General features: G+C 73.4%; 49 protein-coding genes and 1 pseudogene (2 of these 50 only partly in view). 30 read left to right on the forward strand and 20 right to left on the reverse strand.

Annotated elements, in window-relative coordinates; all coding sequences use genetic code 11:
* Window positions 1–36: the start of a 3-hydroxyacyl-CoA dehydrogenase family protein gene (locus tag ACWGJ2_RS00245; RefSeq protein ID WP_453343634.1), read on the reverse strand. Its footprint begins 1,758 nt before the window's first position; the window shows 36 of its 1,794 coding nt (coding positions 1–36); its start codon is at window positions 34–36; its stop codon lies beyond the left edge, outside the window.
* A 398-nt stretch (window positions 37–434) separates the two neighbouring features.
* Here ACWGJ2_RS00245 and ACWGJ2_RS00250 point away from each other — a divergent pair, with 398 nt between their 5' ends.
* The gene (locus tag ACWGJ2_RS00250; protein ID WP_453343635.1) at window positions 435–1,037 is read left to right on the forward strand and encodes a HEAT repeat domain-containing protein; all 603 of its coding nucleotides are present in this window, start codon (window positions 435–437) and stop codon (window positions 1,035–1,037) included.
* Between the two features lie 53 nt (window positions 1,038–1,090).
* On the opposite strand, the gene ACWGJ2_RS00255 is transcribed toward ACWGJ2_RS00250, so the two are convergent.
* Both ACWGJ2_RS00255 and ACWGJ2_RS00260 read right to left on the reverse strand, forming a co-directional pair.
* The gene (locus ACWGJ2_RS00255) at window positions 1,091–1,603 is read right to left on the reverse strand and encodes an N-acetyltransferase family protein (protein ID WP_453343938.1); all 513 of its coding nucleotides are present in this window, start codon (window positions 1,601–1,603) and stop codon (window positions 1,091–1,093) included.
* 58 nt (window positions 1,604–1,661) lie between these two features.
* A complete protein-coding gene (locus ACWGJ2_RS00260; RefSeq protein ID WP_453343636.1) occupies window positions 1,662–2,192 on the reverse strand; it encodes a pyridoxamine 5'-phosphate oxidase family protein in 531 nt (176 codons plus the stop codon).
* Between the two features lie 164 nt (window positions 2,193–2,356).
* Between ACWGJ2_RS00260 and ACWGJ2_RS00265 the strand changes: the two genes are divergently transcribed.
* Complete coding sequence (locus ACWGJ2_RS00265; protein ID WP_453343637.1) at window positions 2,357–2,824, forward strand: ATP-binding protein; 468 nt, start codon at window positions 2,357–2,359, stop codon at window positions 2,822–2,824.
* Between the two features lie 120 nt (window positions 2,825–2,944).
* Here the strand turns inward: ACWGJ2_RS00265 and ACWGJ2_RS00270 are convergent, their stop codons facing one another.
* From ACWGJ2_RS00270 to ACWGJ2_RS00280, 3 genes are all read right to left on the reverse strand, one after another.
* The gene (locus tag ACWGJ2_RS00270; RefSeq protein WP_453343638.1) at window positions 2,945–3,361 is read right to left on the reverse strand and encodes a heavy metal-responsive transcriptional regulator; all 417 of its coding nucleotides are present in this window, start codon (window positions 3,359–3,361) and stop codon (window positions 2,945–2,947) included.
* 9 nt (window positions 3,362–3,370) lie between these two features.
* On the reverse strand, window positions 3,371–3,814 hold the full coding sequence (locus tag ACWGJ2_RS00275) for a RidA family protein (RefSeq protein ID WP_453343639.1): 444 nt from the start codon (window positions 3,812–3,814) through the stop codon (window positions 3,371–3,373).
* Window positions 3,815–3,900: 86 nt separating this feature from the next.
* Entirely contained in the window at window positions 3,901–4,935 is a 1,035-nt protein-coding gene (locus ACWGJ2_RS00280; RefSeq protein ID WP_453343640.1) for an Rv2578c family radical SAM protein, read from the reverse strand.
* Between the two features lie 167 nt (window positions 4,936–5,102).
* Here ACWGJ2_RS00280 and ACWGJ2_RS00285 point away from each other — a divergent pair, with 167 nt between their 5' ends.
* The 8 genes from ACWGJ2_RS00285 to ACWGJ2_RS00320 all read left to right on the forward strand — a co-directional run bounded on the left by ACWGJ2_RS00285 (window position 5,103) and on the right by ACWGJ2_RS00320 (window position 14,992).
* On the forward strand, window positions 5,103–5,549 hold the full coding sequence (locus tag ACWGJ2_RS00285; protein ID WP_453343641.1) for an SRPBCC family protein: 447 nt from the start codon (window positions 5,103–5,105) through the stop codon (window positions 5,547–5,549).
* A 182-nt stretch (window positions 5,550–5,731) separates the two neighbouring features.
* Window positions 5,732–8,200 carry a SpoIIE family protein phosphatase gene (locus tag ACWGJ2_RS00290; protein ID WP_453343642.1) on the forward strand — a complete coding sequence of 823 codons (2,469 nt, stop codon included), beginning with the start codon at window positions 5,732–5,734 and terminating at the stop codon, window positions 8,198–8,200.
* Between the two features lie 161 nt (window positions 8,201–8,361).
* Window positions 8,362–9,123 carry a class I SAM-dependent methyltransferase gene (locus ACWGJ2_RS00295; protein ID WP_453343643.1) on the forward strand — a complete coding sequence of 254 codons (762 nt, stop codon included), beginning with the start codon at window positions 8,362–8,364 and terminating at the stop codon, window positions 9,121–9,123.
* A 75-nt stretch (window positions 9,124–9,198) separates the two neighbouring features.
* Window positions 9,199–10,032: a M55 family metallopeptidase gene (locus ACWGJ2_RS00300; protein ID WP_453343644.1), complete on the forward strand. Its 834-nt coding sequence runs from the start codon at window positions 9,199–9,201 to the stop codon at window positions 10,030–10,032.
* Entirely contained in the window at window positions 10,025–11,464 is a 1,440-nt protein-coding gene (locus ACWGJ2_RS00305) for a M20/M25/M40 family metallo-hydrolase (protein ID WP_453343645.1), read from the forward strand. Before ACWGJ2_RS00300 ends, ACWGJ2_RS00305 begins: the two co-directional genes overlap by 8 nt.
* A 29-nt stretch (window positions 11,465–11,493) precedes the next feature.
* Window positions 11,494–13,515, forward strand: a complete 2,022-nt coding sequence (locus ACWGJ2_RS00310; RefSeq protein WP_453343646.1) for a S9 family peptidase — start codon at window positions 11,494–11,496, stop codon at window positions 13,513–13,515.
* Window positions 13,512–14,453, forward strand: a complete 942-nt coding sequence (locus ACWGJ2_RS00315) for a S66 peptidase family protein (protein ID WP_453343647.1) — start codon at window positions 13,512–13,514, stop codon at window positions 14,451–14,453. The genes ACWGJ2_RS00310 and ACWGJ2_RS00315 overlap by 4 nt, the downstream gene beginning before the upstream one ends.
* Window positions 14,450–14,992, forward strand: coding sequence for a DinB family protein (locus ACWGJ2_RS00320; RefSeq protein WP_453343648.1), 543 nt, complete (start codon window positions 14,450–14,452; stop codon window positions 14,990–14,992). Before ACWGJ2_RS00315 ends, ACWGJ2_RS00320 begins: the two co-directional genes overlap by 4 nt.
* 41 nt (window positions 14,993–15,033) lie before the next feature.
* On the opposite strand, the gene ACWGJ2_RS00325 is transcribed toward ACWGJ2_RS00320, so the two are convergent.
* Window positions 15,034–16,008 (reverse strand): aminoglycoside phosphotransferase family protein, encoded by a 975-nt coding sequence (locus ACWGJ2_RS00325; RefSeq protein ID WP_453343649.1) that lies wholly within the window; start codon window positions 16,006–16,008, stop codon window positions 15,034–15,036.
* A gap of 177 nt (window positions 16,009–16,185) precedes the next feature.
* Here ACWGJ2_RS00325 and ACWGJ2_RS00330 point away from each other — a divergent pair, with 177 nt between their 5' ends.
* The 10 genes from ACWGJ2_RS00330 to ACWGJ2_RS00375 all read left to right on the forward strand — a co-directional run bounded on the left by ACWGJ2_RS00330 (window position 16,186) and on the right by ACWGJ2_RS00375 (window position 28,214).
* Window positions 16,186–16,770 carry an IS607 family transposase gene (locus ACWGJ2_RS00330; RefSeq protein WP_453343650.1) on the forward strand — a complete coding sequence of 195 codons (585 nt, stop codon included), beginning with the start codon at window positions 16,186–16,188 and terminating at the stop codon, window positions 16,768–16,770.
* Window positions 16,763–18,367 (forward strand): IS200/IS605 family accessory protein TnpB-related protein, encoded by a 1,605-nt coding sequence (locus ACWGJ2_RS00335; protein ID WP_453343651.1) that lies wholly within the window; start codon window positions 16,763–16,765, stop codon window positions 18,365–18,367. Before ACWGJ2_RS00330 ends, ACWGJ2_RS00335 begins: the two co-directional genes overlap by 8 nt.
* A gap of 89 nt (window positions 18,368–18,456) precedes the next feature.
* Entirely contained in the window at window positions 18,457–19,242 is a 786-nt protein-coding gene (locus ACWGJ2_RS00340; RefSeq protein ID WP_453343652.1) for a 4'-phosphopantetheinyl transferase family protein, read from the forward strand.
* A gap of 206 nt (window positions 19,243–19,448) precedes the next feature.
* Entirely contained in the window at window positions 19,449–21,434 is a 1,986-nt protein-coding gene (locus tag ACWGJ2_RS00345; protein WP_453343939.1) for a DUF5107 domain-containing protein, read from the forward strand.
* Window positions 21,435–21,984: 550 nt separating this feature from the next.
* Window positions 21,985–22,746, forward strand: coding sequence for a DeoR/GlpR family DNA-binding transcription regulator (locus ACWGJ2_RS00350; protein WP_453343653.1), 762 nt, complete (start codon window positions 21,985–21,987; stop codon window positions 22,744–22,746).
* 217 nt (window positions 22,747–22,963) lie between these two features.
* Window positions 22,964–24,331 carry an ABC transporter substrate-binding protein gene (locus tag ACWGJ2_RS00355; RefSeq protein WP_453343654.1) on the forward strand — a complete coding sequence of 456 codons (1,368 nt, stop codon included), beginning with the start codon at window positions 22,964–22,966 and terminating at the stop codon, window positions 24,329–24,331.
* Complete coding sequence (locus ACWGJ2_RS00360; protein ID WP_453343655.1) at window positions 24,328–25,284, forward strand: carbohydrate ABC transporter permease; 957 nt, start codon at window positions 24,328–24,330, stop codon at window positions 25,282–25,284. The genes ACWGJ2_RS00355 and ACWGJ2_RS00360 overlap by 4 nt, the downstream gene beginning before the upstream one ends.
* A complete protein-coding gene (locus ACWGJ2_RS00365) occupies window positions 25,281–26,183 on the forward strand; it encodes a carbohydrate ABC transporter permease (protein WP_453343656.1) in 903 nt (300 codons plus the stop codon). Before ACWGJ2_RS00360 ends, ACWGJ2_RS00365 begins: the two co-directional genes overlap by 4 nt.
* A complete protein-coding gene (locus ACWGJ2_RS00370) occupies window positions 26,180–27,169 on the forward strand; it encodes a zinc-dependent alcohol dehydrogenase family protein (RefSeq protein WP_453343657.1) in 990 nt (329 codons plus the stop codon). The genes ACWGJ2_RS00365 and ACWGJ2_RS00370 overlap by 4 nt, the downstream gene beginning before the upstream one ends.
* Before the next feature lie 121 nt (window positions 27,170–27,290).
* Window positions 27,291–28,214 carry an NADP-dependent oxidoreductase gene (locus ACWGJ2_RS00375; protein WP_453343658.1) on the forward strand — a complete coding sequence of 308 codons (924 nt, stop codon included), beginning with the start codon at window positions 27,291–27,293 and terminating at the stop codon, window positions 28,212–28,214.
* An 82-nt stretch (window positions 28,215–28,296) separates the two neighbouring features.
* Here the strand turns inward: ACWGJ2_RS00375 and ACWGJ2_RS00380 are convergent, their stop codons facing one another.
* The 4 genes from ACWGJ2_RS00380 to ACWGJ2_RS00395 form a co-directional block, all read right to left on the reverse strand.
* A complete protein-coding gene (locus ACWGJ2_RS00380; protein WP_453343659.1) occupies window positions 28,297–28,653 on the reverse strand; it encodes a VOC family protein in 357 nt (118 codons plus the stop codon).
* 33 nt (window positions 28,654–28,686) lie between these two features.
* A complete protein-coding gene (locus tag ACWGJ2_RS00385) occupies window positions 28,687–29,499 on the reverse strand; it encodes a methyltransferase domain-containing protein (RefSeq protein WP_453343660.1) in 813 nt (270 codons plus the stop codon).
* 71 nt (window positions 29,500–29,570) lie between these two features.
* Window positions 29,571–31,133, reverse strand: a complete 1,563-nt coding sequence (locus ACWGJ2_RS00390) for a phosphatase PAP2 family protein (RefSeq protein WP_453343940.1) — start codon at window positions 31,131–31,133, stop codon at window positions 29,571–29,573.
* Window positions 31,134–31,321: 188 nt separating this feature from the next.
* Window positions 31,322–31,762: a CBS domain-containing protein gene (locus ACWGJ2_RS00395; RefSeq protein ID WP_453343661.1), complete on the reverse strand. Its 441-nt coding sequence runs from the start codon at window positions 31,760–31,762 to the stop codon at window positions 31,322–31,324.
* A 195-nt stretch (window positions 31,763–31,957) separates the two neighbouring features.
* Between ACWGJ2_RS00395 and ACWGJ2_RS00400 the strand changes: the two genes are divergently transcribed.
* From ACWGJ2_RS00400 to ACWGJ2_RS00410, 3 genes are all read left to right on the forward strand, one after another.
* The gene (locus tag ACWGJ2_RS00400; protein WP_453343662.1) at window positions 31,958–32,182 is read left to right on the forward strand and encodes a DUF6158 family protein; all 225 of its coding nucleotides are present in this window, start codon (window positions 31,958–31,960) and stop codon (window positions 32,180–32,182) included.
* Between the two features lie 246 nt (window positions 32,183–32,428).
* Window positions 32,429–33,016, forward strand: a complete 588-nt coding sequence (locus ACWGJ2_RS00405) for a phage holin family protein (RefSeq protein WP_453343663.1) — start codon at window positions 32,429–32,431, stop codon at window positions 33,014–33,016.
* Window positions 33,017–33,229: 213 nt separating this feature from the next.
* The gene (locus ACWGJ2_RS00410; protein WP_453343664.1) at window positions 33,230–34,630 is read left to right on the forward strand and encodes a serpin family protein; all 1,401 of its coding nucleotides are present in this window, start codon (window positions 33,230–33,232) and stop codon (window positions 34,628–34,630) included.
* Between the two features lie 471 nt (window positions 34,631–35,101).
* Here ACWGJ2_RS00410 and ACWGJ2_RS00415 read toward each other — a convergent pair whose 3' ends face one another.
* Entirely contained in the window at window positions 35,102–37,282 is a 2,181-nt protein-coding gene (locus ACWGJ2_RS00415) for a catalase (RefSeq protein ID WP_453343665.1), read from the reverse strand.
* Between the two features lie 73 nt (window positions 37,283–37,355).
* On the reverse strand, window positions 37,356–39,194 hold the full coding sequence (locus ACWGJ2_RS00420; protein WP_453343666.1) for a thiamine pyrophosphate-requiring protein: 1,839 nt from the start codon (window positions 39,192–39,194) through the stop codon (window positions 37,356–37,358).
* Window positions 39,195–39,559: 365 nt separating this feature from the next.
* Between ACWGJ2_RS00420 and ACWGJ2_RS00425 the strand changes: the two are divergent.
* A pseudogene (locus tag ACWGJ2_RS00425) lies at window positions 39,560–40,354 on the forward strand (SigB/SigF/SigG family RNA polymerase sigma factor); the annotation flags it as partial.
* 231 nt (window positions 40,355–40,585) lie between these two features.
* On the opposite strand, the gene ACWGJ2_RS00430 reads toward ACWGJ2_RS00425, so the two are convergent.
* Window positions 40,586–41,812 (reverse strand): PAS domain-containing protein, encoded by a 1,227-nt coding sequence (locus tag ACWGJ2_RS00430; RefSeq protein WP_453343667.1) that lies wholly within the window; start codon window positions 41,810–41,812, stop codon window positions 40,586–40,588.
* Between the two features lie 134 nt (window positions 41,813–41,946).
* On the opposite strand from ACWGJ2_RS00430, the gene ACWGJ2_RS00435 reads away from it, so the two are divergent.
* The 3 genes from ACWGJ2_RS00435 to ACWGJ2_RS00445 all read left to right on the forward strand — a co-directional run bounded on the left by ACWGJ2_RS00435 (window position 41,947) and on the right by ACWGJ2_RS00445 (window position 45,351).
* The gene (locus tag ACWGJ2_RS00435) at window positions 41,947–42,714 is read left to right on the forward strand and encodes an ANTAR domain-containing response regulator (protein ID WP_453343668.1); all 768 of its coding nucleotides are present in this window, start codon (window positions 41,947–41,949) and stop codon (window positions 42,712–42,714) included.
* A gap of 111 nt (window positions 42,715–42,825) precedes the next feature.
* Complete coding sequence (locus tag ACWGJ2_RS00440; RefSeq protein WP_453343669.1) at window positions 42,826–44,178, forward strand: aminotransferase class I/II-fold pyridoxal phosphate-dependent enzyme; 1,353 nt, start codon at window positions 42,826–42,828, stop codon at window positions 44,176–44,178.
* Entirely contained in the window at window positions 44,179–45,351 is a 1,173-nt protein-coding gene (locus ACWGJ2_RS00445; protein WP_453343670.1) for an MBL fold metallo-hydrolase, read from the forward strand.
* A gap of 88 nt (window positions 45,352–45,439) precedes the next feature.
* On the opposite strand, the gene ACWGJ2_RS00450 is transcribed toward ACWGJ2_RS00445, so the two are convergent.
* Entirely contained in the window at window positions 45,440–46,093 is a 654-nt protein-coding gene (locus ACWGJ2_RS00450; RefSeq protein ID WP_453343941.1) for a DedA family protein, read from the reverse strand.
* A 44-nt stretch (window positions 46,094–46,137) separates the two neighbouring features.
* Window positions 46,138–46,932 carry an MBL fold metallo-hydrolase gene (locus ACWGJ2_RS00455; protein ID WP_453343671.1) on the reverse strand — a complete coding sequence of 265 codons (795 nt, stop codon included), beginning with the start codon at window positions 46,930–46,932 and terminating at the stop codon, window positions 46,138–46,140.
* Between the two features lie 253 nt (window positions 46,933–47,185).
* Between ACWGJ2_RS00455 and ACWGJ2_RS00460 the strand changes: the two genes are divergently transcribed.
* Both ACWGJ2_RS00460 and ACWGJ2_RS00465 read left to right on the forward strand, forming a co-directional pair.
* Window positions 47,186–49,315 (forward strand): phage holin family protein, encoded by a 2,130-nt coding sequence (locus ACWGJ2_RS00460; protein ID WP_453343942.1) that lies wholly within the window; start codon window positions 47,186–47,188, stop codon window positions 49,313–49,315.
* Between the two features lie 1,211 nt (window positions 49,316–50,526).
* Window positions 50,527–51,993, forward strand: a complete 1,467-nt coding sequence (locus ACWGJ2_RS00465) for an amino acid permease (RefSeq protein ID WP_453343672.1) — start codon at window positions 50,527–50,529, stop codon at window positions 51,991–51,993.
* Here ACWGJ2_RS00465 and ACWGJ2_RS00470 read toward each other — a convergent pair.
* The 3 genes from ACWGJ2_RS00470 to ACWGJ2_RS00480 all read right to left on the reverse strand — a co-directional run bounded on the left by ACWGJ2_RS00470 (window position 51,921) and on the right by ACWGJ2_RS00480 (window position 54,554).
* Entirely contained in the window at window positions 51,921–52,691 is a 771-nt protein-coding gene (locus ACWGJ2_RS00470; protein WP_453343673.1) for an SDR family NAD(P)-dependent oxidoreductase, read from the reverse strand. The two genes, ACWGJ2_RS00465 and ACWGJ2_RS00470, sit on opposite strands and share 73 nt — an antisense overlap.
* Before the next feature lie 119 nt (window positions 52,692–52,810).
* Complete coding sequence (locus tag ACWGJ2_RS00475; RefSeq protein ID WP_453343674.1) at window positions 52,811–53,395, reverse strand: TetR/AcrR family transcriptional regulator; 585 nt, start codon at window positions 53,393–53,395, stop codon at window positions 52,811–52,813.
* Between the two features lie 46 nt (window positions 53,396–53,441).
* Complete coding sequence (locus ACWGJ2_RS00480; protein WP_453343675.1) at window positions 53,442–54,554, reverse strand: fatty acid desaturase family protein; 1,113 nt, start codon at window positions 54,552–54,554, stop codon at window positions 53,442–53,444.
* A 206-nt stretch (window positions 54,555–54,760) separates the two neighbouring features.
* On the opposite strand from ACWGJ2_RS00480, the gene ACWGJ2_RS00485 reads away from it, so the two are divergent.
* Window positions 54,761–55,066 (forward strand): 4a-hydroxytetrahydrobiopterin dehydratase, encoded by a 306-nt coding sequence (locus ACWGJ2_RS00485; RefSeq protein WP_453343676.1) that lies wholly within the window; start codon window positions 54,761–54,763, stop codon window positions 55,064–55,066.
* 116 nt (window positions 55,067–55,182) lie between these two features.
* On the opposite strand, the gene ACWGJ2_RS00490 is transcribed toward ACWGJ2_RS00485, so the two are convergent.
* Window positions 55,183–56,013: the 3' portion of a S1 family peptidase gene (locus tag ACWGJ2_RS00490; RefSeq protein WP_453343677.1), read on the reverse strand. The gene runs 693 nt beyond the window's last position; 831 of the gene's 1,524 nt are visible here — the last part of the coding sequence; its start codon lies beyond the right edge, outside the window; it ends in the stop codon at window positions 55,183–55,185.

The following is a 56,013-nucleotide window of genomic DNA, read 5'->3' on the forward strand; positions in this document are numbered from 1 at the left end:
GATCGTGTTCAGGGACTTCAGGGGCGGACGGTCCATCACGGGACTCCAGGAAATTCGGTGACACAGGCCCCCGGAGGGGCGTGCAGATGAGGGTGGGACCGGGGCGCGGACACACGCGCGCGCCAGGCGTGGAACGCACGGCGCGGCACGCGGAAACACGCGTACGGCGAGGGAGTTGTGAGCCTGTGCTTTCCGGGGGAAGCTGCGTCCGACGGCGGCTGTGCCGCGTGGACGCCGACCCCGGCGGCGGGTCCTGTCCCGGGACCCGGCCGTACTCGACATACCGAACCGACTGCACTCTCGGCGGCTGCGTCACCAGGCCGCCTGAGCGGGGGTACCGCTCTGATGAGCACCGTAACTCGTGGGTAACCAATGCGCCAGGGGTATGGCACACCCAAGGCTGTGGCAGGGACCACGTGGGGAGGAAGGCGTAAGTGGGCGACCCATTCCGATCGTTGATCGATCGTTTACGAGGAGAGGCGGAGCCGGCCGAGTACGAGCGGCTGATCAAGCTCGCCAGGCAGAACACGCCCGAGGCCCGCGACCAGCTCGCCTCCGTGCTGACCGAGCCGGGGCGGCCCCTGTGGGCGCTGGAGTTCGCGGCCTTCGCGCTGGGCAGCGCGGGCGACGCGCGGGCCTTCGAGACGCTGATCTTCATGCTGAACTACCGCGACCCGGTCCGCTGCGCCACGGCCGCGCAGGCGCTGGCGCGGCTGCGCGACCCGCGCACAGCGCGCGCCGCCTCGGCCCTGGCGACGAACGAACTGCGGACCGCGTACGCCCTGCACGCGGTCCGCCTCCTCACCTCGCTCCGCGCCCCCGAATCCGTGCCCACCCTGATCTCCGTGCTCCAGCGGCTCCTGATGGGCCCGGTCCACTACTGGCCGATCGCGGAGGCGTGCGTGCAGGGGCTGGGCGCGCTGGGCGACCGCCGCGCCATCCCCGTCCTCGACGCGGCGGCCGAACACCACCGCCTCTCCCCGGCGGCGAAGGCGGCCCGCGCCCGCATACCCCCGCCGGTGCGGGGGCGGCGCTGAGGGGATCTTCGACGGGGCGCAGACGGGGGCGGTACGGGAGCGGTGCGGGGGCGTCAGAGTGGGCGCCCGTACCGGATCTCGGGCACCGGTGTGCCGTCCACCTCGTACGTGCTCTCGGCGCCGTCGGCCGTGAAGCCCGCCCGTTCGTAGAACCGGCGGGCACGCGCGTTGCCCGTCACGACCCAGAGCAGTATCCGACGGAATCCGCGCGCCCGGGCGCGCTCCAGCGCGGCGTCCATCAGCGCGCGCCCCGTGCCGGTGCCGATCAGCTCCGGCCGTACGTAGACCGCGTACAGCTCGGCGGCGTCGTCGGCGGCGGTGCTGCCCGCGCCGGCCCCCTGCCGGTACGGGCCGACCGCGGCCCAGCCCGTGACGGTGCCCGCCGCGTCCTCCCCGACGAGGTTGCTGACCCGGCCGAGCGTGGCCGCGAAGATCTCCCGCCGCCGCACGGCGCTCTCCTCGGCCGACATCGCGTCCAGATACCCCTGGGGCATCAGCCCGGCGTACGCGTGCTGCCAGCCGCGCACGGTCAGTTCCGCGACCGCCGCGCTGTCGTCCGCCCTCATCTCCCGTACGCGCACGAGCGGATGATGGCAGAGCGCCGCGCCCAGGGCCCTGCCCTTGTCAGCCGTCCTCGCGCGGTGGGCTGTCGTCGTTGCCGCGGCGCACGACGCGCAGCGGGCGTCCGGGGCGCCAGGTCTCCAGCACCATGTCGGAGCCCTCGACGTATGTGCGCACGACCTCCGTCAGCTCGGTCCTGAAGAGGTGGAACACCTCCGGGACCTCGCCCTCGGGAGCCGCCTCGGCGAAGCCGGCGAGCACTTCGGGGTCCGTCACCTCAATGGCGCGCCCCGAGATCCGTACGTCGCCGCCGTGCGCCACCGTCACCATCTCCGTGCCGCTGCCAGGGTTGACGTGCAGCGAGAAGCGCGGGTCGCGTCGCAGGTCCAGGGCCTTGCGGGAGTTCGGCATCATGCCGAGCCACAGTTCGCCGCGGCTGAAGTCGGCCTCGATGCCGCTCAGTCTCGGAGACCCGTCGGCGCGCAGCGTGGCGAGTACGTGGTGCTTGTACGGAGCGAAGCGCTTCACGGCGGTCTCGGCGAGGCCGGGTTCGGCGGCGGCGAACGCGGCCCAGTTGCAGGGGTCGTAGGTCATGCGGTCATGCTGGCGCGGATACCCGACATCTTCTGTCCGGATTGTGCGCGTGCCGGAGGTGGATCACCCCGCACGGCGGGTAGGACGCCGGACAGGGCCCTGTTGTCCATCGAGCAAGGTTGTCCATCGAGCAAGCTCGGCAGACCGGCAGGAGCGTGATCACCATGGCTTCCGCGGCCACCATGGCCACCACGGAATCCGACAGCGGCCATACGGCGCTCGCCCCGCGCGAGTACACGAGGCCACACATCCAGCGGCTGCCTCTCGCGCAGGCCGACGTCGACACCGCGCGCACCTTCACCCGTCAGTGTCTGGAGGGCTGGCAGTTCGAAGATCCGGGGTTCGCCTCGGACGTGACGCTCGTCGTCAGCGAACTCGTCGGCAACGCCGTTCAGCACGCCATCGCGCCCGAGGAACTCCGGCTGATCCGGCACCCGGGGGGCGTACTGGTCGAGGTCGACGACATCGGCCCCGGCCGTCCGGTGCCCCTGCCCCCGAGCGTCGAACGCGGCCATGGGCGCGGCCTCGCCATCGTCGACGCGCTCGCCTGCCGCTGGACGGTGCGGGAGCGGGGGAGCGGGCGCAAGACGGTGCGCGCCGTCATGGGGTACCCGGGCGCGGCTGCTGTCTGACGTCCGACGCCGACGCCCACGCGGAGGCCGCCCGGCGGCTCGCCCGGCCGCCGACCCGGCGCGGGCCGGACGGGGGGGCTGGCCGGGGGCTGAACGGGGCCCGCACACGGGCCGGGCGGGTCAGCCCGTACGGCCGCCGTCGAGCGCCGGGCGGACGGCGCCGTTGTCGCCCTGCCCGCAGCGGTCGCCGGTGACCTCGGCCTCGGCCTCGGTCAGGCGCCGCAGCGACGCCTTCACCCGCTCCAGCGCGGCGATGCGCGCCTCCACGTGGCGCAGGCGCTCCTCGATGAGCGCGGCGACGTGTCCGCAGGTGACGTGTCCCGCGTCGCGGAGGGACAGGACGCGGCCGACCTCGGCGAGCGTCAGACCCGCCGTCTGCGCCGCGCGGATGAGCGCGAGGCGTTCGGCGGCGTCCGGGGGATAGTCGCGGTATCCGGATGGTGTGCGGGGAGGCGCGGGAAGGAGTCCCGCTTGCTCGTAGCACCGGATGGTCTTCGTGCTGACCCCGGCCGCGTGAGCGAGAGCACCGATGCGCATGCCCCCAGACTATGCCCCGGGCCTCTCCCCGCCCCGGCCTTCACCGCGGCCCTCGCCACCGCTCACGAGCGCGAACGCCTCGACCTCCAGCAGGAGATCGGGCCGGAAGAGCGCGGCCACCTGGACGGCGGTGCTGGCCGGGGGCCGTGCGGTGTCGATGTGCGCGTCGCGGGCCTCCCTGATCGCCGGGAGGATGCCGACGTCGGTCGTGTAGAAGGTCAGCTTCACCACGTCCTCGAAGGTGGCGCCCGCCTCGGCGAGGCAGCGGCGCAGGTTCTCGAAGACCTGACGGGCCTGGGCCGCCGGATCGCCAGGGCCGACGAGTTCGCCGTTCCCGTCGAGGGCGACCTGCCCGGAGACGGCGACGAAGCGGCCCTCGCCCCAGACGACATGGCTGTATCCGTTGCCCGGTGCGACGCCGGACGGTGCGGTGATGTGGGTGAGTGAGGACATGCGGCAGATGATCACCCGCGCGGTATCGGACCGGCCACCGGATTTACGGGGCGCCCGGGGAGTGTGGGGCGTCCGTCGGAGCAGGGTCAGAGCAGGGTGAGCTGCGTGCAGTGCGGGGAGTCCGGCTCCTGGGGATCCTCCGGGCTGACCGAGATCCGCCGGGCCGCTCCGGGCGCCGAGGGCCCGATGCCGTACTCGGCCGCCAGCTCGTGGACCTGGCGCGTGATGCGGCGCTGGTACCACTTGGGAGCGTAGGCGCCGTCCGCGTACAGCGCCTCGTAGTGCCGCACGAGATGCGGGTGGTGCAGGCCGAGCCAGCTCATGTACCACTCGCGGGCGCCGGGCCGCAGATGGAGCGCCAGCGGCGTGACGGACGTCGCGCCCGCGGCGGCCACGGCCCGCACGGTGGCGCGCAACTGCGCGGGCGAGTCGCCGAGGAAAGGGATGACCGGGGCCATCAGGACCCCGCAGGGTATGCCGTGCTGGCTGAGCGTGCGCACGACGTCCAGGCGCCGCTCGGGCGCTGGCGTGCCCGGCTCGACGGTGCGCCACAGCTCCTCGTCCGTGAAGCCGACGGAGACGGAGACGCCGACGTCCGAGATCGCGGCGGCCGAGCGCAGCAGATCGAGGTCGCGGAGGATCAGCGTGCCCTTGGTGAGGATCGAGAAGGGGTTCGCGTAGTCGCGCAGCGCCGTGAGGATGCCGGGCATCAGGCGGTAGCGGCCCTCGGCGCGCTGATAGCAGTCGACGTTGGTGCCCATGGCGATGTGCTCGCCGAGCCAGCGGCGGGAGCCCAGCTCGCGGCGGAGCAGCTCGGGCGCGTTGACCTTGACGACGATCTGGGAGTCGAAGTCCTGGCCCGTGTCGAGGTCGAGATAGCGGTGGGTGCCGCGCGCGAAGCAGTACACGCAGGCGTGGGTGCAGCCGCGGTACGGGTTCACCGTCCATTCGAACGGCATCCGCGAGGCTCCGGGCACCCGGTTCACGAGTGAGCGGGCCCGGATCTCGTGGAAGGTGATGCCCCGGAACTCCGGGGTGTCGAACGTACGGGTCACGGCATCGGTACCGAAGAGCACGGGGTCGGCCGCCGCTCCGTCGCCGTTCAGATTCTCCCAGCGCATGGAGCCTCCTCCTACCGGTGCCACGTTCTCGTACCCGAATAGAACACCTGTTCCCTTCGAGTCTGTCAACCCGGATTTGGGCGGCGGACCCGGGGGTGATTGGCTTGCCGCCAGGGGCCGTGGTGACCACCAGTGAGCCCCTTCAGGTGGCTACGACAGGAGGACTGATGGCGCAGGTCGAGGCGACCACGCAGCGTGAGATCGCCGCCAAGCCGGACGACGTGTTCGACGCGCTCGCCGACTACAGCGGGACCCGGCCCAAGCTGCTGCCGGAGCACTTCAGCGAGTACGAGGTGCGCGAGGGCGGCGACGGGGACGGCACCGTCGTGCACTGGAAGCTCCAGGCCACGAGCAAGCGGGTGCGCGACTGCCTGCTGGACGTCACCGAGCCGACCGACGGCGAGCTGGTCGAGAAGGACCGCAACTCCTCCATGGTCACCACCTGGAAGGTCACCCCCGGCACCGCCGAGGGCACCTCGCGCGTCACGGTGACGACGGTGTGGAACGGCGCGGGCGGCATCGGCGGCTTCTTCGAGAAGACCTTCGCGCCCAAGGGGCTCGCCCGGATCTACGACGAGCTGCTCGGCAAGCTCGCCGCAGAGACGGAGAAGTGACGCGGAGCGTTCACGTCCCCCGGCGCCCGGCGGGCCCCTGAGCCTCCGGGCGCCGGGTGGTCGGCTGTGCGCTCTGCGGTGCGATCGGTGGCGGACGCCCCCGGGATTCCCCGTTGCCCCGCACCGCGCCCCCGCGCCGCCGTACCGTGGACGCGGAGCCACGGGAAGGGAGAACGGTCCCCATGGAGCGAGCGGGAGAGACCGCGGAGGGGGCGCGACCCCTCCCGCTGGGACGCCTTCCGCTCGCGGTGGTCGTCGTCGACGGCGAGGGACTCGTCTCGCACTGGAGCACAGGCGCGCGCAAGCTCTTCGGGTACGCGCGCGAGGAAGCCGTCGGCGCGCTCGCGGTCGAACTCATGCCGATAGCCGGGGCCTTCGGCAACGTCGCGGGCTGGCGTGGCGACGAGGGGCTGACCGGCGGGTTCGACCACCCGGGGCACTCCGTGCGGAGCGAGGAGCGGGGCTGCGGGAGGACGGCGTACGCGACGGCCGGACGCGCCCGTACGGCCGATCCTGGCAGCGGCTCAGGGGACGTCGTCTGGTGGGCGTACCCCCTCGTGGGGCCCGACCCGGGGCGGCTGCTGGTGCTCGCCGCCGACGCGTCCCGTGTCCAGGCGGCCGACGAGGCCGAACACCACCGCGTCGCGCCCGGATTCGCCCTGCACACGGAGTTCCCCGGCTCCGACGAGCTGGCCGGCAGGCTCCCCGAGATCCTGCCGAGCATGAGCCCCCAGGAGAGCGCGCGGATCGTCTCGCAGGTCCTCGAACTCGGCTATCCCGTGCTGGAGATCAGTCAGCACGAGAGGGTCCCCGTCACTCCCGACTGGGGCGTGCCCCGGCGGGTGGAGCGGCGCACGCGGCTGCTGCGCGCCGTCGAGGAGGCGGCCCCCGAGGACGCCGAGTCGGCTGCGCGCGAGCTGGAGTCGGACCTGGAGTACGCGGCCGTACGGGAGCGCCTGGAGTTCCTCAACGAGGTCAGCGGACGCATCGGTTCCTCGCTCGACCTCGCCCGCACGATCCAGGAGGTCAGCGAGGCCGTCGTGCCCCGCTTCACCGACGTGGCCGGGACCTATCTGCGGGAGCAGGTCGTCGCGGGGGAGGGGTTCCCCGAGGGGGCGCCGGACGCGACGACGATGTGGCACCGGGTCGCCGTCGAGCACAACGACGAGCCGGGGCGCTGGGACGACGTGGTGCCGGTGGGCGAGTCGATGCCCTTCCCCGTGCACACGCCGTTCTTCCAGTGCATGACCACGGGCGAGCCCGTGCTGGTGCCGCGGATCAGCGAGGAGATGGGGCACGCCATCGCGGCGCAGTTCGAGAAGCGGGACATCAGCCCGCTGATCAACAACCGCTCCATGCTCGTGGTGCCGCTCAAGGCGCGCCATGTGGTGCTGGGCTTCATGATCCTGCTGCGGCACCGCTCGCGCGCCGAGTTCAACGACATGGACCGGGTGACGGGCGCCGAGCTGGCGGCGCGTGCGGGGCTCGTCCTGGACAACGCGCGGATGTACGCGTATCAGGAGAACGTCGCGGAGACGCTCCAGGACAGCATGCTGCCCCGCGTCCAGCCGCGCACGGCGGGCTGCGACACGGCCACCCGCTATCTCCCGGGCACCCGGCTGGGCCGCGTCGGCGGCGACTGGTTCGACACCATCAAGCTCCCCGGCTCGCGCACGGCCCTGGTCGTGGGCGACGTGATGGGGCACGGGCTCAACTCGGCGGCGATGATGGGCCAGTTGCGTACGGCCGTACAGACCCTCGCGGCCCTCGATCTGCCGCCCGCGCGGCTGCTGCGCAAGCTGGACGACCTCGCGCAGCGGCTGGGCGACAACTATCTGGCCACCTGTCTCTACGCCGTCTACGACCCGATCAGGGCCGAACTCCAGATGGCCAACGCCGGTCACATCCCGCCCGTTCTCGTGCGCGCGGCCGACGGGAACAGCCAACTGCTGGAGCTGCCGACCGGCGCGCCCATCGGGGTCGGCGAGGTGCCCTTCGAGACGGTGACGCTGGACGTCGCGCCCGGTGACCGGCTGGTGCTGTGCACGGACGGGCTCGTGGAGGTGCGCGGCGAGGACATCGGCGAGGGGCTCGCCGCGCTGTGCGAGTCGGCCGCGCACCCCGCCGCCTCCATGGACGACGCCTGCGACACGATCATCCGCGAGCTGGCCCGCACCACCACGGCGGGCCGCGCGGGCCGCAAGGACGACGTGGCCCTGCTGATGGCCCGCCTCAACGGCATCGGGCCCGAGGACGTGGCGGGCTGGAAGCTGCCCGCCGAGCCCCGGCAGGTGGCGCGGGCGCGGCGGCTGGCGCGGGAACGGCTGGTGCGCTGGGGGCTGGCGGAACTGGACGGCGGCGCGGTCGGCACGGTGGGGGACGCCGTCGAACTGCTGGTGAGCGAGGTCGTCACCAACGCCGTGCGGCACGCGCGGGGCGAGCGGTTCGAACTCCGCCTGGTGCGCACCGACGTCCTGCTGTGCGAGGTGTCCGACGAGGATCCGGCGCTCCCGGTGCTCGTGGAGGCGGCGGAGGACGACCTGTACGGGCGCGGGCTGCGCGTCGTGAGCCGTCTGGCGCGCGAGTGGGGAACGAGCCGTTCCGTGCGCGGCAAGACCGTGTGGTTCGAGCTGTCGCTGCCCGGACGCTGAGGCGGCCCTGAGCGCCGGGCGGCGCGCGCGTCGCCGTCCGGGCGCGTGCGTCGGGAAGGGGCTACGGGAAGGGGCTCCGGCGGGGGTTGACGGGGCCCGCTGTGTTCTCGAATGTTCAACCAACACAGGCTCGTTTTCCCACGCGCGCTCAGGGGGCAGGGATGAACGCACTGACGGAGTACGCCGACGCCTGGGACGGTTTCTGGCGGGACGCGCCGCCCGGCGAGGGGGCCGTCCTCTGGGACGCGGCACCCGAAGAGGTCGCGGCCCTGCACCTGCCCCTGCTGCTCTCGCACACCCCGGGCACGCTGCCCCTGGTCGACGTCGGCTGCGGCAACGGCACCCAGACCCGCTTCCTGGCGCGGCACTACGCGCGCGTGATCGGCGTGGACCTGTCGGGAACGGCGGTGGAGCGGGCGCGCGGGGAGACGGAGGGAACGGGGGAAGGGACCTCCCAGGGGACGGCGGTCTCCCGGGGGACGGTGGAGTTCCGGCGGCTGGACGCCGCCGACCCGGCACAGGTGGGCAAGCTGGGCGAGGAGCTGGGGGACGCCGACGTCTATCTGCGGGGCGTGCTCCACCAGTGCGGGCCCGACGACCGCGCCCGCATCGCCGCGTCCGTCGCCACGCTCGTCGGACGCCACGGGCGCGCCCTGGTCGTGGAACCCGCCAGGGCGGCGAAGGACGTCCTGCTGCGCCTGATGCGGCGCGAGGAGGGGCCGCCGCCCGCGCTCGCCGCCGTCTTCTCGCACGGCATCGCGCCCGTCGGGATGGACGACGGCTCGGTGCCGGGACTGTTCCGCGCCGGAGGCCTGCGGGTGTTCGCCAGCGGGTCGCTGCCGCTCGTCCTGACGGTCCCGGGAGCCGACGGATCACCGGTCGCGCTGCCCGCCAACTGGCTGGTCGTTGGGCGGAACGGATGACGTGAAGAGGTCCATACCTCTGTAGTTATCCACAGGGCTGTCGTGGTCTGTGCCGACCGCGTAACGTTTCCGGGCATGAAGATCCTCATCAGCGCCGACATGGAGGGCGCCACAGGTGTGACCTGGCCTGCGGACGTGCTCCCCGGCACCCCGCAGTGGGAGCGCTGCCGCTCGATGTTCACCTCGGACGTGAGCGCGGCGGTGGCCGGTTTCTTCGACGCGGGCGCGGACGAGGTCCTCATCAACGAAGCGCACTGGAGCATGCGGAATCTGCTGCTGGAGCGCTTGGACGACAGGGCCCAGATGCTCACCGGCAGGCACAAGTCGCTCAGCATGGTCGAGGGCGTCCAGCACGGTGACGTGGACGGCGTAGCGTTCGTCGGCTATCACACCGGCGCGGGCGACGAGGGCGTGCTCGCCCACACCTATCTCGCCAATTCGCTCACCGGCGTCTGGGTGGACGGCGTGCGCGCCAGCGAGGGCCTGCTCAATTCCCTCGTCGTCGCGGAGTACGGAGTGCCGGTCATCCTCGTCACCGGGGACGACCGCACCGTCGAGGACGCCAAGGGCTATGCCCCGGAAGCCCTCGGCGTCGCCGTGAAGGACTACGTCTCGCGGTACGCCGCGGTGTGCCGCACCCCGGGAAGAACCGCGGCCGACATCAGGGAAGCGGCGGCCAAGGCGCTGGCGCTGGCGGGCCGTACCACCCCGGCAGCCCCGCAGGAGCGCACCGTGGAGATGGAGTTCGACGCCGAGCACCTGGCCGGGGCCGCCACCGTGGTCCCCGGAGTGGAAAGGGCGGGGGAGCGCCGCGTGGCGTACACCTCGCCGGACATGTACGAGGGGATTCGCTGCTTCAAGGCTGTCACCACAGTCGTGTCGTCAGCGGTGGAGGAACAGTATGGCTGAGTGGGCCGGAAGCGCCGGAGGAGCGGCCAGGGCCGCGCGGGCAGCGGACGGGACGGAGGGCGCGGAGGAAGGGGAACACCTCGCGCACGCCGGTCCCGCCGTGCCCGTAGGGCACGTGGACCAGCGTGCGCTGGACGAGGTGGTCACCTACACCTCCGAGCTGATCCGTATCGACACCACCAACTACGGCGGCGGCCGGGGAGCCGAGCGCCCCGCCGCCGAGTACGTCGCCGAGCGGCTCGTGGAGGCGGGTCTCCAGCCGACCCTCCTGGAGAAGGCACCCGGCCGCACGAACGTCGTCGCCCGCGTCGAGGGCACCGACCCGACGGCGGACGCGCTCCTCGTCCACGGCCACCTCGATGTCGTGCCCGCCGAACCCGCCGACTGGACCGTGCACCCCTTCTCCGGTGAGATCCGGGACGGCGTGGTATGGGGCCGCGGCGCCATCGACATGAAGAACATGGACGCGATGGTGCTCTCCGTCGTCCGGGCCTGGGCGCGGGCCGGGGTGCGCCCCCGGCGCGACATCGTCCTCGCCTTTACCGCTGACGAGGAGGACAGCGCCGATTTCGGCTCGGGCTATCTCACCGACCAGCACAGCGCCCTCTTCGAAGGGTGCACGGAAGGCATCAGCGAGTCCGGCGCCTTCACCTTCCACGCGGGGGAGGGGATGCGGCTGTATCCCGTCGCTGCCGGAGAGCGCGGCACCGCCTGGCTGCGGCTCACCGCCAAGGGCAGGGCGGGGCACGGCTCGAAGGTGAACCGGGCCAACGCCATCAGCAGGCTCGCCGCCGCCGTCACCCGCATCGGCGAGCACGAGTGGCCCGTGCGGCTCACCCCCACCGTGCGCGCGGCACTGACGGAGCTGGCGCGGCTCAACGGGCTGGGGGTGCCAGAGCTGGACGCGCCCGGCTTCGATGTCGACGCACTGCTCGCCCGCCTGGGCCCGGCCGCCGCCCTGGTCGAGCCCACGGTGCGCAACAGCGCCAACCCGACCATGGTCGAGGCGGGTTACAAGGTCAACGTCATCCCGGGCAGTGCCACCGCCTATGTGGACGGGCGGATGCTTCCGGGCGGCGAGGAGGAGTTCCAGGAGACCCTGGACCGGCTCACGGGGCCCGATGTCTCGTGGGAGTTCCACCACCGGGAGGTCCCCCTCCAGGCGCCCGTGGACGCCCCCTCGTTCGCCGCGATGAAGGAGGCGCTGGAGCACTTCGACCCGGACGCGCACGTCGTGCCGTACTGCATGTCGGGCGGCACCGACGCCAAGCAGTTCTCCCGGCTGGGCATCGCGGGGTACGGCTTCTCGCCGCTGCGGCTGCCGGAGGGCTTCGACTATCAGGCGCTCTTCCACGGAGTCGACGAGCGGGTGCCGGTGGACGCGCTCCACTTCGGAGTACGCGTCCTCGACCGCACACTGCTCGCGCTCTAGCTCTTGCTCTTCCAGGAGGCTGACACCCCATGGCGACCATCCAGGCCCCCTTCGGCAGCTGGCCGTCACCCATCGACGCGCGGCTCGTCGCCGCGCACGACGGGCGGCCCGAGTATCTGGGTTCCGTCGGCGAGGAGGTGTGGTGGACCGAGCCCCGCCCCGAGGAGGGCGGCCGAAGGGCCCTGGTCCGGCTCGCCCCCTACGGTCAGGGCGAGCCCGCCTCGGTCCTGCCCGCGCCGTGGAACGTCCGCAACCGCGTCATCGAGTACGGCGGCCAGCCCTGGGCGGGCGCTCCCCGCGCCGACGGCGGGCCCCTCGTCGTCTTCACCCACTTCGGTGATCAGCGCCTCTACGCCTACGAGCCCGACGCCCCCGGCGCGGCCCCCGTGCCGCTCACCCCGCTCTCGGCCGTGGTGGAGGACGGACTGCGCTGGTGCGATCCCGTCGTGCTGCCCGAGCGGGGCGAAGTGTGGTGCGTCATGGAGGAGTTCACGGGACCGGGCCCCACTGAGCTGCGGCGCGCCCTCGTGGCCGTGCCTCTGGACGGATCGGCGGCGGACGACCGCTCGCGCGTCCGCGAACTGCACGGGGACGGCAGCCGCTTCGTGACAGGGCCTCGCCTGTCGCCCGACGGGCGGCACGTCGCCTGGATCGCCTGGGACCACCCGGCGATGCCCTGGGACGGCACCGAGGTCAAGGCGGCGCTGGTGACCGAGGCGGGCGAGTTCACCGGGGTGTGCACCGTCGCGGGAGGACCCGAGGAGTCGGTGCCGCAGATCGAGTGGGCGGCCGACGGCGCGCTGCTCTACGCCTCGGACGCGAGCGGCTGGTGGAACCTCCGGCGCCTGGAGCCCGACGCGTGGCAGCGCGGGCCCGCCTCGGGGACGGCACTGTGCCCGAGGGAGGAGGAGTTCGCCGCGGGGCTGTGGCGGATAGGCCAGAAGTGGTTCCAGCCGCTGCCGAGCGGACTCATCGCCACCCTGCACGGCCGCGGCTCCATGACGCTCGGCATCCTGGACCCCGAGACGGGCGATCTCGTGGACGCGCCGGGCCCCTGGACCGAGTGGGGGCCGACGCTGGCCGTCACCGGCACCCGCGTCACCGGCGTCGCCGCCAGCCCCCGCACGGCGTACGAGATCGTCGAACTCGACACCTGCACGGGCCACAGCCTCGTCGTCGCCTCCCGGCACGAGGACGCGATCGATCCGGCCTACTACCCCGAACCGCTCATCCGCACCTTCGCCGGCCCCGAAGGGCGCGACATCCACGCCCACCTCTATCCGCCCCACCACCCCGAGCGCACGGCGGCCGAGGGCGAGCTTCCGCCGTACGTGGTCTGGGCGCACGGCGGCCCGACGAGCCGCGCCCCCCTCGTCCTCGATCTGGAGATCGCCTATTTCACCTCGCGCGGCATCGGCGTCGCCGAGGTCAACTACGGCGGCTCGACGGGCTACGGCAGGGAGTACCGCAACAGACTGCGCGAGCAGTGGGGCGTGGTGGATGTCGAGGACTGCGCCGCCGTCGCCCGCACCCTGGCCGAGGAGGGCACCGCCGACCCCCGGCGGCTCGCCATCCGCGGCGGCAGCGCGGGCGGCTGGACCAGCGCCGCATCCCTGACCTCCCCGGCCGCCGCCGGGCTCTACGCCTGCGGCACCATCACGTACCCCATCCTCGATCTGGCGGGCTGGGCCACCGGCGAGACCCACGACTTCGAGTCGCGGTACCTGGAGTCGCTGGTGGGCCCCCTCGCCGACTACCCGGGGCGGTACCGCGAGCGCTCGCCGATCAACCACGCCCAGCGCATCTCCGCGCCCTTCCTGCTGCTCCAGGGCCTGGAGGACGTGATCTGCCCGCCCGTCCAGTGCGAGCGGTTCCTGGAGAAGGTGGACGGGCGCGCCGTCCGGCACGCCTACATCGCCTTCGAGGGCGAGGGGCACGGGTTCCGGCGCGCGGAGACCATCGTGCGCGCAGTCGAGGCCGAACTCTCCCTGTACGCGCAGACCTTCGGGATCCCCCGCGAGGACGTGCCCATGGTGGAGCTGAGCAAATGACCGTCACCCTCGGCTCCCTCGCCAGGCCGCGCAGGCTGCGCCCCGGCGATCGCGTGGCCCTCGTCGCGCCCAGCGGGCCCGTGCCCCGCGAGCGGCTGGAGGCGGGCGTGGAACTGCTCACCGAGTGGGGCCTGGAGCCGGTCGTCATGCCCCATGTGCGCGACAGGCACCCGGAGTGCGACTATCTCGCGGGCACGGACGCCGACCGCGCCCGCGACGTCCAGGACGCCTGGTGCGATCCCTCGCTGACCGCCGTCCTGGCGGCCCGCGGCGGCTACGGCACCCAGCGCGTCCTCGATCTGCTGGACTGGGAGGCGCTGCGCGCCGCGGGGCCCAAGCTGTTCGTCGGGTACAGCGATCTGACCGTCCTGCACGAGGCCCTGGCCCTGCGCCTGGGCCTGGCCTCCCTCCACGCGCCCATGACGGCCACCGCCTCCTTCCTCAAGGACCAGGCCACCCAGGACCATCTGCGGCGCACCCTCTTCGAGCCGGAGACGATGCGCGAGGTGGGCCCCGGACCCGCCACCCGCACCCTGGTCCCGGGCCGGGCGCGCGGCATCACCCTCGGGGGCAACCTCTCCCTGCTCGCCGCCGAGCGCGGCACGCCGAACGCGCGCCCGTCGGCCGCCGGAGGGATCGTGCTCCTGGAGGACGTGGACCAGCCCCCGTACAGCCTGGACCGGATGCTGACGCAACTGCTGCGCTCGGGCTGGCTGGAAGGCGTCGCGGGCATCGCGCTCGGCTCCTGGACCGGGTGCGGGCCGCCGGAGGAGGTGCGCGCGGTGCTGCGGGAGCGGCTGGCGCCGCTGGGCGTCCCCGTCGTGGAGGAGCTGGGCTTCGGCCACGGCCCCTCCACCCTGTCGCTGCCGCTGGGCGTCCCCGCCGTCCTGGACGCCGATGCCCGCACTCTGACGTACGACGCGCCGGGCCTGCTGTGACCGGACCCGTGATTCCGCCGCTGCCGCCGGGCGAGCCCGAGCCCACCGTCGCGGACCCGCACGCCCTCCTGTCCGGCTATCTCGACTACCACCGTGCCGCGCTGCTGCGGAAGCTCGACGGACTGTCCGAGGACGAGCTGCGCGGCAGCCGCCTGCCGTCCGGGTGGGCGCCGCTGGAACTGCTGCGGCACCTCACCTACGTCGAACGCCGCTGGCTGTCCTGGGGGTTCGCGGCGGAGCCCGTGCCGGACCCGTGGGGCGATCACGCGGGCGGGGAAGCGGACGGGCGGTGGTACGTCCCGGAGGGGACGGCCACCGAGGAGGTGTTCACCGCCTTCCACGAGCAGTGCGCGCGCTCGCGGAGCGTGGTGGCGGGGGTGCCGCTGGGCACGCGTGCGCGGACCGGGGGCCGTTTCCCCGACGGGGAACGGGCGCCGTCGCTGGCCTGGATCCTCTTCCACCTGCTCCAGGAGTACGGGCGCCACCTCGGCCATCTCGACGTCGCGCGGGAGCTGGCCGACGGCAGCACGGGGGAGTGACGCGGCGGCGTCGGTCCGGAGGGGGCGGGCGGGGAACCGGGTCAGAGCCCGGCCACGTCCGCCAGGATCCGGGCCTGGCGCATCATGCGGACGCTGCCGGAGAGGTCGTCGTCCTCGTCCACGGACCACAGGACGTACTCGACGTGCCGGGCCACCGTCCACGCCCGTACGCGGTCCACGTCCAGACCCAGTTCGTCGGCGATCAGCGCGGTGCGGCGGGCCAGCACCCGGTGCGGCTCTGCGTGCGCGAACGGGTCGTCGACCTGTTCCAGCAGCGGCCACGGGTCGAAGGCCGGATCGCCCCTCATCGGCTTGGTGTCGATGGCCAGCCACGGGCTGCGGCGGGCCGCGAGGAGATTGCCGGGGTTGAAGTCGCCGTGCACGATCACCTCGCGGCCCGCCGTCGCGGGCAGTTCCCGCAGCAGCCCGGCCGCCGTCGTGAACAGCCCGCTGTCCAGTTCGGCGGGCCACACGCGCCGCGCCGCGCGCTCCTCGGCCAGTCCGGCCCACTCGGCCGCCACGTCGGCCACGCGCTTCATGCGGGACACGGGCCCGGACGCGGCCCCGGGCGCGACGGCCTCCCACAGCTCGCGCAGCACGGCGGCGGCCTGGCGCAGCCGGTCCTCGGCGGGCAGATGCCCGCTCCGGCCCAGCTCCGTGCCCGGCTCGCACCGCTCCAGCAGCAGCGCGTAGTGCTCGGCGTCCGCCGCGTACACCCGCACGGCGCCCCGCCCGTCCCACAGCCGCAGCGCCTCGCCCTCGTGCTCGGCCTCGGGGTGCGGCCACGTCACCTTGAGGACGGCGCTGCCGCCGTCCGCCGTGCGCGCGGGCGCGGCCCAGGAGCAGCTGCCCCCGTGGAACGGCGCGTCCAGCTCCACTTCCCACCGCAGCGCCAGCTCACGGATGAGCCCCGGCAGCCGGGCCAGCCACTCCCGGCCGCTCGCGTGGCGCCGCATCGTCGTCACGACGGGGAGGGAGTCGGGGATCAGCGGTGCGGTGGCCCAGGACGGCGGCACGGGCGGGCGCTCCTCTTTGGCGACGGGTGGCGGGCGGCGGGCGACGGGGACAGCGGGGCTCTGTGAGGTCCGCGAGGGCTGTGGGGCCGACGGGAGACCACGAGGGGTGAGGAACTGCCGTTGATTGAGTGTGCATAAGTGTGCATGGCCTTCCTTTAGTTGCGCTATGGTCTTCGTGTGAATCTGACTGAGTGGGCACGGGCCCAAGGGGTGAGTCCCCATACCGCGTATCGCTGGTTCAAGAACGGGACGCTTCCTGTGCCCGCTCAGCGTGTGGGACCGCGCACGATCCTGGTGAACATCGCCGCCGCGGTCCCGGAGGCGGCCGGGGGCTTGGGCCTGTATGCCCGGGTCTCCTCCCGCGACCAGAAGGCGGACCTGGAACGTCAGGTCGCCCGGCTGTCGCAGTGGGCTGCCAAGGCCGGTCACCGCGTGGTCCGTGTGGAGACGGAGATCGCCTCCGGGGTGAACGGCGCCCGGCCGAAGGCGAAGCGGCTGCTGGCCGACCCGACAGTGGCCACGGTCGTGGTCGAGCACAAAGACCGCCTCGGGCGGATGAACGTCGAACTCGTCGAGGCCGCGCTGTCCGCGCACGCGCGTCGCCTAGTCGTCCTGGACGACGGCGAGGTGGAAGACGAGGTGGAAGACGACCTGGTGCGCGATGTGGTGGAGGTGCTGACGTCCTTCTGCGCCCGCCTGTACGGGCGGCGCTCGGCGAAGAACCGTGCCAGGAAGGCGCTGGAGGCCGCGCAGCGTGGCTGACCACCAGCGCAGGACGCTGCGGCAGATCGCCCGTCCGTTCGTGGCCGAGGGACCGTCCGGCGTCAGCATCCGCGACCGCCTCAAGGGCCTGACCGGTGAGGATGTGAAGGTCTTGCGTGCCGTGGGCGGGCACATGGGGCGTCTCGCCTGCGCTGATCTGGCCCGCAGGTGCCGTGACGGCCTGGACCACTCCACCGACACCTGGGCCGGGCGGAAGCGGGACCTGACTGCCCTCTCCTCGTCCCGGTGGGCCGGGTCGGTCACCTCCAGCACCCACGACCAGTGGGGCCTTTCACGCCGCGCCCAGCACCAGCACCTCCAGTCCCTGGACGCCGGTATCCGCATGATCCGGCACCGGCTCTCCCTGCCGGTCGGGGAGAAGGGCAGCCGGGGCAAGCCCGGCGGCTACCGGTCGAAGCACGAATGGTTCGTCAAGACGCGCCGCCTGACGATCCTCGAAGGCCGCTACGAGCGAGTGCGCGCCGAGCGGGAGGCGGGACAGGTCTCCGTGGTGCGCGGTGGCCGCCGTCTGCTCCACCAGCGCCACAACCTGGACGCCGCACACAAGACATCCGGGCAGTGGCGGTCCGAGTGGGAGGCGGCGCGCTGGTTCCTGGCCGCTGACGGCGAGTCCGGCAAGCGGCACGGCAACGAGACGATCCGCGTCGCCCCGCACGGCGAGGTCAGCGTCAAGCTCCCCGCTCCGCTCGCTGGCATGGCCAACGCGAAAAACGGCCGCTACGTCCTCGGCGCCCGCGTGAGCTTCCCCCACCGGGGCACACAGTGGCGCGACCGCGTCCAGGCGAACCGGGCCGTGTCCTACCGCATCCACCACGACACCGCCTCCGGCCGCTGGTACCTGGACGCCTCTTGGAGGCGAAAAGACCTCCCCGTGATCCCGCTCGATGCGCTGCGGGCCGGAGGCGTCATCGGCGTGGACACCAACGCCGACCACCTTGCCGCCTGGCTGCTGGACGAGCACGGCAACCCCGTCGGCAGCCCGCGCCGCTTCGACTACGACCTGACCGGCACCGCCACTCACCGCGACGCCCAGCTCCGCCACGCCCTCAGTCGCCTCCTGCACTGGGCCAGGGCGACCGGCGTGCGGGCCATCGCGATCGAAGACCTCGACTTCACCGACTCCAAGACGCGGGAGAAGCACGGCCGGAAGAAGAAGTTCCGGCAGCTCGTCTCCGGCATCCCCACCGGCAAGCTCCGCGCCCGCCTGCTCAGTATGTGCGCCGAGGCCGGCATCAGCGTGATCGCCGTCGATCCCGCCTATACCTCGATGTGGGGCACCGAGCACTGGCAAAAGCCCCTCACCGGCAAGAACCGCAAGACCAGCCGACACGCCGCCGCCTCGGTGGCGATCGGACGACGCTCCCTCGGCCACCGGATCAGGCGACGGACGGCACCGCCCCGCCAGCACCAGAGCGATGCCGGCGGGCATCGGACCGCCCAGGCCTCATCCGGGAACCGAGGAAGCGAGGGAAGCCGCCCCCGCATCCACGGACCACGGACACGATCCGATGGCGCCGGACGCGCAGCGGAACGCGGTGGACCAGAACGCCCAAGACCGTTCGGGACGTTCGGCTGAGCACGTGCAACCCATGCTCAGTCTTCAGGAACGGTGCCGGTATAGCACGAGGCGATCCGGGGATGCCTCCGAGTTGTTACGTTCGGCGCATGCCGCCGTCCACACCCATGCCCATGCCGCCGCCCACACCACCGTCGTCCGAGCCCGGGCCAGGAGCCCGGCCCGCGCCCGGGGCCGCGCCCCCGCCCGGCACCGTCGAGTTCAGCCTGCTGCGTGTCTCCGAGTACGCCGCCGAGGCCGCCCGTGACGAGGCGATGCTCTCGGAGGCGGAGCGTTCCCGCGCCGCCGCGTTCGTACGGGAAGCGGACCGCGACCGCTACCGCGTCGCGCACGTCGCCCTGCGCCGCGAACTCGCCGCGCGCCTCGGCGGGGAGCCCGCCGCTCTCGAACTGACCCGCGCCGACTGCCCCGTGTGCGGCGGGCCGCACGGACGGCCCTCGGTCCCCGGCGACCCCCTCCACTTCTCGCTCTCCCACGCCGGTGACGTGGTGCTGCTCGGCTTCGCCGCCACCCCCGTCGGCGTGGACGTGGAGGAACACCCGCGGGCCGCCGCCGTGGCCGAGCTGATCCCCACCCTCCACCCGCGCGAGCGCGACGAGTGCCTCGCGCTCCCCGAGGCGCGGCGCCCGGAGGCGTTCGCGCGCTGCTGGACCCGCAAGGAGGCGTATCTCAAGGGCACCGGGACCGGCCTCGCGGAGGCGCCGTCCGTCAGCTACGTCGGCACGGGCGAGGACCCCGGCGTCCTCCCCGGCTGGCGGCTCGACGACATCGACGCGCCCCCCGGCTACGCCGCCGCCTCGGCCCTCGCCCTCCGAGAGGGGAACGGCCCGGACGGTAAGGGCGGTACGGACGGCCCGGACGGTACGGGGGCGTAACCGCGCGGTCAGAAGGGCCGCTCCGGCCCGCGACGGCACCGCCGCCGGAGCCGGTCCCGCACTGGTCCCGCACCGGTCCCGCGCCCGGCCCGCCGGAGCCGCAAGCGTGCCCGGAACAGGGGCTGTTCAAGCCGTAGCGGACCGTGTTCCATGGTCATCGGGGGTCCCGGCTGGCGGCGGCGCCCGTGAACGAGAGCGAGGACGCCGTGGCCACGACCGTACGACGCAGCACCCTCACCCTTCCCGCCGCGCCCCTCGGCCAGGAGAACCCGCTTCCCGCGCTCGTGCCGCTCGACGAGCCGCACACCGTCGAGGACCGCGACCGCGCCGTGCTGCCGCCCGACATGGCGCGCCAGGTCGGCTACGAGCCACTGCGCACCGTACTGCCCACCCGCCTCCTGGACGGCTACGGACGCGAGCGCGTCCCGACGGACCTCGACACCCTGGTGATCGAGAACGACCGGCTGCGGGCGACGGTGCTGCCCGGTCTCGGCGGGCGGATCCACTCCCTCCACCACAAGCCCACCGGGCGCGAACTGCTCTACTCCAACCCCGTGTTCCAGCCCGCCTGCTTCGCGCTCAACGGCGCGTGGTTCTCCGGCGGCGTCGAGTGGAACATCGGCGCGACGGGGCACACCACGCTCTCCTGCGCGCCCGTGCACGCGGCGCGCGTCCCCGCGCCCGACGGGAGCGGCGAGATGCTGCGCCTGTGGGAGTGGGAGCGGCTGCGCGACACCCCGTTCCAGGTCGATCTGTGGCTGCCGGAGGGCTCGGACTTCCTCCACGTCGGCGTCCGTATCCGCAATCCCCACGACCGCCCTGTGCCCGTCTACTGGTGGTCCAACATCGCCGTCCCGGAGGACGAGCGCACCCGCGTGCTCGTCCCGGCCGAGGAGACCTGGTACTTCGCGTACGAGGGCAGGCTGCGCAACGTCCCCGTCCCCGAGTGGGAGGGGGTGGACCGCACATATCCGGCGCGCGGGGACTTCCCCGCCGACTACTTCTACGAGGTGCCGCGCGCCTCCAGGAAGTGGATCGCGGCACTCGACGGGGAGGGCCGCGGCCTCGTGCAGACCTCGACCGACCTGCTCAGCGGCCGGAAGCTGTTCGTGTGGGGCCGAGGTCCCGGCGGGCGGCGCTGGCAGCAGTGGCTGACGAAGCCCGGCACACCGGGGTACGCGGAGATCCAGGCGGGGCTCGCGCGCACGCAACTGGAGCACGTGGCACTGCCTGCCGGGGAGGAGTTCGCGTGGCTGGAGGCGTACGGACCGCTGGCGACGGACCCCGGCACCGTGCACGGCGCCGACTGGGCCGAGGCGCGCGCCCACACGGCGGACCGGCTGGAGTCGGCGCTGCCCCGCGCGGACGTCGAGGCGGCGTTCGCCGCCTGGCGCCCGTACGCGGACACCGAGCCCGAGGGGCCGCGCCTGGCGACGGGTTCAGGATGGGGTGCGCTGGAGGCCGAGCGCGGCGGCCACCACCTGCCCGGCACACCGTTCGACGCGGACACGCTGGGCCCCGACCAGGAGCCGTGGATCGAGCTGCTGCGCACGGGCGTGCTGCCCGCGCCCGCGAAGGTGCTGCCGCCGGGCCCTACGCCCGTCTCGCGCGAGTGGCGCGAACTGCTGGAGGCGGCGCAGCCGACGGTGCCCGCGGGGACGGAGCTGGACTACCACCTGGGGGTGGCGCAGTGGGCCGCCGGTGACCGTTCGCAGGCGGTACGCAGTTGGGAGCGGGCCCTCACCCACGACGACGACTGGCCCGCGCTGCGCTGCCTCGCCGTCGCCGATCTCCAGGAGGGCAACACCGTACGGGCCGCGCAGCGCTATCTCGCCGCCTTCCAGGACGCGCGGGAGGAGAGCCGCGAGGGCGGCCCGTGGACGGCGGCGATGGCCGCGCTCGGCCGGGAGACGGTCGAGGCGCTGCTGGCCGCGGGGCTCGCCGACGAGGCGGCGGCCGTACTGGAGGGGCTGCGCCCCGGCATCAGGGAGCGGGGGCGCTTCCGGCTCCTGCACGCGCGGGTGCTGCTCGCGCGGGGTGACCGCGAGGGGGCGCGGGCGGTGTTCGACCACGGCTTCGAGGTGGCCGACCTCCGCGAGGGCGACGAGGTGCTCAGCGACACCTGGGCCGCGCTGACGGACGAACCGCTGCCCGCACGCTACGACTTCCGGATGCGCCCGGCCCAGAACTGACCGGGGCCCCGCCCTCGCCCCCCGGCCCGGGGACGCCCGCGTCCCGGCCCCCGTGGCCCCGGACTGCCCGCAGGCCGCTCCGCCCTGCCCGTGACTGCCCGCATCCGCCCGGCCCCGCGCCCGTCTGCCCGCGCCGTGCCCGTCGGTGCCGGAATCCCGCCCGACGACGCCCGGACCGCCTCCGTCCCGCTCCTGGCCACCCTCGCGGAACGGACTCCGTATCCGGGGCTGACCGTTCGGGCATCCGGAACGTCGCGGAACACATGCCCCACCCGCACCGGAAGTGCCCGTACGGACTCCGTCGGCCCGCCGCCCGAAGCCGCGCGGACGGCGAACGGGCGCCTGCGCGCATGGGAACGGGCACCGAAGGAGGGGGCGTGGGACACGATTCCGCAGGTGCGAAGCGTAGTCGAAGCACGGGTAAACGGGCGGAGACGGTCATGATCCGCCTCGTGACGAACCTGGCCCGGATGTTCGAGGGCCTGTACAACTCTCCACACGGGCCCGAACGGGCACCCGGGTGACCGAACGGAGAGGGAGCGCGTACGCCATGAGCGCGGAGGAACGTCAGCGGGAGATCGTCGGGGCGGCCCGTCGCACGGGCTCCGTCGACGTGGCCCAACTCGCCGCCGAACTGGGCGTGGCCAAGGAGACGGTCCGCCGTGACCTGCGCGTCCTGGAGTCGCACGGGCTGCTGCGCCGTACCCACGGCGGCGCCTATCCCGTGGAGAGCGCGGGCTTCGAGACGACGCTCGCCTTCCGTACCACCATGCACGTCCCCGAGAAGCGGCGGATCGCCGCCGCCTGCGCCGAGATGCTCGGCGAGGCCGAAACAGTCTTCATCGACGAGGGCTTCACCCCCCAGCTCATCGCCGAGGCACTGCCGCAGGACCGTCAGCTCACCGTCGTCACCGCATCCCTGGCGGCGGCGGGGGCACTCGCGTCGGCCGAGAAGGTCACCGTGCTGCTCCTCGGCGGGCGGGTGCGCGGCGGGACGCTGGCCACCGTCGAGCACTGGACGACGAAGATGCTCGCCGGGTTCGTCATCGACCTCGCCTTCATCGGTGCCAACGGCATCTCCCGCGACCACGGTCTGACCACGCCCGACCCGGCCGTCAGCGAGGTCAAGGCGCAGGCGATCCGCGCCTCGCGGCGGCGGGTCTTCGCGGGCATGCACACCAAGTTCGGCGCGGTGAGCTTCTGCCGGTTCGCCGAGGTCGGCGACTTCGAAGCCATCATCACCTCGACCGGGCTGCCCGCCTCCGAGGCCCACCGCTACTCGCTCCAGGGACCGCAGGTGATCCGCGTCTGACACGGGCCCCGGCCCGCCCCCTCCCCCTCGCGGAGCACCCCGAAGCACCCGGAACACCCCGCTCCGGCCCCCACCGGACCGCCTGACCCCCACCGGACCGCCTGACCCCCACCGGACCGCCTCACCCCCACTGGAACGCCCCACCGGAACGCCCCACCCCGCACGCCCTCCGGCGCCTCCCCGCGCCCGCTATATCCCGATACGACCAGGAGCCCCCATGCGCAGTCGCAGTCAGCGCCGACACCGGACGCGCGCAGCCATCGGCATAGGCACGGCGACAGCGCTGCTGTCCGCCTGTGCCGGAGCCGGCAGCCTCGGCACAGGCGGCGACACCATCAACATCCTGATGGTGAACAACCCGCAGATGGTCGAGCTTCAGAAGCTCACCGCCAAGCACTTCACCAAGAAGACGGGCATCAAGGTGAAGTTCACGACGCTGCCCGAGAACGACGTCCGCGACAAGATCGGCCAGGACTTCGCGAACCAGGCGGGCCAGTACGACGCCGCCACGATCAGCAACTACGAGGCGCCGATCTACGCGAAGAACGAGTGGCTGGAGCCGCTCGACAGGTACACGAAGAAGGACAAGGCGTTCGACCAGGAGGACATCCTCCCCTCGCTGCGCGAGTCGCTGACCGGCGAGGACGGCAAGATGTACGCGCAGCCCTTCTACGGCGAGTCCTCCTTCCTCATGTACCGCAAGGACGTCTTCGAGAAGAAGGGCCTCAAGATGCCCGACAAGCCGACCTGGCACGAGGTCGCGGACCTGGCGGCGAAGGCGGACGGCGCCGAGAAGGGCATGAAGGGCATCTGCCTGCGCGGGCTCCCCGGCTGGGGCGAGATGATCGCCCCGCTGACCTCCATGGTGAACACCTTCGGCGGCACCTGGTTCGACAAGGACTACAAGGCCAAGCTCACCGACCCCGGCTTCCGCAAGGCCACCGAGTTCTACGTCAAGCTGGTGCGCGAGCACGGTGAGGCCGGAGCGGCGCAGTCCGGCTACGCCGAGTGCCTCAACAACATGACGCAGGGCAAGTCGGCCATGTGGTACGACGCGACGGCGGGCGCGGGCTCCCTGGAGGCGGCGAAGTCCCCCGTCAAGGGCAAGATCGGCTACGTGCCGGCGCCGACCGTCAAGACCGAGTCCTCCGGCTGGCTCTACACCTGGGCCTGGGGCCTCCAGAAGGCGTCCCGCAACAAGGACAAGACCTGGAAGTTCATCTCCTGGGCGTCCAGCAAGGAGTACGAGCGGCTGGTCGGCGAGGAGTTCGGCTGGGCCAACGTGCCCGCGGGCAAGCGCGCCTCCACCTACGACATCCCGCAGTACAAGAAGACGGCGGGTGCCTTCGGCGAGGTCACCCGCAAGGCCATCACCGAGGCCGACCCGCGCGACCCCGGCGTGCAGGAACGCCCCACGATCGGCATCCAGTTCGTTGACATCCCCGAGTTCTCCGACCTGGGCACCAAGGTCTCGCAGGAGCTGAGCGCGGCCATCGCGGGACGCCAGTCCGTGGACACCGCGCTGAAGAAGTCGCAGCAGCTCGCCGAAGAGATCTCCGAGGACTACGAGGGACGAGGACGATGACCACCGCGACGACGACGCCGCCCAGCACGCCCGTACCACCACCCACCCGCCCCGCGCCCCCGCAGCCGCCCGGCAAGCTGAAGGCGTGGGTGACCCGCGCACCCCTGCTGCCCGCGCTGGTCTTCATGATCATCGTCACCCAGCTCCCCATGGTGGCGACGCTGGTGATCTCCTTCTTCGACTGGAACGCGCTCTACCCCGAGGCCCGCACCTTCGACTGGTTCGCCAACTATGCCGAGGTGCTCGGCGACGACGCGCTGCGCAAGTCCGTGTTCACCACGATCGTGCTGACCGTCGTGGTCGTCCTCGTCAGCCTCGTACTCGGGCTGCTGCTCGCCCTGCTGCTCGACCGCACCTTCAAGGGCCGCGGCATCGTCCGCACGCTGCTCATCGCGCCCTTCCTCGTGGTGCCCGTGGCCGCCGCGCTGCTGTGGAAGCACGTGCTCTACAACCCCGAGTACGGCCTCTTCAACGGTGTCCTCCACTGGATCTTCGGCGACGGCGCGGCCCAGCCCGACTGGGTCGCCGAGATGCCGCTGGGCGCCGTGGAAGCCTCGCTGATCTGGCAGTGGACGCCGTTCATGATGCTGATCCTGCTCGCCGGCCTCCAGAGCCGCCCGTCCGACGCCATCGAGGCGGCCCGGATCGACGGCGCCGACGCCTGGCAGATCTTCCGCTACATCACGTTCCCGCACCTGCGCCGCTATCTGGAACTGGGCGGCCTGCTCGGCACGATCTACATCGTGCAGAACTTCGACGCCGTCTTCACCATCACCTCCGGCGGCCTCGGCACCGCCAACCTGCCGTACACGATCTACCAGACCTTCTACCAGGGACACGAGTACGGGCTGGCCTCCGCCGCGGGCGTGCTGGTCGTGATCGGCTCCCTCATCATCGCCACCATTGCCCTGCGGGTGGTCTCGTCCCTCTTCCGCGAGGAGGCACGCGCATGAGCGCCGTCGACAGCGTCCCCACGACCGCACCCAAGAAGCCCGCCGCCAAGGTGGACCCGAACACCCAGCCCCGCAGCGTGCGCAGGCGCAACGCCGCGCTCGGGCTGCTCGCCTGGATCGTCGGCATACTCTTCGCGCTGCCGATCCTGTGGATGGCCCTGACCTCGTTCCACTCCGAGGGCGACGCCGCCACCAACCCGCCGTCCCTGACGGCACCGCTCACCCTGGACAGCTACCGCGAGTTCTTCGGCGCGGGCGGCGGCGCCAGCCCCTGGTTCGCGCTCGCCAACTCGCTGACCGCCTCGCTCGTGTCCACCGCGCTGGTCCTGGTGCTCGCGCTGCCCGCCGCGTTCGCGCTGTCGATCCGTCCGGTGCGCAAGTGGACCGACGTGATGTTCTTCTTCCTCTCGACGAAGATGCTGCCGATCGTCGCGGGCATCCTGCCGATCTACCTCTTCGCCAAGAACACCGGCATGCTGGACAACATCTGGCTCCTGGTCATCCTCTACACCTCGATGAACCTGCCGATCGCGGTGTGGATGATGCAGTCCTTCCTCGCCGAGGTTCCCACCGCGCTGATCGAGGCCGCGCAGATCGACGGCGCCAGGCTGCCCGTGATCCTCGCGCGCGTCATCGCCCCGATCGCCGCCCCAGGCATCGCCGCCACCGCGCTGATCTGCTTCATCTTCAGCTGGAACGAGATGCTCTTCGCCCGGGTTCTGACCGGCGTCGTCGCGCAGACCGCGCCCGTCTTCCTGACCGGCTTCATCACCAGCCAGGGCCTCTTCCTGGCCAAGGTGTGCGCCGCGTCTCTCGTGATCTCCCTGCCGGTTCTCGCCGCGGGGTTCGCCGCCCAGGACAAGCTGGTCCAGGGCCTGTCTCTAGGAGCCGTGAAATGAAGGCCGCACTCGTCGAGTCCGTCGGCAAGGTATCCCTCACGACCGTGCCCGACCCCACCCCGGGGCCCCGCGATGTCGTGGTGAGGGTGGCGGCGTGCGGGCTGTGCGGGACCGATCTGCACATCCTTCAGGGCGAGTTCGCCCCGTCGCTGCCCCTGGTCCCCGGGCACGAGTTCGCGGGTGAGGTCGTCGCGCTGGGCAGCCAGGTGACGGAGCTGGCCGAGGGCGACCGGGTCGCCGTCGATCCCTCGCTCTACTGCCACGAGTGCCGCTACTGCCGCCAGGGCCACAACAACATGTGCGACCGCTGGGCCGCCATCGGCGTCACCACGGCGGGCGGCGCGGCTGAGTACGCCGTCGCGCCCGTCGCCAACTGCGTGAAGCTGCCCGAGCACGTGCGCACTCAGGACGCGGCCCTCATCGAGCCGCTGTCCTGCGCCGTGCGCGGCTACGACGTCCTCAAGAGCCAGCTCGGAGCCCACGTCCTGATCTACGGCTCCGGGACGATGGGCCTGATGATGCTGGAGCTGGCCAAGCGGACGGGCGCCGCGAGCGTCGAGGTCCTGGACCTCAACCCCGACCGCCTGGAGACGGCCAGGCTGCTGGGCTGCTCGGGCGCCGCCGCGACGGCCGAGGAACTGGACCGGCCGCGGGGCTGGGACCTCGTCGTCGACGCGACGGGCAACGCCGCCGCCATCCAGGACGGCCTGGGCCGCGTCGCCAAGGCGGGCACCTTCCTCCAGTTCGGCGTCTCGGACTACGCGACGACGGCGACCATCGAGCCGTACAAGATCTACAACCAGGAGATCACCATCACCGGCTCGATGGCCGTACTGCACAGCTACGAGCGGGCCGCCGAGCTGTTCGCCGGTGGCGTGCTCGACCCGGACGTCTTCATCAGCGACCGCATGCCGCTGGACGACTACCCCGCCGCGCTGGAACGTTTCTCCGAGGGGAAGGGCAGGAAGATCGTCGTCGTCCCCTGACCGGCCGCGCGCCGGGCTCCGGCCCGGTTCCCGGCACGCCCCTGCCCCGGGTGGCCCCATGTGCGGGGCCGAACGGGGGAGTGGGCGGAATGTGCGCGTCCGGTCCGCCGTTGTGCCGTGCATGAAGGCAATCGCACTAGAGCAGTACGGCGGCCCCGACGCGCTCCGCCTCACCGAACTCCCCGACCCGAAGGTCGCACCCGGCGAAGTCCTCATCAGGGTGAGGGCTGCCGGGGTGAACCCGGTGGACTGGAAGCTCGCCGCCGGGTATCTCGACCCGCTCATGGAGGTGGGCTTCCCGCTCGTGCCCGGCTGGGACGTGTCCGGGACCGTGGAGCGGGTGGGCCTCGACGCGGGCGAGTTCTCCGTCGGCGACGAGGTCGTCGGGTACGTACGCAAGGACTGGGCGCAGAAGGGCACCTACGCCGAGCTCGTCTCGGCGCATGTGCGCATGCTCGCGCCCAAGCCCGCCTCGCTGAGCTGGACGGAGGCGGCCGGGCTGCCGCTCGCGGGGCTCACCGCGCTCCAGTCGCTGCGGCGGCTGGACGTGGGCGCGGGCGACACGGTGCTCGTGCACGCGGCGGCGGGCGGCGTCGGCTCCCTCGCCACCCAGATCGCGGTCGCCTCGGGCGCCCGCGTCATCGGCACCGCGAGCGAGCGCAACCACGACTTCCTGCGCGGCCTCGGCGCCGAGCCCGTCACCTACGGGGACGGGCTGGCCGGGCGCGTGCGCGAGCTGGCGCCCGACGGGGTGGACGCCGCGCTCGACCTCGTCGGCGGCGACGCCGTCGAGGTCTCCCAGCAGGTGGTGACCAAGCCCGAGCGGGTCGCGTCCATCGCCGACTCCGACGCGCCCTCGAAGGGCGCGCACTACGTGTGGGTCCGCCCCGACGGCGCGGGGCTCGCCGAACTGGGCGCCCTCGCCGACGCGGGCAAGCTCACCGTCAACGTGGACCGCGTGCTGCCCCTGGCCGAGGCCGCCGAGGCGTGGCACCTCAGCCAGGCGGGCCGCACGCGCGGCAAGCTGGTGCTGGAAGTGAAGTGACGGGCCGGCGGGCCTGACGGAATGACAGGGCGACGGGGCCGTACCGCGATACGGATACGGCCCCGTCACCGTGCGGGTCGTGTCAGGCCGCGCCCTCTTGGCGGTCCACATACTCGAAGACGCTGCCGTCGGGGTGCCTGGCCAGCAGATTGCGGCCGATCGGCGTGGGTTTCGGGCCCGCGATGATCTCGGCGCCCACGGCCCGCAGGTCCGCCACCGCCTCGTCGACGTCCTTCACCGCGAGCGTGGCCACGATCTTGCGCAGCACTTCGAGGTGCCCTTCCGGGCCGCTCATCAAGAAGAAGGGCCCGACCGCCGCGACCGCGACGGGCCCCTGCTGGAAGCGCACCGCTTCGGCGTTCGCCAGTCTCTCGTACACCGGCACCGCGCTGTCCAGATCGTCGACGCAGACACGCAGTGAGGTCCCCAGAATGTCCATGGGCGCGAGCCTAGTTGGGGACATGCGCGCACGTCAGGCCCGGCAGAGGATCTCTCCGTTGGGGACGAAGAACACGGCGTCCTCGTGCGCCCCCCACTCCCGCCAGGCCGCCGCCGCGTCCTCCAGTTCCTGCCGCGACGCGTGGCCGCCCCCGAGCGCGATGTCGGCGTAGGAGGAGGCGACCGTGCGGTCCGCCCACAGGCCGCTCCACCACGCGCGCTCCGGCTCCGTGCGGTAGTGCCAGAGCGAGCCGGACGCGGTGATGTCGGTGAAGCCCGCCTCCCTGGCCCACGCGTGCAGGTGGCGGCCCGCGTCCGGCTCCCCGCCGTTGGCGCGCGCGACCCGCCGGTACAGCTCCTGCCACCGGTCCAGCCCTGGCACGCGCGGGTACCAGAACATGCCCGCGTAGTCCGCGTCCCGTACCGCGACATAGCCCGTCGGCTTGCAGACCCGGCGCATCTCGCGCAGCGCCCGCACCGGGTCGCCGACGTGCTGGAGCGTCTGGTGCGCGTGGACGACGCAGAAGGTGTCGTCCGGGTAGTCCAGCGCGTGGACGTCCGCCGTCGCGAACGTCATGTTCTCCAGGCCGCGCGCCTCCGCTGTCTCACGGGCCCGCTCCAGCACGCCCGGCGCCGCGTCGACGGCCGTGACATGCCCTTCGGGCACGAGCGCGGCGAGGTCGGCCGAGATCGTGCCGGGGCCGCAGCCCACGTCCAGGACCTGCATATGGGGTTTGAGCGACCCCAGCAGATACGCGGCGGAGTTCTCCGCCGTGCGCCACTCGTGCGAGCGCAGGACGGACTCGTGATGGCCGTGCGTGTAGACGGCGGTCTCTTGGTCTGCCATGACGGCACCGTACGCCCGTGTCTTGGCATGTGAGCAAGAGTGTTTCGCTATATGGACGCTTCCGTCGACGGTCAGTCGGGCATCGGACGGTAGACGACGAGGGCCTCGCGCTCCTTGTCCAGCAGCAACTGGCCGGGCGCCTCGGCGACTTCACCGTCGTACGCCAGATGCGACCCCTCCGGGAGCCCCGTGACGAGCAGGCTGCGCAGCTTCGCCGAGCTGCGCCGTGAGCGCCTGCCCAGCGCGCCCGCGACGGCCGCCGACAGCAGGCGGGTACGCGCGAACCTGCCGCCGCGCACCGTCCGTACGTCCAGCAGCCCGTCGGCCAGATCGTGCCGCCGCACGGGCGCGAGCCCGACGCCCCGGTAGGTGCAGTTGCCCACGAACATCAGCCACAGCGGCCGCTGCCGCCCCGCGACCCCGGCCTCCACCGGGCGCGAGGTGCGCAGCACGTGCCAGGCGGCCAGCACCCCGGCGGCCCTGGAACCCATCAGCGGCGCCCAGCGTTCGCGCAGCCGCACCAGTTCCGGGTACGAGCCGAGGCTGAAGGTGTTCACGAAGTACCCGGAGGGTCCCTCACCTGGCCCGCCGTCAGGGCCGACGGGCGCGAAGCGGCCCAGATCGACCGCCACGGCCTCGCCCGCGGTCACGGCCCGCGCGGTGTGGTCGGCCGACTCGATGCCGAGGTCGTAGGCGAAGTGGTTGCGGGTCCCGCCGGGCAGCACCGCGAGCGGCAGCCCGTGCCGGGCCGCCACCGTGGCCGCCGCGTTCACGGAACCGTCCCCGCCGTGTACGCCCAGCGCGCCACCGAGGGCCAGCGCGCGCTGTGCCGCCTCCTCCAGCACGTCGCGGAGTGCGCCGTCCCGCGGCCCGTACGCGACGACTTCGGCGCGCGGTAACACGCTCCGCACCTCGGCGGCCGACGTGTCCTCGGCGCTCTCGGCCACCGGGACCCGCGCGTCGCCGCCCGCGTCCTGCTGCGGTGCGTCGTCGGCGTCGTCCGCTTCGGGGGCGGTTGCCGTGCGTCCAGAGGGGCCCGAGGACGCGTTGGTGACGACGACGAGCCCCTTGCCCTCGCGCAGCGCGGGCGCCTCGGCCACCGGGCGCGCCGTGGGCGGGAGCTGGGAGTGAGTGGGCGCCACGCCCCGTACGGCGAAGGCGGCGCCGACGCCCAGCGCGGCACCCGCGAGCACGTCGCTCGGGTAATGCACACCCGTGTAGACCCGCGAGAAGGCCACCGAAGCGGCGACGGGCGCGACCACCGCGCCCCAGCGCCGGGACTCCAGCGCCACACCCGTCGCGAAGGCCGCTGCCGACGCCGAGTGCCCGGAGGGGAACGAGGTCGTGATCGGCTGCCGCCGTAGCTGGCGTACGAGGGGCACTCCCTCCAGCAGCGGCCGGGCGCGGCGCACCGAGCGCTTGCCCAGGGTGTTGACGGTCGCCGACGCGACGGCCAGCGAGGCGATGCCGCGGGCCGCGCAGCGGCGGGCGCGCGGGCTGCCGCTCGCGGCGATCCCGGCGGCGACGGCGAACCACAGCCGCCCGTGGTTCGCGCTCCGGCTGAGGCGGGGCAGCACGTCCTCGGCGCCCGGCCAGTGCCGCGTGGCCACGAGCCGGAACGCGGCACGGTCCACCTCGCGCCAGGTGCGCCAGTGGAGGCCCTTCCGCCAGAGCGGGGCCCGGGCCCGGGGCAGCCGCACGGTTCCCGGACCCGGGTCCGGTGCAGCGGAGTACAGGAGGCCGGACGGTTCCCGCCCGGCGGGGGCGCTCGGCTCGGGGTTTCCCCGTCCGGGGCGGCGCGGCCCGGACAGGCCCTGCCCGGTCAGGCCGGTACCCCGTTCTCGCCGCCGCGCGGCTCGGCGCGGCTGATGTCGGCCAGTACGGCGCCCGCGTCCCGCACCCCGGCCAGGTCGCCGATGGTGACGAAGCCCAGCGGGCGGCCGTTCTCGACCACGGGCAGCCTGCGCACCGCGTGACTCCGCATCAGATCGACGGCCGTGCTCACGTCCTCGTCCGGCGCGACCGTCACCGGCTCGGGCGTGCACACCGAGCGGCAGCTCACGGTCAGCGGGTCGGCGCCGTCGGCCACGGCGCGCAGGGCGATGTCCCGGTCGGTGATGAGCCCGAGCAGCCGCCCGGCCTCGGTCACCAGGACGTCCCCGATGTCCTGCGCGCGCATGAGCTGTGCGGCCTCGACCAGCGAGGCGTCGGGCCGCACCGAGGTGGCGGCCGGGGTCATGACGTCCCTTACCAACTCTGCCATCGCTCCTGCCTTAGCTCTTCCGGCGTACGGGGCTCGGGCGGGTACCCGGTCCGTGCGTGGCTACGCCTGGGGGTCGGGGCTCGGGGCTCGGGCGCTGATCCCTTTCCGTGACGGATCCGGTTCCGTGTCTTCCCCGGTGGACGGCGTGGAACGGGTACCCGTGGCCCCGTACACGAGACGGAAGGGACGAGAACGATGACCGGAGTCGACCCGGGTGAGCTGTCGGACGCACAGCTCATCAAGGAACTGGAGACGATCCACCGCACCCGCCACGACACCCTGCTGCACGGCTCTGCCGACGCGCTCGCCGCGCACAGCACCCGTACGGCCGAGCTGGAGGGCGAGTACCTGCGCCGCAATCCCCTGCGCGTCGTGTCCTCCGGCCGCACCCGCGAGGGCGCGCGGGCACGGGAGGCGTGAGCGTGTGAGGCGTGAGTGCGTGAGGCGTGAGCGCGTGAGGGGGCGGACACCGGCGCGGGGCGCGTTTGTTCTGTGACGGGCGGGGCACCCGGGGCGCGGCCGAGAGCGAGAGCGGCCCGGCCTTTGTGGGAGAGCGCTCCGGGCGCGGGGAATCAGGGACCCCGCGCCCGGAGCGCGTGCGCGTGCGTGGGCACCGGCCGCCGGGCGCCCGAGGGTTGGCGGGCTTCGAACGGGTACTCGGGCCGCATGACTGACAAAGCGATCTATCCCAGGGCGGGCACGTCCCGCGCCGCCGCCTCGGCCGCGGAACTCTCCGAGCCGGTGGCACGGGTAGTCCGCGAACAGTTCCACGCCATCGAGGAAGAGCTGCGCGAGGAGATACGGGCGCAGGCGTTCCGGCGTACGGTCCGGCTGAACGGCGGAGCCGCCGCCTCGGCCCTCTATGGCGGAGCAGCGCTGGCCATCGCGATCGCGCTGGTGCTGGCACTCGTACTCCCCGGCTGGGCGGCCTTCCTCATCGTCGCGGCGGCCCTGTTCGCACTGGCCTACGCGCTGCGTTCCGCGGCGCGCGGTGACAGGTCCGGCGCGGGTGACGGTGTGTCACGGACCTCGCGTACCTCGCACGACGGGGCCGGAGACGCGACGGGTACGGCGGCGGACGCCACCGGCGCGGCGACCACGGCGGCCCCCGCACCGCCCACCACGCCCACGCCCGGCGCGGTCGCCCCGCCCGGCGCGGTTCCGCCGCCGGGCAGCGGCGTGCCGCCCGCGCCGACGACACCCCCGCCCGTGCCGACGGAGACCGACCCCGGGACTCCGCACCACAGGGCGTGACGACGGCCCGCCCACGGCGCGGTGGTGACGCCGCGACCGCAAACGAGGGCCGACCGGTGCGAGACGGGACGCGCCGGTCGGTCCTCTTCCCGTCCCCTCGCCGGTGTCCGGCGCCGCCCTCCGCGCATGCGTCCGTACGTCCGTCCGTATGCTCGGACCGCCGCCGACGGAACGGCGGGGCACGGCAGGCAACGGCGAGCAACGGGGCGGTACATGACGGGGACGGACCACGGCACGGTCGGCGGCGACACGACGGGGAGTGGCACGGGACGAGCGGGCCCTGACCCCCGCGTGCCGTACGCGATGGCACCCGACCACGGCGCGATGGTGCGCGCGGTCAACGCGCTGACCGCGCGCTGGGCCCGGCACGCCCTCCGCGACGAGGGCACCGTCTTCACCGCCGCCGGACTGTGGCCGCTGCTCGCCTCGCTCACGGCGGGGGCACACGGCCCCGCGCGCGCCGAACTCGCGCACGCGCTGGGCACGCACACGGACGCGTACGGACCGGACCCGGCCACCGCACCTGCCACGCCCGAGCCCGCCGCACCCGCCGACGCGTGGGACCTCGACCTCGCAGCGCGCGAGGCGGCCCGCCGCTCACGCGACCTCGTCGCCCAGCTGCGCCGCATCCCCGGCGTGGACGCGGCCCTCGGCCTGTGGACGCGGGACGTGCTGGCACTGGAACCGGAGTGGGCGGGCGCGCTGCCGCCCCTCGCGCACGGCGAACTCACCGGGGACCGCGAGACGGACCGCGCGCGGCTCGACGACTGGGCCTCGTCGAACACCGGCGGGCAGATTCCGGCCATGCCCGTCGAGATCACCCCGGACACGCTGCTCGTGCTGGCGAGCGCGCTCACGGTGCGCACGCGCTGGGCCAGGTCGTTCGAGCCCGGCTGGGGCGGGATGGTGCCCGAGAGCGGGCCGTGGGCCGGGCGGCGGCTCGCCGACATGTTCCGGGTGGGCACGGACCTGGACGAGATCGCCGTCGCCGCCACCCCGGCGGGCGCCGTCACCCGGTTCCGCGTCGAGGGCGAGGACGAGGTGGACGTCCACCTGCTGCTCGGGGAGCCGGAAGCGGAACCGGCCTCGGTGCTTGCCGTCGGCGCGGTCATGCCCGCACGGGCGCCGTGGATCGTGCCGGGCCCTGAGCTGCCGTACGGGGAGGCGGGGCCCGGCGTCACCGTCAGCGAGACGACCGGCTGGGACGAGACGCCGAAGCTGTCCGTGCGGACGGTGCCTTTCACGGTGTCGGCCACGCACGACCTGCTGCGGGAACCGGAACCGTTCGGGCTCTCCCACGCGGGCGACCTCGGCGCGCCGACGGGGCACTTCGCCGGCGTCAGCCGCTCCTTCCCGCTGGCCCTCGGCTCGGCGCGGCAGTCCGTCACGGCCTCGTTCACGGCGGAGGGCTTCTACGCGGCGGCCGTCACCGCGATGGCGGCCTCGGCCGCGGGTGTACCGCAGGCGCGGGCCAGGCTGGTCCACGCGCGCTTCGACCGGCCGTTCGGCTTCCTGGCCGTACACCGCCCGACGGGCCTGGTCCTCGTCGCGGGCTGGGTCACCGCCCCCGACCCGGCCCCCGAAGCCAGCGCCCCGCCGCCGATGCCGCGCTGACGGGGCGCCGCCGCCCCGGCTCCCGAAGCCAGCGCCCGGCCGGGCATGCCGGTGCCGTCGTGCTGGCGGGGTGTGGTTGGCGCGGCTCCCGGATACGGCGGCTCGCCGCCGTTGCCGTCGTGCTGGGGGCGTCGCCCGGCTCTCGGATACAGCGGCTGGCGGCCGATGCCGCGTTGACGCTCATGTCGGTGCCGTTGTGCTGGCCGGGGTGCCGCTGCCCCGGCTCCCGGGATACGGCGGCTCGCCGCCGTTGCCGTTGTGCTGGCGGGGTGTAGCCGTTCCGGTTCTCGGGTGCAGCGGCTGGCGGCCGGTGCCGTGTTGGCGTCGAGGCGGAGGCCGTTGTGCTGGCGGGGGTGCCGCTGCTCCGGCTCCCGGAGTCAGCGCCCCGCCGCCCAAGCTGGTGCCGTCGTGCTGGCGTGATGGTCCGGCGTGCCGCGCCCGGCACCGCTCGGACGGGCCGTACGCGCGCCCTCAGCGGGGCATCCGGGGTCGCCCCCAGTGCCGGTGCGCGGCGATGGCATCGGCGAAGGCCGACACGAACTCCTCGGTCACCGCGCCGACCGCAGCGTCCGTCACCACACCGTGGTCCACGACGGTGCCGTCCCCGCCTCCGCCCCCGTCGTCCGCCGTGCGCAGCTCCTCCGGCGCCAGCGCGGCCAGCGCGCCGATGCCGGAGCCGAGCGCGGCGACGGGCTTGCCGTGCCGGTAGGCGTCCCGTACGAAGCGGGCGGCGGCGTGGTCGTCGGCGTCCCCGGTGCCTGGCGCGAGCGGGTCGCCGGACCCGCCGGGCAGCAGTACGGCGTCGTACAGCACGGAGGCGACGGTCGGCAGCGCGCGGTCTGCCGCGCAGGCGCTGCCGTCGTCGTGGCCGTGGACCTCGCCCGCGCGGGGGCCGAGCGTCTCGACCACCGCGCCGCGCTCCTTCAGCGCGTCCCGCACCGCGTCGGCCTGCCGGGCGTCCACGCCGTCCGCGACGAGCACGGCCACCCGTCGCGTACGGATCGACCCGGAGCCCCTGGCCGCCTCCAGGCCGAGCGCGGGCGAGGTGACTTCGGGAGCGCCCGACGGCCCCCGCCCTCGCCCCCGCTCCTCCGGCACCGGCACCCCCACCCCCTCCGCGACGGCGCGCGCCAGCCCGCTGTCGACGTCGCCCAGCCGCGCCACCATCCGCTCCCGCACGGCCACCGAGCCGACCCGGCCCAGCTCGAAGCGGAACGCCTCGACGATGTGCCGTCTCTCCCAGTCGCCGACGCTGTGCCAGAACAGCGCCGCCTGCGAGCAGTGGTCGGCGAAGCTGCCGCTGCGCCGCCGGGTCTTCGTCCCGCCCAGCCGCTCCGGGTGATGCAGGAAGACCCCGTTGGAACTCTCCGGTTTCTCTGGTTTCTCCTGCTCCTCCTGCTTCTCCGGCTCGGCGGGGCAGCCGCCACCCAGCGAGTGCGGTGTGTAGCTCACCTGGCTGTGCAGCGCGTACTGGTGACGGCCGTCGCGCTGCGTCGTCCGTACGGGCGCCAGGGGCTTGTTGACGGGTAGCTGCGCGAAGTTGGGGCCGCCGAGGCGGTTGAGCTGCGTGTCCATGTACGAGAAGAGGCGGGCCTGGAGCAGCGGGTCGTCGGTGAAGCCGATGCCGGGCACGACGTTGGCGGCGTGGAAGGCCACCTGCTCGGTCTCCGCGAAGAAGTTGTCCGGGTTGCGGTCCAGCACCATCCGGCCGACCGGCTGCACGGGGACCTGCTCCTCCGGGATGACCTTGGTGGGGTCGAGCAGGTCGAAGTCAAAGGCGAACTCCTCTTCCTCCGGCACCAGTTGGACCCCCAGCTCCCACTCCGGGTACTCGCCCGAGGCGATGGCCTCCCACAGATCGCGCCGGTGGAAGTCCGGGTCCCGGCCCTGGCACTCCTGCGCCTCGTCCCACACCAGCGAGTGCACGCCCAGCAGCGGCTTCCAGTGGAACTTGCAGAACGTCGAGTTCCCGTACGCGTCGACGAGCCGGAAGGTGTGCACCCCGTACCCGGGCATCATCCGGTAGCTGCGCGGCAGCGCCCGGTCCGACATCAGCCACATGACCGCGTGCAGTGTCTCGGGCTGGAGCGAGACGAAGTCCCAGAGAGTGTCGTGCGCCGAGGCCCCGGTGGGCATCCCGCTGTCGGGCTCACCCTTGAAGGCGTGAACGAAGTCGGGGAACTTGATGCCGTCCTGGACGAAGAAGACGGGGAAGCTGCTCCCCACGAGGTCGAAGTTCCCCTCGGACGTGTAGAACTTCACGGCGAAGCCCCGGCTGTCCCGCACTGTGTCGGCCGAGCCGCGGGGGCCCTGCGCGGTCGAGAAGCGGACGAACACGGGCGTACGGACGGCCGGATCGCGCAGGAAGGCGGCGCGGGTGTGAGCGGCGCAGGACTCGTACGGCTCGAAGTACCCGTAGGCCCCCGAGCCCCGCGCGTGCACCACCCGCTCGGGTATCCGCTCGTGGCCGAAGTGGGTGAGCTTTTCGCGGAAGTGGAAGTCCTCCAGGAGCGTCGGGCCCCGTTCCCCGGCCCTGACCGAGCCGTCGGGCTGCCCGACCACCACCCCCTGGTCCGTGGTGAGCGGGCCGTCCCCCTGACCGTTCGCGCGGTGGGCGCCGCGCTGTCGCTGCTTGCCGTCGCTCTCAGGCATGGCGTGCTGCCCCAATCCTCGCGGATGCGGGGGCGGTTACCCCCGCGCGCGAGAGCGAAACGACGGGTCGGCCTCAGCCGTCGCCCTCCTCCCGCGCCCGCTCACGCCCCGCCGAGGGATGCGGCTTCGCGCCCGGCAGGAACTCCTGGACCTTCGCCTTCAGTCCCTGCTTCATGACGGAGCCCCGCGCCGGGTCGCCCTTGAGGATGGAGGCGGCCGTCGCCTCCATCTGGTCCCAGGTGGCGTGGGGCGGGATCGGCGGGACGGACGGGTCGGTGAGGAACTCGACGACCGCGGGCCCCTCGGCCGCCAGCGCCTCGCGCCAGCCGCGCTCCACGTCCTCCGGCTTCTCGACCCGGATTCCCGTGAGCCCCAGCGAGCGCGCGAACGCCGCGTAGGAGACGTCCGGCAGCCCCTGCGAGGGGGTGAACTGCGGGGAGCCGCTCATCGCGCGCATCTCCCAGGTGACCTGGTTCAGATCCTGGTTGTTCCACACGCCGACGACCAGCCGCTGGTCCTCCCACGCCGAGCGGTACTTGGCCACCGTGATCAGCTCCGCCATGCCGTTCATCTGCATGGCGCCGTCGCCGACCAGCGCCAGCACGGGCCGGTCCGGGTGGGCGAACTTCGCGCCGATCGCGTACGGCACACCGCAGCCCATCGTCGCCAGCGTCCCGGAGAGGGAGGCGCGCATGTCGCCGCGCAGACGCAGATGGCGGGCGTACCAGTTGGTGGTGGAGCCGGAGTCCGCGGTGATCACGGCGTTGTCCGGGAGCAGCGGGTCGAGGCAGTGCGCGACGTACTCCGGGTTGACCGGGTCGGCCGACACCTCCGCCCTGCGCCGCATGACCTCCCACCAGCGGTCCACGTCGGCCATGACCTTCTCGTGCCACTCCAGGCCCTCGTCGTTGTGGCGCAGCTTGGGCAGCAGCCTGCGCAGGGTGGCGCGTGCGTCGCCGATCAGGTTGACCTCGTACGGGTAGCGCATCCCGACCATGTGCGGGTCGATGTCGATCTGGACGCCGCGTGCCTTGCCGAACTCGGGCAGGAACTGGCTGTAGGGAAGGCTGGAACCGATCGTCAGCAGGGTGTCGCAGTCGCGCATCAGCTCGTACGAGGGCCGGGTGCCCAGCAGGGCGATGGAGCCGGTGACGTACGGGAGGGTGTCCGGGAGCACGTCCTTGCCGAGCAGCGCCTTGGCGACCCCGGCGTTGAGCCGGGTGGCGGTCTCCTCGACCTCGGCGCGTGCCTGGCGGGCGCCCTGTCCGAGCAGGATGGCCACCTTCCGGCCGGAGTTGAGGACCTCGGCCGCGCGCTCCAGCGCCTCCTCGTCGGGCGCTGCCGTCCACTCGCTGCTGCCGAGGCTGGAGGGGACCATCTTGAACTCGTGCCCGGGTGCCTCGTAGGCGAGTTCCTGCACGTCGGCCGGGACGATCACGGCGGTGGGCGCGCGGCGCGCGTAGGCGGTCCTGATGGCCCGGTCGAGCACGTTGGGCAGTTGCTGGGGGACGGTGACGGTCTCCAGGTACGCCGAGGCCACGTCCTTGAAGAGGGAGTGGAGATCGACCTCCTGCTGGTACGAGCCCCCCATCGCTGAGCGTGCCGTCTGGCCGAGGATCGCGACGACGGGGACGTGGTCGAGCTTGGCGTCGTAGAGGCCGTTGAGGAGGTGGATGGCGCCGGGCCCCGAGGTAGCGGCGCAGACTCCGAGGCCGCCGCTGAACTTGGCGTAGCCGACGGCCTGGAACGCGGACATCTCCTCGTGCCGCGCCTGGACGAAACGGGGCTGGTTCCCGGCCCTCTCCCAGGCGGCGAGCAGTCCGTTGATGCCGTCGCCCGGGTAGCCGAAGACGTGCTCGACGCCCCACTCGCGCAGCCGCGCGAGGATGTGGTCGGAGACCTTCTCGGACATGACGCTCCTCTCTTCGGCGCTGCTCGGCCCCGCTCGACCGGCGCTGCTCCGCTCGGCGGACAAGGGCGCGGGTAACCGGCCGGCGGGGGCGGAAACACGCCGCACGGGAGTGGTGCGCGGGCGGTCCTGAGAGGGGCGGGGCGTGGCAGGGGGCGCACGGGAGTCACTTCTCAACTGCGCGGAGAGCGGCCACGTTTGCCCTCTGCGTGCAGGGGCACCCGAACTGTCGTGCTTCGGAATGAAGGCACATCCGCGGGAGCGGCAGTGATGCGTGATGGTGCGCTCTGCACGCCTGCCCCGCTTGTGCCTGCCCCGCGGTGACCGCTCGAACCACAGTCCACCGTGTATGGGGAGAGAGCGAAGCCATGACGACCGTACGCCCCCGTGCGAAGCACGCACGACACCCGCACGACGACGCCCCCGACACCGCCGCCGACTTCCGCCGCATAGCGGAACTGCCCGACGGGCCCGAGAAGGACGAACTGCGACAGCGCGTGGTGCGAGCCTGGATGCCGATGGCCTCGCGGCTGGCCCGGCACTTCCGCAACCGGGGCGAGGCGCTGGAGGATCTTCAGCAGGTCGCCGCGCTCGGCCTGGTCAAGGCCGTGGCACGCTACGACCCGTCGCGTGGCAGCGCCTTCGAGAGCTTCGCCGTGCCGACGATAGTCGGCGAGATCAAGCGGCACTTCCGCGACCACATGTGGGGGCTGCACGTGCCCCGTCGCGTCCAGGAACTGCGCAACCGCGTCCGGGTGAGCATCCGCGAGCTGAGCCTCTCGCTCGACGGGCACACCCCCTCCGTCGCACAGATTGCCGAGCACTGCGGGCTGAGCGAGGAGGACGTCACCATCGGGATGGAGGCGCTGGAGAGCTACAGCACCCTGTCCCTGGACGCGGAACTCCCGGGCGCCGACGACGGCTACGCGCTCGTCGACACCCTGGGGAGCCCCGAACCCGGCTTCGACCGGGTCGTCTACCGCGAGTCCGTGAAGCCCCGGCTGCGGCGGCTGCCGGAGCGCGAGCGCCGCATCCTGTACCTGCGCTTCTTCTGCGACATGACGCAGAGCAGGATCGCCGAGCAGCTCGGCATCTCGCAGATGCACGTCTCCCGCCTCATCAGCCGTACCTGCACCCGCATCCACAAGGAGGTCGAGGCCGACCTGGAGCGCGAGCGCGAGGACGAGCTGGAGGACGACGTGCGGCGGGTCCCCGACCACGCCGACCGGACGAAGGACGGCACCCCCGACGGTGCCCCCGTGGCCGCCGCCACTGGACAGACGACGGAGATGTCGGCGGCGACGGAGCGCGAGGGGGAAGCGGACCCGGCGGACACCGCCGATGCCGCGCACAGCGAGACCGACGACAGCCAGGGCGGGGGAGACGCCGGAAGCTCACATCTCGCTGCGGCGTAACGCGAACGCGATATGCCGTGCCATCCGGTCCACGGCCCCGGCCTCGGCCAGTTCGAAGGCGCTCCTGCCGCCCGTACGCAGCAGGGTCAGCGCCCCCTGGACGGTGCTGGGGCTGTCGGGCCCCGAGTCCGGCTCCGTGCCCGTCGTCCCCGTGGAGAGCGGGACGCACAGCAGGGAGCTGGCCTCGGCGCGCACGAGCAGGGGCGCCCCCGTCTCGTCGCAGCCGAAGGCATCGGGGTCCTCCAGGCGCGCCTGGAGGACCCCGGCGCCTCTGTCCACGGCATCGGCCACCACGGGCGAGGCGGCGGGCACTTGGGCCGAGACGGCGTCGCGCACCTCACCGCTGGAGGCGAGCACGGCCGAGCGGCACAGGGACTCGCTCTTGCCGCCCGTGTCGAGGATGACCCAGTCGGCGAACCGCCCGTACAGCACGGCGGCGGCCCGCGCCGCGACCGCGTCCCGCGCGGGCGGGGCCGTCAGCAGCGCGGTGGCCATGTCGTCGATGAGGTCCAGGAGTTCGGCGTGCCGCGTCATCTCCGTCAGCGCGGGCCGCGCGGTCGCGGGCTGCTCGGCGGTCGCGGGCTCCCTGCGCACCGCGGCGGGCCCGCCGCCGTCCGGTGCCGACGGGGCGGCGTCCCCGCACGTCTGGAAGACGGTCAGCACGGCGGTGCGCGGCTCCTGCGGCGGACGCAGCGCCGTGAGCGTGGCCCGCAGCGCGCCGCTGCGGGGCGAGCTGCGGTCCGGCGGGCGCAGAAGCTGCACGTGCAGGCTGCGGGCGCCCTCGCCGCGCGCGACAGCGGCGACCTGCGAGCGGAAGGTGGGGCGGCCCTCGTGGGTGAACGAACCGGCCAGCGCCCTCCCCGTCGCATAGCCGGGGCGCATCCCGAAGAGCTGGGTGGCCGCCACGTTCAGCCGCCGCACCACCCCGTCCCTGTCCAGCAGCGCGACCGCCACGGGCAGCCGCTGGAAGAGGGCGCGCAGCAACTGGTGCTCATGGGCGTCGTCGCGCCCGCCGTTGCGCTTGCCCGCGGCGGCCAGCTCCTCGTAGCGCGGCCACAGGACCTCGGCGGCGTGCTGGAGCTCGAAGAGCGCCGCGTCGAGGGCGGGCAGGGCCTCCGAAGAGGGCAGCGCTCGTGCGGTACGCAGTTCCTCGACGCGCCTGCGGAACGCCGCGAGATCGGCGCCGTACTCCTCCACGTCGGCCATGCAGCTCAACGTAGCCGCTGGGGACGTGCCCGGCCCATATCTCCGGCTCATTCACGGAGATTCCATGAGATCCATGCCGAGGGTGTGTGCGTCCGTCCGTTTTCTGATCACCCCCGCTGGGCAGCCGCTCGCATGTGAAGCTTCCGCGATCCGCCACGTCGCTCCCCGCCGACCGCGTCTCGCTGGAGACGGACGAGGGACCAGGGGAGACGTCCCAGGGGCGCAGTCTCGCCCATCTGGCCGAGGAGGCAGCCCGGTGCACGCCCGACTGCTGCGCCGCCGCCGTCACCGCCAGCTACACGCCGGGCGCGGACGCGGGCGCGGCCCCCGACGTCCCGCTCGCGGTCACCCATCCCGACCTCTCCGGGCTGGTCGGGCTCCAGCTCGAATCCGGCGAGGGGCCCATACCCGAGGCGCTGTCGGGCGGCGAGCCGGTCAGCGCCGACGATCTGCTCCACGAGACGCGCTGGCCCGCCTACCGTGCCAAGGCCCTGGACGCCGGGCTGCGTTCGAGCGCGACGCTCCCGTACCGCCGTGAGGGCCTCGCGCTCACCATCACGGTCTTCTCCTTCCGCCCGTACCGCCTCGCCGACGCCGTCACCGGCAGCGCCGCGCTCCTCGCCGACCTCGCCACCACCGTCCTGGTGCGGGACAGGCGCTACCGCGAGGCGCTCGCCGAGGTCGAGCAGCTCGACTCGGCGCTGCGGTCCCGGCCTGTGGTGGACCAGGCGTGCGGGATCGTCATGGTCGTGGTCGGGTGCGCCGCGGACGAGGCGTTCGCCCTTCTGCGCCGGATGTCCCAGCGCACGAACCGCAAGCTGTACGACCTCGCCGAGGCGCTCGTCAGTACGCGCGGGCGCGGCGCCGAGGAGGAACTGCGGAGGATGAGCCGGACGCCGTAGCGGCGGGTGTCCTCACGTGTCGTCGCGTGCCCGTTTCCTGCCCTTCTGCGAAGGTGGACGGGTTGGTTGCAGAATTGTCTGATGTACGGATAGCGGCGGAGGCAAGGACGCATGCGGCGCAGCGACCGGGGCGGGCACGGTGACCGGGGCGGGCGCGGGGACTCAGGGCACACCCACACCCCTCCTTCCGGTTCCCCGGGCTTCACGGGTGCGCCCGGTGACGACGCCGGGCCCGAGGTGCCCGGCGCACGGCACTCGGCCACGGCGCTGGCCGCCTGCGGGTACTGGCGGCGGCGCGGCATGCACACGGAACCCCGGCAGGTCGTCGTCGCGCCCGGCGCGCCGGTGCTGCTGCTCGCCGTCCTCGCGGCGACGGGCGGCGGCGCGGGCATCCTCGCGGGTGCGGGTGCGGGCGCGGGTTCCGGTCCCCGTTCCGGTGCCGGTGTGGGGCCGGGCGCGGGGGAGGCACCGGCACGTCCCGGTACCGGCAGTGTCCTGCTGCCGCGCCCGAGCGCGGCCTGGCACGCCCCGCAGGCCCGTCTGCTCGGCCGCCCCCTGCACACCGTGCCCGTGCCCGCCGAGTGCGGGGGCGTGCCCGATCCGTTCGCGCTGCTGGAGACGGTGCGCAGGGCCCGCGCCGAGGGCGAGGACCCGAGAGTGCTCGTGCTGTCCGTCGCCGACGAGCCCACCGGCACGGCCGCGCCGCCCGAGCTGCTGCACGAGGTCTGCGAGGCGGCAGCCGACGAGGGGCTGCTGATCGTCAGCGACGAGAGCTGGCGCGACACCTCGCACGACCCGCACGACACGGTCGTCGTCAGCCCCGCCGAGATGCTGTGCGGCGGCCCGCACGGCGACTCCGTCGTCGTCCTCACCGGGCTCGTGCCCGCGCTGCTGCCGCCGGGGCTGCACGCGGGCGTCGCGCGTTTCCCGGGGACGGAGCGCGGCGGGGAGCTGTCGGACGCGGTACGGGACGTGCTGGAGGTGCTGCACACGGAGCTGTCAGAGCCCGTCGCCGCCGCGGCTGCCGAGGCGCTGTCCGAGGCGGCGCCGCTGCGGGAGGCGCGGACGGCGGCGGCCCGCGCACACGGCGCGCTGGCGGCGGCCCTCGCCCGCGCGCTCGGCGACGCGGGGGTGCTGTGCCGCCCGCCGCACGCAGGGCGCCACCTCTACGCCGACCTGGAGCCGCTGCGCCCCCGGCTCGCCTCGCGCGGGATCAAGGACGCCGCGGGGCTGGAGGCCGAACTGGTGCGCCGCCTCGGCCCGTACGCGAGCGGAGGGCACCGGTTCGGTGATGATCCGCGGGCGCTGAGGGTACGCGTGTCGACCGAGGTGCTGGCCTCGGGCGATGCCGCCGGTGTGCTCTCACTCACCACTTCAGAGCCGCTGGAATTGCCCGGCGTCGCACGGGCGTTGCGGAAAGTGCGTACGGCGCTCACCGATCTCACAGATGGGAGCCCTGAATAGATGACCGAACAGACCGATCAGCGCTCGGGCGACGGCGGCTCCGGTCCCGGCCCCTCCGTCCCGCGTCGTCTGCCGGGGCACGAGCGCGGAGACGGACACGGAGACGAGAACGGGCGCGGGCACGGGCACGGGCACGGCCATGGCGTCGCCACGGACCCCGGCACGCGGCCCGCGCTCCCCGCGCCGCACCCACTCGGAGCCCGCCGCCTGTGGCCGCGCTCGTTCGCCGACCGGCTGACCTCCCCGCTGCCCGGCGTGCGCGCCATGACGCGGATGGCCCGCGAGGGCTCGATGCGCCCCGGCGCCGAGGCGCTGCGCGAGGTGTCACGGCTCCCGTACGAGCCGGGCCCCGTGCCCGACGTCGACGCCTCGACGGTCGCCGTCACCTGGGCGGGGCACGCGAGCTGGGTGGTGCGCGTCGGCGGGCTCACCGTGCTCACCGACCCCGTCTGGTCGCGCCGCATCCTGGGCACTCCCGCGCGGGTCACGCCGGTCGGCGTGCCGTGGGAGGAGCTGCCGCCCGTGGACGCGGTCGTCATCTCGCACAACCACTACGACCACCTGGACGCCCCCACCCTCCGCCGCCTGCCGCGCTCCACGCCCCTGTTCGTGCCCGCCGGGCTCGCCAAGTGGTGCCGCAGACGCGGCTTCACGCGGGTCACCGAGCTGGACTGGTGGGAGGGCGCCGAGCTGCCCGCGCGGGGCGGCGGCAGCGTCCGCTTCGACTTCGTCCCCGCGCACCACTGGTCCAAGCGGACCCTGACCGACACCTGCCGCTCCCTGTGGGGCGGCTGGGTGCTGACCGACCCGCTCGGCCAGCGGGTGTACTTCGCGGGCGACACCGGCTACGGGCACTGGTTCGCTGAGATCGGCGGGCGCTACCCGGACATCGACCTCGCGCTGCTGCCCATCGGCGCCTACGACCCCCGCTGGATGCTCCGGCCCGTCCACACCGACCCGGAGGAGGCGGTCCGCGCCTGCGAGGACGTCGGCGCGCGGGCGATGGCACCCATGCACTGGGGCACCTTCCTGCTCTCGGGCGAGCCGCCGCTCGACCCGCTGAAGCGGGTGCGTGCGGCGTGGGAGGCGACGGGGCGCCCGCGCGAGGAGCTGTGGGACCTGCCGGTGGGCGCGTCCCGCGTGCTGGACCGACGGCTGACAGCTGGCGGCTGACGGGCCAGGGCCCCTCCTGTCGGATCCCGTCGGATCCCGCCGGATCCCGTCGGACCGGCCCCGGGCTCCCGCCGTCGTGCCCCTCCCGTCACGCCCCTCGCTGCGGTGCCCCGTGCACGCGGCGCCACAGCGAGGGCACCGCGCTGATCAGCAGCGTCAGCGCGACGGCCGCCACGACGCCCTCCCAGGGCTCGGGGAACAGCGAGCCGCCGACCACGCCGATCACCTGGTACGTCACCGCCCACGCCAGGCAGGCCGGGATGTCGCCGCGCACGAACTCCCGCAGCTTCATGCGGGCCAGCAGACACGCCAGCATGACCGGGATGCGCCCGGCGGGGATCAGCCGCGACAGCACCAGGACGGCCACCCCGTGCGCGCGCAGCTTGTCCTGCGCCTGGGCCAGGCGCTCGGGCGCGGCACGGTCGCGCAGCCGCTCCAGCCAGCGCGACCCGTTCTTCGAGCCGACCCCGCGCCGCCCCAGCCAGTACAGCCCGACGTCCCCGAGGAACGCCGCGAAGGCGGCCAGCCCGAACACCTCCAGCAGCGAGACCACGGGCACGCTCTGGTGCAGCGCCACGACGGCGGCGCCGCTCACCAGGGCCCCGGTCGGCACGACGGGCACCAGCGAGCCGAGCACCACCAGCAGGAAGAGCGAGGGGTAGCCGACGGCCTGCTGGGTGGACTCGGGCGGGACGGCGGCGCGTGCCGCGTCGGCGAGCAGTGCCTGGCCGAAGCCGCCCAGCTCCGTCAGTTCCGCCAGCTCCGTCAGGTCCGCCAGTCGGTCGATCACCTGGCGGCCTCCAGCCGTACGCGCTCGCCGTGCGCCAGCTTGTGCACGGCGACATCGGGGGCGAGCAGCCCCGCCAGGCGGACGAACTCGTCGCCGGGCGCGTGGAACTCGTGCGGCCTGACGGCGTCCATGCCGATCGGCCAGTAGGTGCCGTAGTGGACGGGCACGGCGCTCTTCGGGTTCAGGCGGGCGAGGGCCCGCGCGGCGCGCCCCGCGTCCAGGTGCCCCTCGCCCAGATACGGGCCCCAGCCGCCGACGGGCAGCAGCGCCACGTCCACGGGGCCGACGGCCTCGGCCATGCCGTCGAACAGCCCGGTGTCACCGGCGAAGTACGTACGGGCCTCGCCCGTGATCACATAGCCGAGCGCGGCGGCGAGGCGCGGGCCGTAGTTGAGCCGCCGCCCGTCGTGCGCCGCGGGCACGGCCCGCACGGTCACGGCTCCGGAGTCGGCACCGGAACCGGCGCCGACCTCCTCGCCCGCCTCGACCTCGACCACGTCCAGCAGCTGCCGCAACCGCCGCAGCCCGGGCACGGCCCTGCTCGCGCCGCGCGGCACGACGACCCGGGTGCCGGGCGCCAGCCGGGCCAGGGAGCCGACGTGGAGGTGGTCGGCGTGCAGATGGGAGACGAGCACGAGGTCGGCGCGGGTGGCGGAGGGCGGCGGCAGCTCGCCGCGCCGCCTGCGCAGATGCGCCATGCGGCGCACCAGCAGCGGGTCCGTCAGCACGGTCACCCCCGAGTCCCGCACCGTCGTGGTGGCATGCCCCCACCACGTGACCTCCACCGGCACGGACTCTCTCCCTTCGCCTCGCCTGCCGACCTCGCCGTCCCGCTGCGGGTGACGGCCGAGGGCGCGCCTACGAGCGTAAGCGCTCGGACCTCCGGGCCCGGGGCCGACGCGGGCACCCCGCCCCAGGGCGGGCCCCCGCCCCCGTAGACGCTGTGAAAAAGTGGAGAATGTCCCGCGTGTGCGGGGGCCGGACGCGGGCGGGCCGCGCGCCGGGCGGAGCGGAGACGAGGAAGAAGAGGAGGCGGGCGTGCGGCTGCGGTTGCGGTTGCCACCCTGGCGGCGCCTGGGCGCCGCTGCGCTGCGGATACTCGCGGTATGGGCGGTCAGCACCGTCACGATGCTCGTCCTCGCGGGCATCCTGCCCGACTTCCGGCTCCAGTCCTCCGACGGCGACAGCGCCACCCTCATCGGCATCACCGCCGCCATCGGCGCCGGTGTCTTCGGCCTGCTGAGCGCCCTGGTGTGGCCCGTCCTCGTACGGGCCCTGCTCCTGGTGCCCGCGCTGGTGCTGGGGCTGCTGGTCTTCTTCCTCAACGGCTCGCTGCTGCTGCTCGCGCTGTCCCTCATCCCGTACGGGCACGGCTCGGCCGACCCGGAGACCGCCGTCGTCGTGGCCGCCGTCATGTCCGCCGCTTCCTCCGCGGCCAGCACCTTCCTCACCGTGCGGGACGACGGCGCCTACCGCCGCCGCCTCTCCCGGCTCGCCGACCGCGACCGCCGCCGCACGAACACGGGGGAGGGGCCGCGCACCCCGGGCACCGTCTTCCTCCAGCTCGACGGCCTCGGCCACGAGGTGCTGCGCGAGGCGATCGAGCCGCCCGACGGCTCGGCCCCGCTGATGCCCACCGTCGCCGCCATGGCCACGGGCTCGCACCGCCTCACCCCGTGGCGCACCGACTGGTCCAGCCAGACCGGCGGCAGCCAGCTCGGCATCCTGCACGGCAGCAACGAGGACGTGCCCGCCTTCCGCTGGTACGAGAAGGAGACCGGCGAGGTCATCGTCAGCAACCGGCCCACCAGCGCCGCCGAACTCCAGCGCCGGGCCGTCGAGCGCACCGGGGACCGTGGACTGCTCGCGCTGGACGGCGCCAGCCGGGGCAACCTCTTCAGCGGCGGCGCCGGGCAGGCCGCGCTCGTGCTGTCGGTCTCCGTGCGCAGGGGCAGGGAGAACCGCTCCCGCGCCGGGTACTTCGCCTACTTCTCCGACCCGGCCAACGCCACCCGTACCGCCGTCTCCTTCGTCGCCGAGGTGCTGCGGGAGATCGGGCAGTCGGTCAGGGCGCGGCTGCGCGGCAAGGGGCCGCGCGTCGGGCGCGGCGGGCTGTACCCCGTGGTGCGGGCCTTCGCGACGGTCGTGGAGCGGGACGTGGTCGTCGCCGCCGTGCTCGGCGACATCCTCAGCGGTCGCACCGCCGTCTACGCGGACCTCGTCGGCTACGACGAGGTCGCCCACCACTCGGGTCCGCGCGGGCGCGACATCCGGCAGGTGCTGCGGGGCCTGGACCGCTCCATCGCGCTGATCGCGAAGGTCATCGAGAAGGCGCCGCGCCCGTACCACCTGGTGCTGCTGTCCGACCACGGGCAGAGCCACGGCGAGACCTTCGAGAGCGCCTACGGGCTCACGCTGGAGAACCTCGTGCGCGCGGGCTGCGGGCTGCCCGTGCCGCGCAAGGCCGGGCGCACGCTCAGCGGGGGCGAGGCGCGGGCCGCGGCCCGCGCGGCGCTGCACCGGCCCGAGGAGTGCGGCCAGGAGCCGCCGCGCAAGCCGCCCAGGACGGCGGGCCCCGTCGTGCTGGCCTCGGGCAACCTCGGCCTCGTCTCGTTCCCCGACGTGCCGGGCCGCATGTCCAGAGAACAGCTCGACGCGCGCCATCCCGCGCTGCTGCGTGCCCTCGCCGGCCACCAGGGCATCGGATTCCTGCTGGTGCGCAGCGAGGAGCACGGGGCCGTCGTGCTCGGGTCCGGCGGTGCGGAGCACCGGCTGGCGACGGGGGAGATCGTCGGGGGCCGCGACCCGCTGGAGCCGTTCGGGCCCGGCGCGGCCGACGCGGTACGGCGCACGGCGGGCTTCCCGCACGCGGCCGACATCATGGTCAACTCCGCCGTCGAGCCCCGTACGGGCCGCGTCCACGCCTTCGAGGAGCAGATCGGCTCCCACGGCGGCCTGGGCGGCGAACAGAACCGGGCCTTCCTGCTGTCACCGCTCGCCCTCTCGGCCCCGACGGACGGGGAACTGGTCGGCGCGGAGAGCGTGCACCGGGTGCTGCGACGCTGGCTCGCGGAGGCGGCGGGTCCCCTTCGCGGGGGGCGGAAGGAAACGGCGAGTTGCCCTCTTCACGGGGGTATTGCGCGGGACGGCTGGCCCGTGAAATCGGCACCGTAGGGTCCCGCGCTGATTTTTGCGCCGCAGCACGCCTGGGCGGGGTCCCTTGCGCGGGGCGGTTCGCCGTATTCCGGGTGCGGGCCGGTGGCTTCGGCGCGGTGTGTGGTTGCGGTGCGGTGTGGCTGGCGCCGCGTGGTTGTTGGCTTGTGCCGGTGGGCGTGTGGGGTTGGTGTGTGGTGGGGGTCGGTGCCGCGGTGGGGTGTCTCCTCGGGCGGCGACAAGTGCGGGTCGGCTTTTCGGCTGCCTGTACATACTCGTCGCCACCACTTGCGGGGACACCCCACCACGTCCCCTCCCACCCGGTGGCCAACTATCCGCCGGTGCCCCCTCCGCTTGTCCCCATGCTGTGTGCCCGCACCTGGCGGTACGGGCTCAGCACCACTGTTGTGGGCAGGCGTTCCGCATGGCGGAACGGGTGGGCACAACCCACCCACCGGCCCGCGGCCGCGAACGAAACCCCAGGGGGCAATCGGGTAGGCGCACCCCGTGAAGGGGGAGTTGCGCGGGACGGTCGGCCCGGGGAGTGGGGACCGCAGGTCCCGCGCCGGGGATGTGGCCGGGCTCAGCCCACCCGGAGCGGAAGCGGGCCACCGGCGGGACGGGGACGGGGTGGGGTGTCCCCGCAGGTCGAGAAAGTCACCGGCCGAAAGCCGAAAACGAAAGCTTCACGCCGAGGAGACACCCCACCGCGGCACCGGACACCCAAGAACACGCACCCCACACGGCCACCGTCGGGCACCAAGAATCACGCGGCGCCAGCCGCGAACAACCGGTACCACACGCCGCGCCGTAGCCACACAGCCGCACCCGGAATACGGCGAACCGCCCCGCGCAAGGGACCCCGCCCAGGCGTGCTGCGGCACAAAAATCAGCGCGGGACCCTACAGTGCGCACCACACAGGCCAACCGTCCCGTGCAACACCCCCGTGAAGCGGGAACCCACCGTTTCCTTCCGCACCCCGCGAAGGGGACCGTCCCGCGCAACACCCCCGAAGGAAATGCGGTCAGGGCTCGGATCCGCCGCAATATTTTCAGGTGGGCGCCTCGGCGCGAGGAGATTACGGGACGATTTTGCGGAGCCTGTTCGGCATCCGAACATGGAAGCCCCCCAACCGGACACCGGCGAGCGCACCCCGAGCGCGCCCGCCACCGGCGCACGGCCACCCCACGAGGGCCCGGCCACACGCCTCCGCACCGAAAGGCTCGGCCCCATGACGACCCCACCCCCTGCCCCGCCCCGGGAGGGGTCACCGCACGCGCGGCGGTTCGGCCTCCCGACCGCGACGGCGCTGGTCATGGGCAACATCATCGGCGGCGGCATCTTCATGCTGCCCGCCTCCGTCGCCCCGTACGGCACGGTCAGCCTGGTCGCCTTTGTCGTGCTGACGGTGGGCGCCGTCGCGCTCGCGCTCGTCTTCGGGCGGCTGGCCGAGCGCAACCCCCGCACGGGCGGCCCCTATGTGTACGCGCGCGACGCGTTCGGCGACTTCGCCGGGTTCCTCGGCGCGTGGTCGTACTGGATCACCACGTGGGTGAGCAACGCCGCGCTCGCGGTGGCCGCCGTCGGCTACCTGGACGTGCTGCTGCCCGTGCAGGGCTCGACGTGGCAGACCGTCCTCGCCGCACTCGTGATCATCTGGCTCCCCGCGCTGGCCAACCTCGCGGGCACCCGCTACGTCGGCGCCGTCCAGGTCGTCGCCACAGTGCTCAAGTTCGTCCCGCTGCTGCTCGTCGCGGTCGGCGGCCTGTTCTTCTTCGACGCGGACAACCTCGGGCCGTTCGAGGCGAGCGGCGACGGCGCCCTGGGCAGCGTCACGGCAGCCGCGGCGATCCTGCTGTTCAGCTATCTGGGCGTGGAGTCGGCGGCGATGAGCGCGGGCGAGGTCCGCGACCCGCGCCGCAACGTCGGGCGCGCCAGCGTGCTGGGCACCGTCGGCGCCGCCGCCGTCTATCTGCTGGGCACGGTCTCCGTGTTCGGGCTCGTCGCGCACGACAAGCTGGTCGGCTCCACGGCGCCGTTCTCGGACGCGGTCAATGCCATGTTCGGCGGCTCCTGGGGCGGTACGGTCATCGCCTGCGCCGCACTGGTCTCCATGGTCGGCGCGCTCAACGGCTGGACGCTGCTGAGCGCCCAGGCCCCCTACGCGGCGGCCAGGGACGGCCTCTTCCCGAAGGTCTTCGAGCGCAGGCGCCGGGGCGTGCCCACGGTCGGTGTGCTCGTCGGCGCCGTGCTGGCCTCGCTGCTGACCGTTGCCAACTTCAGCGGGGGCGCGAGCGGCGCCTTCAACAGCCTGGTGCTCATCACCACCTTCACCGCCACCGTCCCCTATCTCCTCTCGACGGCGGCCCAGCTCTACTTCCTCTTCTCCGGCAGTGGCGCCCGGGTCCGTTCCGGGCGGCTGGTGCGGGACGCGGTGCTGGCGCTGGCCGCGTTCGGGTTCTCGCTGTGGCTGGTCGCGGGCGCCGGTTACGCGGCCGTCTACCAGGGTGTGCTGTTCCTCTTCGCCGGGGTGCTGGTCTACGTGTGGCTGGCCGCCCGGCGCGAGCGGGCGCGGGGCGGCCGGGAGGCGGAGCCCGGCCAGGTGCCGGGGTCCGCCGACGGGGGTCAGGCCGTGCTGGCGCCGTCGACGACGAGGTCCGCGCCGACCGTCGAGCCCGCCTCGTCCGAGGCGAGGTAGAGCACAGCCGCCGCGATCTCGGCGGTGTGCGCGGCGCGCCCCCTCGGGATCGAGGTGCGCATCCGCGCCGTCTTCTCCTCCGGCGTCTCGCCGGGCAGCGTGGACATGGGCGCGTCGACCTTGCCGGGGCTGACGGTGTTGATGCGGACGCCCTCGCCGATGTGGTCGAGCGCGGCGTTCCGGGTCAGCGCCCCGAGCGCCGCCTTGCTGGCGACGTAGGCCGCGAGGCCCGGCTGCCTGCTGTGGACGCCGAGGTTCGAGGACACGTTCACGATGGTGCCCCCGCCCTCCTGGACGCGCATGCGGGCGACCTGGTGCTTCAGCGCCAGCCAGGTGCCGGTCAGGTTGATGTCGAGGGCGCGCCGCCAGTCCTCCTCGGGGATGTCGGCCGCGGGTGCCGGGGGCACGAAGACGCCCGCGTTGTTGACGGCGACGTCGAGTCCGCCGAAGCGGTCGACGGTCTCGCGGACGAGGGCCGCCGTGTCCTCGGAGCGGGTGACATCGGCGGTGACGGCTGCCGCCTCGCCGCCCTCCGTCTCGATCAGGGCCACGGTCTCCTTGAGGGGTGCGGCGGTGCGTCCGGAGACGACGACGCGGGCGCCCTCCCTGGCGAAGGCGAGTGCGATCTCACGGCCGATGCCGGTGCCGCCTCCGGTGACGAGTGCGGTGCGGCCTGCGAAGCGTGCGCGAGCGGTCATGACGGGTCTCCTCGGTGTGGCTCGGTACGGGATGGTTTTCTAGAACGATCGGTCTTGAATTTTGGGTGAAGAGAGCACCCTCGGAAGAGGGTGCTGTGTGGGAGTGGAGGCGGGCGGGGTCAGTCCAGGAGGGACAGTGCCTGCTCCGTCGCGTCGCGCAGCCGGGCGGGGGAGTGCGAGCCCATGCCCACCACGCGCATGCCCTGCATCAGGACCAGCAGCATGCGCGCCAGCGCGCGGGGCTCGCGGTCCTCGGGGAGTTCCCCCTGCGCCCTGGCCCGGATCAGCGCCGAGGTCAGTGCGGTCTCCAGTGTCTCCCAGCTCACCTCGACGTTGCGTGCCGCCGCCGCGTCACGCGGGGCCAGCTCCACGGCCGTGTTGACCACGAAGCAGCCCTTGCGGCGGCGCTCCTCGTCCGTCGACTCCGCCGCGAAGCGCCGCACCATGGCCCGCACCGCGGGCAGTGCGGGTCCCGGCTGCGACAGCTCCTCGACGAGGCAGGTGCCGTGCTCCTCGCCGTAGCGCTCCAGTGCCTTCGCGTACAGCTCCTGCTTGCCGCCGAAGGTGGCGTACAGGCTGGCGCGGGCGATGCCCAGGTGTGCGACGAGATCGGCGAGCGACGTCGCCTCGTAGCCGCGCTCCCAGAACAGCTCCAGGGCTGAGCGGAGCGCGGCGTCCGGGTCGAATTCCTTCGTTCTCGCCATGCCGGAACACTAGGCCAAACGAGAATGACCGGTCAAGAATGGTCGGTCAGGAGCCGCCCGGGGAGGCGTCGCGGATCGAGGAGTCGCGGATCGGGGCGCCCGCCTCGCGCAGGTGCCGCAGTGCCTCCCGCCACGAGGCCACGAGGCTCGTCTCGTGGTACGGGATGCCCAGCTCGGCGCAGTAGCCGCGGACGATCGGCCGGGCGCGGCGCAGGTGAGGGCTGGGCATGTTCGGGAACAGGTGGTGCTCGATCTGGTAGTTGAGCCCGCCGAGCGCGATGTCGGTGAGCGCGCCGCCCCGCACGTTGCGCGAGGTCAGCACCTGCCGCCGGAGGAAGTCGGGGCGCTCGTCGCCCGAGAGCATCGGCATGCCCTTGTGGTTGGGGGCGAAGATCGAGCCGAGGTAGACGCCGAAGACGGCCTGGTGCAGCAGGAGGAAGGCCACCGCCATGCCCGGCGGGAGGACCAGGAACAGCGCGGCCAGATACACGGCGAGGTGTCCGAAGAGCAGCGTGCCCTCCAGCACGGGGCGCTTCATGTGCGGCTGGCGCAGGGCGCGGATGCTGGAGACGTGCAGGTTGAAGCCCTCCAGCGTCAGCAGCGGGAAGAACAGCGCCGCCTGGTGGCGCCCGATGAACCGGGGCAGCCCCTTCGCCTCGCGGGCCTGCTCCTGGGACCAGACGAGGATGTCGGGCGCGACATCGGGGTCCAGCTCCTCGTGGTTGGGGTTGGCGTGGTGGCGGGTGTGCTTGTTCATCCACCAGCCGTAGGACATGCCGATGCCGACGTTGCCCACGAGCCTGCCGCCCGTCTCGCTCGCACTGCGTCCGCGGAACACCTGGCGGTGCGCGAGGTCGTGCGCGATCAGCGCCAACTGGCCGAAGACCAGCCCGAGATACCCGGCGACGGCCAGTTGCCACCAGCTCGCGCCGACGGCGAAGAACGCCACCCAGCCCGCCACGAAGGCGAGTCCGACGAGGGTCAGGCGCAGCGCGTAGTAGCCCGGCCGACGCTCCATCAGCCCGGCCTCCGCCACGCGCCGCGAGAGCCCCGCGAAGTCGCTCCCGCCCCCGCCCCCGCCCCCGGCCGCCTTGCCCTGGACGGCTCTGCCGCTCTCGGAGGGAGCCCGTGTCTCCGGTGTCTCAAGTGCTGTCGTCATGCGGTCGAGCCTCGCGGGCGCGGACCGCGCCCGACAGCCGCGCAGCACGCCTCCCGGACGGGGGCTCACCGCCGATGGGGGGTGTAGCCAGGTACACCATCCGCGGCGGGGGCGCAGGTGGGAGCGCCGCGGGCGGCGGTCGCCGTACGGCGGTCCTACGCTGGGGGGCAGTGCCCGAAGCGTCCATTGGAAGCGAGGACCATGCCATGTCCCCCGAGCCGCTGACCCCGGAGCAGACGGACGAGGCGCTGGCCGGACTGCCCGGCTGGAGCGTCGACGACGGCCGGATCACCCGCGCCTACGCGTTCGACAAGCACCTGCCCGCCGCCGCGATGGTCGTCCACATCGCCGCCATCCAGGAGGAGCTGGGGCACCACTCCGAGCTGGGCCTGGGCTACAACAAGCTGACGGTCGCCGTGAACACGCACAGCGCGGGCGGCCGGATCACGGAGCTGGACATCGCGCTGGCCCGCCGGATCGAGGAGATCGCGGCGGGCCACGGCGCGGGCTAGGGCCACCCTTCCCCCCCCTCCTCAGCCGGGGGCGGCCCTGTCACTCGCCGGTGTCGCGGCCGGAGCCAGGGGCCGGGACACGCGGGGGAAGGCGTGCGCGGGAGGAGGGGGAGGGGTCACGGCCTGACCGAGTCCAGGGCGTAGGAGCCGGAGCCGCTGTAGGCGTGGACGAGGAAGCGGTAGGTGCCCGCCGTGCCGTCGTAGGTGACGGTCTCGTCGGGTCCTGGGCTGGTGCCGCTGGCCACGGTCGTCCACGTCGAGCCGTTCAGCTTCTGGAGGTACAGGTCGAAGTCGGCGCTCGACGGGCCCTTCAGGCAGCCGGTGTGCGGACCGGAGGCCGTCGACTCGTACGACGTGCCGTTGGGCTCGACCCGCTGTTCGCCGCTGGTCAGCGAACCGGCGTAGGAGGCGGAGGGCTTGGCGCAGCCGGTGGGCGGGGGTTCGTTGCCGCCGCTGGTCCTGAGCGTCAGGCCGTAGACGGACAGCGCCTCGGTGACGGGCTGGTAGTACGTGGTCCCGCCGCTGCGGCAGTTGCCCGAGCCGCCCGAGGTCATGCCCTGCGCCTGGCTGCCGGAGATGAAGGAGCCGCCGGAGTCGCCTGGCTCGGCGCACACCGAGGTCCTGGTCACCCCGCTCACGGTGCCCTGCGGATACGTGACACTGGTGTTGTGCTGCTGGATGGTGCCGCAGTGCCAGCCCGTCGTGGACCCGGAGCGGCAGATCGACGAGCCGACCGGCGCCTGCTGGGATCCGGCGACGGTGACGTTGGCGCCGCCCTGCCCCTTCACGTACGGGGTGGCGGTCCAGTTGCTGTTGGCCGCGACCCACGCGTAATCGTTGCCGGGGAAGGACGAGCCCTGGAACGTGCCCTGGGCCACCTGGTTGTAGCCCGTCGTGCTGGTGCCCGTCCTGCCGCAGTGCCCGGCGGTGACGAAGCCCTGCTGGGT

The organism is Streptomyces sp. NPDC054796 (genome assembly GCF_053611545.1).

What these genes read in the sequence shown, in the direction of transcription:
- ACWGJ2_RS00255 (WP_453343938.1), bottom strand. Translation starts at nt 1,603, where the DNA reads ATGAGGGCGGACGACAGCGCGGCGGTCGCGGAACTGACCGTGCGCGGC.
- ACWGJ2_RS00260 (WP_453343636.1), bottom strand. Translation starts at nt 2,192, where the DNA reads ATGACCTACGACCCCTGCAACTGGGCCGCGTTCGCCGCCGCCGAACCC.
- ACWGJ2_RS00265 (WP_453343637.1), top strand. Translation starts at nt 2,357, where the DNA reads ATGGCTTCCGCGGCCACCATGGCCACCACGGAATCCGACAGCGGCCAT.
- ACWGJ2_RS00270 (WP_453343638.1), bottom strand. Translation starts at nt 3,361, where the DNA reads ATGCGCATCGGTGCTCTCGCTCACGCGGCCGGGGTCAGCACGAAGACC.
- ACWGJ2_RS00275 (WP_453343639.1), bottom strand. Translation starts at nt 3,814, where the DNA reads ATGTCCTCACTCACCCACATCACCGCACCGTCCGGCGTCGCACCGGGC.
- ACWGJ2_RS00280 (WP_453343640.1), bottom strand. Translation starts at nt 4,935, where the DNA reads ATGCGCTGGGAGAATCTGAACGGCGACGGAGCGGCGGCCGACCCCGTG.
- ACWGJ2_RS00285 (WP_453343641.1), top strand. Translation starts at nt 5,103, where the DNA reads ATGGCGCAGGTCGAGGCGACCACGCAGCGTGAGATCGCCGCCAAGCCG.
- ACWGJ2_RS00290 (WP_453343642.1), top strand. Translation starts at nt 5,732, where the DNA reads ATGGAGCGAGCGGGAGAGACCGCGGAGGGGGCGCGACCCCTCCCGCTG.
- ACWGJ2_RS00295 (WP_453343643.1), top strand. Translation starts at nt 8,362, where the DNA reads ATGAACGCACTGACGGAGTACGCCGACGCCTGGGACGGTTTCTGGCGG.
- ACWGJ2_RS00300 (WP_453343644.1), top strand. Translation starts at nt 9,199, where the DNA reads ATGAAGATCCTCATCAGCGCCGACATGGAGGGCGCCACAGGTGTGACC.
- ACWGJ2_RS00305 (WP_453343645.1), top strand. Translation starts at nt 10,025, where the DNA reads ATGGCTGAGTGGGCCGGAAGCGCCGGAGGAGCGGCCAGGGCCGCGCGG.
- ACWGJ2_RS00310 (WP_453343646.1), top strand. Translation starts at nt 11,494, where the DNA reads ATGGCGACCATCCAGGCCCCCTTCGGCAGCTGGCCGTCACCCATCGAC.
- ACWGJ2_RS00315 (WP_453343647.1), top strand. Translation starts at nt 13,512, where the DNA reads ATGACCGTCACCCTCGGCTCCCTCGCCAGGCCGCGCAGGCTGCGCCCC.
- ACWGJ2_RS00340 (WP_453343652.1), top strand. Translation starts at nt 18,457, where the DNA reads ATGCCGCCGTCCACACCCATGCCCATGCCGCCGCCCACACCACCGTCG.
- ACWGJ2_RS00350 (WP_453343653.1), top strand. Translation starts at nt 21,985, where the DNA reads ATGAGCGCGGAGGAACGTCAGCGGGAGATCGTCGGGGCGGCCCGTCGC.
- ACWGJ2_RS00355 (WP_453343654.1), top strand. Translation starts at nt 22,964, where the DNA reads ATGCGCAGTCGCAGTCAGCGCCGACACCGGACGCGCGCAGCCATCGGC.
- ACWGJ2_RS00360 (WP_453343655.1), top strand. Translation starts at nt 24,328, where the DNA reads ATGACCACCGCGACGACGACGCCGCCCAGCACGCCCGTACCACCACCC.
- ACWGJ2_RS00365 (WP_453343656.1), top strand. Translation starts at nt 25,281, where the DNA reads ATGAGCGCCGTCGACAGCGTCCCCACGACCGCACCCAAGAAGCCCGCC.
- ACWGJ2_RS00370 (WP_453343657.1), top strand. Translation starts at nt 26,180, where the DNA reads ATGAAGGCCGCACTCGTCGAGTCCGTCGGCAAGGTATCCCTCACGACC.
- ACWGJ2_RS00375 (WP_453343658.1), top strand. Translation starts at nt 27,291, where the DNA reads ATGAAGGCAATCGCACTAGAGCAGTACGGCGGCCCCGACGCGCTCCGC.
- ACWGJ2_RS00380 (WP_453343659.1), bottom strand. Translation starts at nt 28,653, where the DNA reads ATGGACATTCTGGGGACCTCACTGCGTGTCTGCGTCGACGATCTGGAC.
- ACWGJ2_RS00385 (WP_453343660.1), bottom strand. Translation starts at nt 29,499, where the DNA reads ATGGCAGACCAAGAGACCGCCGTCTACACGCACGGCCATCACGAGTCC.
- ACWGJ2_RS00395 (WP_453343661.1), bottom strand. Translation starts at nt 31,762, where the DNA reads ATGGCAGAGTTGGTAAGGGACGTCATGACCCCGGCCGCCACCTCGGTG.
- ACWGJ2_RS00400 (WP_453343662.1), top strand. Translation starts at nt 31,958, where the DNA reads ATGACCGGAGTCGACCCGGGTGAGCTGTCGGACGCACAGCTCATCAAG.
- ACWGJ2_RS00405 (WP_453343663.1), top strand. Translation starts at nt 32,429, where the DNA reads ATGACTGACAAAGCGATCTATCCCAGGGCGGGCACGTCCCGCGCCGCC.
- ACWGJ2_RS00410 (WP_453343664.1), top strand. Translation starts at nt 33,230, where the DNA reads ATGACGGGGACGGACCACGGCACGGTCGGCGGCGACACGACGGGGAGT.
- ACWGJ2_RS00415 (WP_453343665.1), bottom strand. Translation starts at nt 37,282, where the DNA reads ATGCCTGAGAGCGACGGCAAGCAGCGACAGCGCGGCGCCCACCGCGCG.
- ACWGJ2_RS00420 (WP_453343666.1), bottom strand. Translation starts at nt 39,194, where the DNA reads ATGTCCGAGAAGGTCTCCGACCACATCCTCGCGCGGCTGCGCGAGTGG.
- ACWGJ2_RS00430 (WP_453343667.1), bottom strand. Translation starts at nt 41,812, where the DNA reads ATGGCCGACGTGGAGGAGTACGGCGCCGATCTCGCGGCGTTCCGCAGG.
- ACWGJ2_RS00440 (WP_453343669.1), top strand. Translation starts at nt 42,826, where the DNA reads ATGCGGCGCAGCGACCGGGGCGGGCACGGTGACCGGGGCGGGCGCGGG.
- ACWGJ2_RS00445 (WP_453343670.1), top strand. Translation starts at nt 44,179, where the DNA reads ATGACCGAACAGACCGATCAGCGCTCGGGCGACGGCGGCTCCGGTCCC.
- ACWGJ2_RS00465 (WP_453343672.1), top strand. Translation starts at nt 50,527, where the DNA reads ATGACGACCCCACCCCCTGCCCCGCCCCGGGAGGGGTCACCGCACGCG.
- ACWGJ2_RS00470 (WP_453343673.1), bottom strand. Translation starts at nt 52,691, where the DNA reads ATGACCGCTCGCGCACGCTTCGCAGGCCGCACCGCACTCGTCACCGGA.
- ACWGJ2_RS00475 (WP_453343674.1), bottom strand. Translation starts at nt 53,395, where the DNA reads ATGGCGAGAACGAAGGAATTCGACCCGGACGCCGCGCTCCGCTCAGCC.
- ACWGJ2_RS00480 (WP_453343675.1), bottom strand. Translation starts at nt 54,554, where the DNA reads ATGACGACAGCACTTGAGACACCGGAGACACGGGCTCCCTCCGAGAGC.
- ACWGJ2_RS00485 (WP_453343676.1), top strand. Translation starts at nt 54,761, where the DNA reads ATGTCCCCCGAGCCGCTGACCCCGGAGCAGACGGACGAGGCGCTGGCC.